The 56,574-nt window shown below is 59.4% G+C and carries 54 protein-coding genes and 1 tRNA gene (1 of these 55 only partly in view); 19 read left to right on the forward strand and 36 right to left on the reverse strand.

Features of this window, described 5'->3' with window-relative positions; translation table 11 throughout:
- Window positions 1-318: 318 nt before the first annotated feature.
- The 4 genes from DUPY_RS27955 (at window position 319) to DUPY_RS16225 (ending at window position 3,487) form a co-directional block, all read left to right on the forward strand.
- Complete coding sequence (locus DUPY_RS27955) at window positions 319-636, forward strand: hypothetical protein (RefSeq protein ID WP_141749567.1); 318 nt, start codon at window positions 319-321, stop codon at window positions 634-636.
- A 252-nt stretch (window positions 637-888) separates the two neighbouring features.
- Complete coding sequence (locus DUPY_RS16215; protein WP_070249439.1) at window positions 889-1,383, forward strand: hypothetical protein; 495 nt, start codon at window positions 889-891, stop codon at window positions 1,381-1,383.
- Between the two features lie 244 nt (window positions 1,384-1,627).
- The gene (locus DUPY_RS16220; RefSeq protein WP_141749568.1) at window positions 1,628-2,236 is read left to right on the forward strand and encodes a hypothetical protein; all 609 of its coding nucleotides are present in this window, start codon (window positions 1,628-1,630) and stop codon (window positions 2,234-2,236) included.
- Window positions 2,237-2,611: 375 nt separating this feature from the next.
- Window positions 2,612-3,487, forward strand: coding sequence for a helix-turn-helix domain-containing protein (locus DUPY_RS16225; RefSeq protein WP_070249441.1), 876 nt, complete (start codon window positions 2,612-2,614; stop codon window positions 3,485-3,487).
- Window positions 3,488-3,744: 257 nt separating this feature from the next.
- On the opposite strand, the gene DUPY_RS16230 is transcribed toward DUPY_RS16225, so the two are convergent.
- On the reverse strand, window positions 3,745-4,161 hold the full coding sequence (locus DUPY_RS16230) for a helix-turn-helix domain-containing protein (protein WP_084640746.1): 417 nt from the start codon (window positions 4,159-4,161) through the stop codon (window positions 3,745-3,747).
- Between the two features lie 178 nt (window positions 4,162-4,339).
- Here DUPY_RS16230 and DUPY_RS16235 point away from each other — a divergent pair, with 178 nt between their 5' ends.
- Window positions 4,340-5,149, forward strand: a complete 810-nt coding sequence (locus DUPY_RS16235) for a hypothetical protein (RefSeq protein ID WP_070249442.1) — start codon at window positions 4,340-4,342, stop codon at window positions 5,147-5,149.
- 72 nt (window positions 5,150-5,221) lie between these two features.
- Window positions 5,222-5,797 (forward strand): DUF4755 domain-containing protein, encoded by a 576-nt coding sequence (locus tag DUPY_RS16240; RefSeq protein ID WP_070249443.1) that lies wholly within the window; start codon window positions 5,222-5,224, stop codon window positions 5,795-5,797.
- Window positions 5,798-5,929: 132 nt separating this feature from the next.
- On the opposite strand, the gene DUPY_RS16245 is transcribed toward DUPY_RS16240, so the two are convergent.
- The 7 genes from DUPY_RS16245 to DUPY_RS16275 all read right to left on the reverse strand — a co-directional run bounded on the left by DUPY_RS16245 (window position 5,930) and on the right by DUPY_RS16275 (window position 15,333).
- Window positions 5,930-7,681, reverse strand: a complete 1,752-nt coding sequence (locus DUPY_RS16245; RefSeq protein ID WP_070249444.1) for an ATP-dependent nuclease — start codon at window positions 7,679-7,681, stop codon at window positions 5,930-5,932.
- 107 nt (window positions 7,682-7,788) lie between these two features.
- Window positions 7,789-9,123: a hypothetical protein gene (locus DUPY_RS27960; RefSeq protein ID WP_167359075.1), complete on the reverse strand. Its 1,335-nt coding sequence runs from the start codon at window positions 9,121-9,123 to the stop codon at window positions 7,789-7,791.
- A gap of 386 nt (window positions 9,124-9,509) precedes the next feature.
- The gene (locus DUPY_RS16255; protein WP_070249446.1) at window positions 9,510-10,217 is read right to left on the reverse strand and encodes a hypothetical protein; all 708 of its coding nucleotides are present in this window, start codon (window positions 10,215-10,217) and stop codon (window positions 9,510-9,512) included.
- Between the two features lie 236 nt (window positions 10,218-10,453).
- Window positions 10,454-10,798, reverse strand: coding sequence for a hypothetical protein (locus DUPY_RS16260; protein WP_141749570.1), 345 nt, complete (start codon window positions 10,796-10,798; stop codon window positions 10,454-10,456).
- A 36-nt stretch (window positions 10,799-10,834) separates the two neighbouring features.
- Entirely contained in the window at window positions 10,835-13,753 is a 2,919-nt protein-coding gene (gene mobF, locus DUPY_RS16265) for a MobF family relaxase (protein ID WP_070249448.1), read from the reverse strand.
- A gap of 7 nt (window positions 13,754-13,760) precedes the next feature.
- Complete coding sequence (locus DUPY_RS16270; RefSeq protein ID WP_141749571.1) at window positions 13,761-14,132, reverse strand: hypothetical protein; 372 nt, start codon at window positions 14,130-14,132, stop codon at window positions 13,761-13,763.
- 55 nt (window positions 14,133-14,187) lie between these two features.
- Window positions 14,188-15,333, reverse strand: coding sequence for a site-specific integrase (locus DUPY_RS16275; RefSeq protein WP_070249450.1), 1,146 nt, complete (start codon window positions 15,331-15,333; stop codon window positions 14,188-14,190).
- Between the two features lie 465 nt (window positions 15,334-15,798).
- On the opposite strand from DUPY_RS16275, the gene DUPY_RS16280 reads away from it, so the two are divergent.
- The gene (locus tag DUPY_RS16280; protein ID WP_141749572.1) at window positions 15,799-16,350 is read left to right on the forward strand and encodes a helix-turn-helix domain-containing protein; all 552 of its coding nucleotides are present in this window, start codon (window positions 15,799-15,801) and stop codon (window positions 16,348-16,350) included.
- A 52-nt stretch (window positions 16,351-16,402) separates the two neighbouring features.
- Here the strand turns inward: DUPY_RS16280 and DUPY_RS16285 are convergent, their stop codons facing one another.
- Genes DUPY_RS16285 through DUPY_RS27965 form a run of 3 tightly spaced genes read right to left on the reverse strand, consistent with a single transcriptional unit; the run spans window position 16,403 to window position 17,844 of the window.
- Window positions 16,403-16,996, reverse strand: coding sequence for a LexA family transcriptional regulator (locus DUPY_RS16285; protein ID WP_070249452.1), 594 nt, complete (start codon window positions 16,994-16,996; stop codon window positions 16,403-16,405).
- A 49-nt stretch (window positions 16,997-17,045) separates the two neighbouring features.
- Complete coding sequence (locus tag DUPY_RS16290; RefSeq protein WP_141749573.1) at window positions 17,046-17,492, reverse strand: hypothetical protein; 447 nt, start codon at window positions 17,490-17,492, stop codon at window positions 17,046-17,048.
- Complete coding sequence (locus tag DUPY_RS27965; protein WP_141749574.1) at window positions 17,476-17,844, reverse strand: hypothetical protein; 369 nt, start codon at window positions 17,842-17,844, stop codon at window positions 17,476-17,478. Before DUPY_RS27965 ends, DUPY_RS16290 begins: the two co-directional genes overlap by 17 nt.
- A gap of 55 nt (window positions 17,845-17,899) precedes the next feature.
- Here DUPY_RS27965 and DUPY_RS16295 point away from each other — a divergent pair, with 55 nt between their 5' ends.
- Window positions 17,900-20,341, forward strand: a complete 2,442-nt coding sequence (locus DUPY_RS16295; protein ID WP_229255396.1) for a type IV secretion system DNA-binding domain-containing protein — start codon at window positions 17,900-17,902, stop codon at window positions 20,339-20,341.
- Between the two features lie 33 nt (window positions 20,342-20,374).
- On the opposite strand, the gene DUPY_RS27970 is transcribed toward DUPY_RS16295, so the two are convergent.
- Complete coding sequence (locus DUPY_RS27970; protein WP_141749575.1) at window positions 20,375-20,791, reverse strand: hypothetical protein; 417 nt, start codon at window positions 20,789-20,791, stop codon at window positions 20,375-20,377.
- Window positions 20,792-21,226: 435 nt separating this feature from the next.
- Here DUPY_RS27970 and DUPY_RS16305 point away from each other — a divergent pair, with 435 nt between their 5' ends.
- A complete protein-coding gene (locus DUPY_RS16305) occupies window positions 21,227-22,258 on the forward strand; it encodes an ArdC family protein (protein WP_070249456.1) in 1,032 nt (343 codons plus the stop codon).
- A 1-nt stretch (window position 22,259) separates the two neighbouring features.
- Window positions 22,260-22,595 (forward strand): hypothetical protein, encoded by a 336-nt coding sequence (locus DUPY_RS16310; protein ID WP_070249457.1) that lies wholly within the window; start codon window positions 22,260-22,262, stop codon window positions 22,593-22,595.
- On the opposite strand, the gene DUPY_RS16315 is transcribed toward DUPY_RS16310, so the two are convergent.
- From DUPY_RS16315 to DUPY_RS16340, 6 genes are all read right to left on the reverse strand, one after another.
- Window positions 22,573-22,875: a hypothetical protein gene (locus DUPY_RS16315; protein ID WP_070249458.1), complete on the reverse strand. Its 303-nt coding sequence runs from the start codon at window positions 22,873-22,875 to the stop codon at window positions 22,573-22,575. The two genes, DUPY_RS16310 and DUPY_RS16315, sit on opposite strands and share 23 nt — an antisense overlap.
- Before the next feature lie 88 nt (window positions 22,876-22,963).
- Complete coding sequence (locus DUPY_RS16320; RefSeq protein WP_084640747.1) at window positions 22,964-25,624, reverse strand: AAA family ATPase; 2,661 nt, start codon at window positions 25,622-25,624, stop codon at window positions 22,964-22,966.
- Window positions 25,625-26,064: 440 nt separating this feature from the next.
- The gene (locus tag DUPY_RS16325) at window positions 26,065-26,970 is read right to left on the reverse strand and encodes a hypothetical protein (RefSeq protein WP_070249459.1); all 906 of its coding nucleotides are present in this window, start codon (window positions 26,968-26,970) and stop codon (window positions 26,065-26,067) included.
- 33 nt (window positions 26,971-27,003) lie between these two features.
- Entirely contained in the window at window positions 27,004-28,125 is a 1,122-nt protein-coding gene (locus DUPY_RS16330) for an HNH endonuclease (protein ID WP_141749576.1), read from the reverse strand.
- Between the two features lie 15 nt (window positions 28,126-28,140).
- The gene (locus tag DUPY_RS16335) at window positions 28,141-29,538 is read right to left on the reverse strand and encodes a UvrD-helicase domain-containing protein (RefSeq protein WP_070249461.1); all 1,398 of its coding nucleotides are present in this window, start codon (window positions 29,536-29,538) and stop codon (window positions 28,141-28,143) included.
- Entirely contained in the window at window positions 29,531-31,258 is a 1,728-nt protein-coding gene (locus DUPY_RS16340) for an ATP-dependent nuclease (protein ID WP_070249462.1), read from the reverse strand. Before DUPY_RS16340 ends, DUPY_RS16335 begins: the two co-directional genes overlap by 8 nt.
- A 107-nt stretch (window positions 31,259-31,365) precedes the next feature.
- Between DUPY_RS16340 and DUPY_RS16345 the strand changes: the two genes are divergently transcribed.
- Entirely contained in the window at window positions 31,366-32,052 is a 687-nt protein-coding gene (locus DUPY_RS16345; RefSeq protein ID WP_208600057.1) for a hypothetical protein, read from the forward strand.
- Between the two features lie 104 nt (window positions 32,053-32,156).
- Window positions 32,157-33,929: a P-loop NTPase fold protein gene (locus DUPY_RS16350; RefSeq protein ID WP_070249463.1), complete on the forward strand. Its 1,773-nt coding sequence runs from the start codon at window positions 32,157-32,159 to the stop codon at window positions 33,927-33,929.
- On the opposite strand, the gene DUPY_RS16355 is transcribed toward DUPY_RS16350, so the two are convergent.
- Both DUPY_RS16355 and DUPY_RS16360 read right to left on the reverse strand, forming a co-directional pair.
- A complete protein-coding gene (locus tag DUPY_RS16355) occupies window positions 33,926-35,476 on the reverse strand; it encodes a site-specific integrase (RefSeq protein WP_141749577.1) in 1,551 nt (516 codons plus the stop codon). The two genes, DUPY_RS16350 and DUPY_RS16355, sit on opposite strands and share 4 nt — an antisense overlap.
- Window positions 35,477-35,554: 78 nt before the next feature.
- Window positions 35,555-35,631: transfer RNA gene (locus tag DUPY_RS16360), tRNA-Met, on the reverse strand.
- A 173-nt stretch (window positions 35,632-35,804) separates the two neighbouring features.
- Between DUPY_RS16360 and DUPY_RS16365 the strand changes: the two genes are divergently transcribed.
- The 5 genes from DUPY_RS16365 (at window position 35,805) to DUPY_RS16385 (ending at window position 40,087) form a co-directional block, all read left to right on the forward strand.
- Window positions 35,805-36,392 carry an NUDIX hydrolase gene (locus DUPY_RS16365; protein ID WP_070249465.1) on the forward strand — a complete coding sequence of 196 codons (588 nt, stop codon included), beginning with the start codon at window positions 35,805-35,807 and terminating at the stop codon, window positions 36,390-36,392.
- Window positions 36,389-37,123 (forward strand): leucyl/phenylalanyl-tRNA--protein transferase, encoded by a 735-nt coding sequence (aat, locus tag DUPY_RS16370; protein ID WP_070249466.1) that lies wholly within the window; start codon window positions 36,389-36,391, stop codon window positions 37,121-37,123. Before DUPY_RS16365 ends, aat begins: the two co-directional genes overlap by 4 nt.
- Window positions 37,124-37,227: 104 nt before the next feature.
- Entirely contained in the window at window positions 37,228-37,956 is a 729-nt protein-coding gene (locus DUPY_RS16375; protein ID WP_070249467.1) for an arginyltransferase, read from the forward strand.
- Between the two features lie 34 nt (window positions 37,957-37,990).
- Window positions 37,991-39,031 (forward strand): quinone-dependent dihydroorotate dehydrogenase, encoded by a 1,041-nt coding sequence (locus DUPY_RS16380; RefSeq protein ID WP_070249468.1) that lies wholly within the window; start codon window positions 37,991-37,993, stop codon window positions 39,029-39,031.
- A gap of 9 nt (window positions 39,032-39,040) precedes the next feature.
- Window positions 39,041-40,087, forward strand: a complete 1,047-nt coding sequence (locus DUPY_RS16385) for an aldo/keto reductase (RefSeq protein WP_070249584.1) — start codon at window positions 39,041-39,043, stop codon at window positions 40,085-40,087.
- A 15-nt stretch (window positions 40,088-40,102) separates the two neighbouring features.
- On the opposite strand, the gene DUPY_RS16390 is transcribed toward DUPY_RS16385, so the two are convergent.
- From DUPY_RS16390 to DUPY_RS16425, 8 genes are all read right to left on the reverse strand, one after another.
- Window positions 40,103-41,032, reverse strand: coding sequence for a CysB family HTH-type transcriptional regulator (locus tag DUPY_RS16390; RefSeq protein ID WP_070249469.1), 930 nt, complete (start codon window positions 41,030-41,032; stop codon window positions 40,103-40,105).
- Window positions 41,029-42,108, reverse strand: coding sequence for a sulfate/molybdate ABC transporter ATP-binding protein (locus DUPY_RS16395; protein WP_070249470.1), 1,080 nt, complete (start codon window positions 42,106-42,108; stop codon window positions 41,029-41,031). Before DUPY_RS16395 ends, DUPY_RS16390 begins: the two co-directional genes overlap by 4 nt.
- 1 nt (window position 42,109) lies before the next feature.
- Entirely contained in the window at window positions 42,110-43,000 is an 891-nt protein-coding gene (cysW, locus tag DUPY_RS16400) for a sulfate ABC transporter permease subunit CysW (RefSeq protein ID WP_070249471.1), read from the reverse strand.
- A complete protein-coding gene (gene cysT, locus DUPY_RS16405) occupies window positions 43,000-43,872 on the reverse strand; it encodes a sulfate ABC transporter permease subunit CysT (protein WP_070249472.1) in 873 nt (290 codons plus the stop codon). The genes cysW and cysT overlap by 1 nt, the downstream gene beginning before the upstream one ends.
- Before the next feature lie 121 nt (window positions 43,873-43,993).
- Complete coding sequence (locus DUPY_RS16410) at window positions 43,994-44,770, reverse strand: sulfite exporter TauE/SafE family protein (RefSeq protein ID WP_070249473.1); 777 nt, start codon at window positions 44,768-44,770, stop codon at window positions 43,994-43,996.
- An 80-nt stretch (window positions 44,771-44,850) separates the two neighbouring features.
- Complete coding sequence (locus DUPY_RS16415; protein WP_070249474.1) at window positions 44,851-45,489, reverse strand: peroxiredoxin; 639 nt, start codon at window positions 45,487-45,489, stop codon at window positions 44,851-44,853.
- A 99-nt stretch (window positions 45,490-45,588) separates the two neighbouring features.
- Window positions 45,589-46,599, reverse strand: a complete 1,011-nt coding sequence (locus DUPY_RS16420; RefSeq protein WP_070249585.1) for a sulfate ABC transporter substrate-binding protein — start codon at window positions 46,597-46,599, stop codon at window positions 45,589-45,591.
- A gap of 101 nt (window positions 46,600-46,700) precedes the next feature.
- Window positions 46,701-47,084 carry a diacylglycerol kinase gene (locus DUPY_RS16425; RefSeq protein WP_056140878.1) on the reverse strand — a complete coding sequence of 128 codons (384 nt, stop codon included), beginning with the start codon at window positions 47,082-47,084 and terminating at the stop codon, window positions 46,701-46,703.
- A gap of 106 nt (window positions 47,085-47,190) precedes the next feature.
- On the opposite strand from DUPY_RS16425, the gene DUPY_RS16430 reads away from it, so the two are divergent.
- Entirely contained in the window at window positions 47,191-47,970 is a 780-nt protein-coding gene (locus DUPY_RS16430; RefSeq protein ID WP_026637474.1) for an IclR family transcriptional regulator, read from the forward strand.
- Here DUPY_RS16430 and pbpG read toward each other — a convergent pair.
- From pbpG to DUPY_RS16445, 3 genes are all read right to left on the reverse strand, one after another.
- Window positions 47,952-49,040, reverse strand: a complete 1,089-nt coding sequence (pbpG, locus tag DUPY_RS16435; RefSeq protein WP_070249475.1) for a D-alanyl-D-alanine endopeptidase — start codon at window positions 49,038-49,040, stop codon at window positions 47,952-47,954. The genes DUPY_RS16430 and pbpG overlap by 19 nt on opposite strands.
- 148 nt (window positions 49,041-49,188) lie before the next feature.
- Window positions 49,189-49,881, reverse strand: a complete 693-nt coding sequence (locus tag DUPY_RS16440) for a nitroreductase (RefSeq protein WP_070249476.1) — start codon at window positions 49,879-49,881, stop codon at window positions 49,189-49,191.
- An 8-nt stretch (window positions 49,882-49,889) separates the two neighbouring features.
- Window positions 49,890-50,798 (reverse strand): DMT family transporter, encoded by a 909-nt coding sequence (locus DUPY_RS16445; protein ID WP_070249477.1) that lies wholly within the window; start codon window positions 50,796-50,798, stop codon window positions 49,890-49,892.
- Window positions 50,799-51,178: 380 nt separating this feature from the next.
- Here DUPY_RS16445 and DUPY_RS16450 point away from each other — a divergent pair, with 380 nt between their 5' ends.
- Window positions 51,179-51,739, forward strand: a complete 561-nt coding sequence (locus DUPY_RS16450; protein WP_070249478.1) for a phasin family protein — start codon at window positions 51,179-51,181, stop codon at window positions 51,737-51,739.
- Between the two features lie 191 nt (window positions 51,740-51,930).
- Here DUPY_RS16450 and DUPY_RS16455 read toward each other — a convergent pair whose 3' ends face one another.
- From DUPY_RS16455 to ispH, 5 genes are all read right to left on the reverse strand, one after another.
- Window positions 51,931-52,665, reverse strand: a complete 735-nt coding sequence (locus tag DUPY_RS16455) for an ABC transporter ATP-binding protein (RefSeq protein ID WP_070249479.1) — start codon at window positions 52,663-52,665, stop codon at window positions 51,931-51,933.
- Window positions 52,665-53,438 (reverse strand): ABC transporter ATP-binding protein, encoded by a 774-nt coding sequence (locus DUPY_RS16460; RefSeq protein ID WP_070249480.1) that lies wholly within the window; start codon window positions 53,436-53,438, stop codon window positions 52,665-52,667. Before DUPY_RS16460 ends, DUPY_RS16455 begins: the two co-directional genes overlap by 1 nt.
- Window positions 53,439-53,449: 11 nt before the next feature.
- Window positions 53,450-54,679 carry an ABC transporter permease subunit gene (locus DUPY_RS16465; protein ID WP_070249481.1) on the reverse strand — a complete coding sequence of 410 codons (1,230 nt, stop codon included), beginning with the start codon at window positions 54,677-54,679 and terminating at the stop codon, window positions 53,450-53,452.
- Between the two features lie 10 nt (window positions 54,680-54,689).
- The gene (locus tag DUPY_RS16470) at window positions 54,690-55,619 is read right to left on the reverse strand and encodes a branched-chain amino acid ABC transporter permease (protein WP_070249482.1); all 930 of its coding nucleotides are present in this window, start codon (window positions 55,617-55,619) and stop codon (window positions 54,690-54,692) included.
- A gap of 239 nt (window positions 55,620-55,858) precedes the next feature.
- Window positions 55,859-56,574, reverse strand: the 3' portion of a protein-coding gene (gene ispH / locus DUPY_RS16475; RefSeq protein WP_070249483.1) for a 4-hydroxy-3-methylbut-2-enyl diphosphate reductase. Its footprint extends 247 nt past the window's final position; 716 of the gene's 963 nt are visible here — the last part of the coding sequence; its start codon lies beyond the right edge, outside the window; the stop codon is at window positions 55,859-55,861.

Here is a 56,574-nt window from a genome sequence, read left to right on the forward strand (position 1 = left end):
GGCGTGCTACGACACCGTTCCGGTATCGTGACCGGCCATTCCGGCATCGTGCCCACTGATTCCGGTATCGTGACCAGTGATTCCGGTCACCCCATCAAACTGGGCACGATGGACCGGAATGGGTGGGCGCGATGGACCGGAATCGCTGGGCACGATGAACCGGAATCAGTGGGCACGATGGACCGAAATACCCATTGCTCATTTTTGTTGTCGGATTTGCCGCTGGCTATGCTTACGCCACGTGAAATCCACACGCCACAACCAGCGCCCCCTAGAACTAAAAGCGCGATATGCCAAAGCTGAACTGTGATGGTTTGCATGAATCCTCCTTCGATGAGTGATCGATTTTTTTTATCTCTAACGTCTGAAGGTTTGTCAATGGGGCATATTTGGCGCGTAAGGCCCCATACTGATGTCAAAGATCAAATGACCATAGTCGTCGTCACACTGATCTCACAGCGTATCGTCGAAGCAGAAGCTAATGTCGGCGTATTGGATGGGCGGCAACTTTCCGGCGCTTTGGAATCCGCTATCCTCGAAGTGGATGCTTTAACTGATGATGAGCGGCGCGGGTGCGTGGCCGAAATCGTCGGTCACCGCTTCATGACTTGGCGGCAACGAGGTCCACTTCCCTGACGCTAGACAGATCGACGCCGAGGTCATCGAATAGTGGAGGCTCCGCTCCGAGCAGACGCCGCGCGCGCTACGCCGATCTGGCGTGGGAAATCGGAAGGATTTGGAACAGGGGCCACTCTAGCGAGACTCAGATCGAGTTGCCCCACAAGCTTGGGCAACGCGCCGTCGGCGCCTACTTGGATTCGGTCAAGCTGCGCGATCCGGCCGAGCCCTTGAAGCTGATGCAAGCGTGGCAGTTTTTTGGAACCGGTGTTGGGCCTTGCGATCTCCATCAAGGACCAAGCGCTGATCGAACTCGCCAAGGCGACCGCATTCGACTTCAACCGCGCAGACCGCGCCGCCGGTCACTTGTTCCAGTGGTGGCTGATTGACGACCTCGCTTATGAACGCAAGGGTTTGCCACTGACCGACGCCGAGCGCGCCGAGCTTCTTTGCTGGCTTGAAGAACCCCTCGGCGCCTATCAGACATTACAGACCCGCAGCGCTTCGATCCGCACCATGCAATTGCATACCGCAGACAGGATCGCCCGTTGGGAAGCGAAGCTCCGTGAGCCTGAGCTGGACATCGCGACTCGGAAGGAAGCGCGAGCCGCGTTTGAGGGGTTTGCAAAGCAAGCCGATGAGATGACGACCATCGCGTTGCTCGAAGACTTCAGCGCGCGCTACCGCGACAACAATTTCGCCGGGGATGCCTCCCGCGTAGACGCGGCCGCTCACGTTCAGAGTGCTAGCCAAAGTCGGCGTTAAGCACTCCAACATTCATAAAGGTCACCTAGAAATGGCAGTTAGGTTCAGATTTTCTTCCGCAGCCGTCCAAGCAGTTTGGTCGAGGTTCATAGGAAATATTAGGGGCTACTTTGGAGGGCCAGCCAGCGGCTATCCCTTTGTATTAAAGGTCAGCACTTCGTTCACGTCAGCCCTATTGTTTTTCGCAATGGCTTTCGACTATTTCAAGATTCTTCCGGCTACGACTTTAGTATTCTGCGTATTCGTGACTATCGCCGTAAGTCTGTTCACCTGTGCTATTTTTGTCGAATCGTTTTGCCTGCCCGAAGTTAATCGATTTAAATCAGCGCAAGTCTTTGGCTTGGGTGCCATCGGATTAGTGAGCTACCTCGCTCACGGTCAAGCCGGGGAAGAGGTCAACGCAATTTTTCGGCAAGATGCCTCTGCATTTCCCTACACCACGACGGCGGCCACTGCTATGACGATCGCGAGTTGGGCATTTTGGCCAGTGATCATCGTTTATTTATTAGTCCTCGCTCATTTGATATGGAGGGTGACTAAATTTGATGAAAAGCACGCATTTGCCATGACTATGGTCATCGTCAATATGGCTTCGTTTGTGTCATTCATCGAGCATCAAACGCGGGACGATGGGAATCGAAAAGGTAATCTTTATAAAATCGCGTTGGCTATGGATTTTAACAATTATTTTAGGTGCGCCAACGCCACGGAGAGGACCAACCATGTAGCCTTTATCGGATCTGATCAAAAGAGAGCTATTGTTGCCCCAAAATTGGTAATGAGGAACAACAATCCAGCAGGGTTCAGCACTGTCGAAATTCCAGCTCACTTTCCGTTGACAACCTGCGATTAGATGATTGCGATTGCGGACCCACTATGAGTCTCTCGGAAGAGCTCTGATAAGGCCAAGCTATTGGCGCTAAGGAAATCTCGGATTGTGGCTTCCGAAATCCCAAGTGGACCGGTGAATGTATCCGCTTCGCCTGACGCTGGCTTGAATCCATGCGACAACGCAGGGAAAATCCGGCCGCGAACAACACATAGCGGCGGCCGTCAACCTTCGCCTAGTTGCCTGTTGTAATATAAAAAAAGGAAACGGCACTCCGACATGCTGGCGGCTTACACGCGCCTCGTCGAAGCAGCCCGCCGCGATCTCGCGGCGGAGTCGTTTTTGCCGGCCACGAGCCACGCTCAAGAACCCCAATGAAGAAAGCGCCCGAAGCTTGGCATGAACTCGCTCGCATATCATGTCGTCGTCCACGCGCTCGAAGGGCGCGCAGGCTGGACGCCCATCTCGCGCTTCGTCTCGACGGTTGTCCATATCATCGACGGCCACCTCCCATATCACCGCTACAACGCGGCCGGCCGCGCGCGCGCGTCCGAGGGCATGACCGAAGGCCAGATCGAGAGCTCCATCCGTGAGTTTCTTTTCACCGACCTGGCTCCCGGCGTTGGAACGATCAGCCGGCTGACAACGCCCGCCGCAGTGATCGCCGGATTCAACGCCTACAATGCTTCGGCGGGGATCGCCGTGCGGACGAACGTCTCGATGCCAAGCGAAGGCGAGAGCGCGCCTGTGGTGGCCCAGCGGAAAATGCTGGTCCGCGCCCCCGATCCAGGCCCTTGTCGCGCCGGCACCCTCGCGATGTTCGACGGACTGCTGTCCTTCGTAGGCCGCAACGCAAAGCTGGCGGCGCCGCCTCGGGCCGACCTAGGAACCGTCGCCGAGCTGCTTGGCGTGCGCGGCTCGGCCGCTGCGGAGGCCGCTTGGATTTTTGAGCGCGAGGGCTCGATGCCGGTCCCTGAGCTGGCCCGCAAGCTTGGCTGCCATCAGCGTTCATTGGAACGCAAGCTTAGAGCCGAAGGACTGACCGCCGAAGCGCTGCGCCAAGCCGCGCGCATGCTCAGGGCCGCCGACCGGCTGGGTTCGGATGACAGCCTCACAACCATCGCTGTCGAGACGGGCTTCTCGGACCTGTCGCACATGACAAGATCGTTCAAGATCTCGGCGGGCATGCAGCCGAGCGCCCTGCGCAAGTTGCTATGGGACGACGCAGGAGCCCGCGCGGCGGCCATGCCAAACGCTGGCCGGCCGCAGACTTAGCATCAAGGGCTGGCGGATAGTATCGTTCAACTGGCCCGCGTCCCCAAAATCCTATCCGTCCACTTCACGCCCGACACCGCAGGCAGGCCTAGCCACTTCAAGCACGACAGCTCCGCGTCGCCTTAATGTGCTCCCATTTTTTAAATACTGATCCGTTGTCGCATGGATTCAAGCCACGCGCGACGCGCGCATGTAATTTGCGTGTGTGGATTGCTCGCTGATATCGGCGTGCCAAGGCGGGTCCTAACTGGTTGATATCAGCGCTTGGATTTGGCGGGCTTCTTCGGCTCCAAGCGGCTTGCGAGCGTCTTGACGAAATCGACGACCAAATCACGGTCGGCTGCTTCGAGCTTGGCGAGCTGCTCGGCGATGAGCAACGCTTGATCCGGCAGCGAGTCGCTGGCGCCAAGAAGAAGATCGGCGCTGCTGCACCCGAACATTTCGCCCAGGACGACGAGGCGCTCGGCGGTGACAGAGCCCACGCCACGCTCCATTCGCGACACGGCTTCCGGTCCAATGCCGAGCAGTTCGGCGACGGATTCCTGAGTCAAACCCGCCCGTTGCCTAGCCGCGCCAATCTCATGGCCGATCGCCTTGCGCAGGAAGGCCCCGCGATCCTCGGCGTCGGTCGATGTCGCCGGCGGCTTTCCGTCGTATGTGTAGTAGTAAAACATGGGTCTCCTCAAATCAACCTGAATGGTGGATACCCGGCTAATAACTTTTAAGGACTTTAAAGGTTGAGTGTCAACCAAATTGGTTTAGTATTCGTTTTACACTGGCGCTGAACATGTGACGAAGACCTCAGAAAACTTCGGCGCCGTCCTCGAAAAATCTCATTTATAGAAAGCAAACATGAACTCACTCAGCATACGGAGCTTCATTTTCAGCTGCGCCATCCTCGCCCTGGGCGGATGCGCCGCCCAGTCCGACGGCTCGCTTGCACAGCCGAATTTTAAGGAGGCATTCAACGCCTTCGGCGCGGCGCTCAACAAGCCCGCTGGCGGCCAAGCCATGGCGCAACCCGGCCTCACGGACCAGCAGGGCTCGCAGCTTGGCAAAATGGCGGCGATCAACGCTCAGAACGTCATGGTCGAGGCACCGCGTCCGGCCGACCCGCGTTGGACGGGCAAGCGGATTGCGGACACAGCGTTGGCCGGACTGTTCACCAACCGCCCCATATCACGGCCGGGCGATTATTGGCCTCGCGTGAGCATCCGAATGCTCGACTACTCCGAGACGCTGGCGGCGTCGCAAAACATTCAATACCTGCGCCAACAACCGGGATCGGTGTCGCCGAACATGGTTCGTCCGCCAGAGTGCATCAAGTTCGACGCGGTCATCTGGTTCTCCGACAAGAAGTCGCAGAAAGTCGATGGCGTGGTCTTGTGCAATGGCGACCTCAAATTCGATGGCGAACGCCTGACAATCGGGGCGATGCGCAATTACCGGAACCTCATGGCGCCCGTATCGATCAGCTCTGAGCAACTCCGGACGGCGGGCCCCCGCGTGCCAGCAAAGCTGATCCCGCTGGAAACCCCGGAGGCCATTTCGCTTTATCAAAATGGCGGCTATCTCTTCGGCGAACTGTTCTTGCAGATGGGGTATCGCGGCCCCTTGGATGGTGACCAACGGCTCTGGTTTGTGAACCTCGCGAACAAGTGAAAAGCCGATAGGCAGATTCCACACAGCGCGCTGCTCGATGGCGCGCTTTTTGATATTTCAAAAGGAGCTAACATGGGAATGTTTCTGAGGTTCATCTTTTCGATCATCTTCGCGATGATCACGTCGTTTGCAGCCTTGCAAGCCGAAAGCTCGATCACAACATTGATCGCGCTGGCGATCGCGTTCACGCCGCTGGCGCTCACCTTCCGCACCCTAAGCGCGCGACGCGCGAAGAAGGTAGCGCTCTTCGCGGCGGCTTACGAAGCGATTGGCGTTCCTGCCGGTTCGGCGCGTTTCGCGCACCAAGAAGGCGACACCCTTATCGTGCTCAATCCGAACACTCGCAAGATATCGCTGTCGGTTAGCGGGGAGTCGAAGGTCTATGGATACGATGAGGTGCGCGAATGGGATGCGCGAAAAGTGAGCCGGACCGGGGGCGCGGTGGGTTTTGGAGGCGTGGGAACCATCGCCGCAGGCTCGCAGAACATTGCCGCGTCGATGAAAGCGGACCGTGAAACTGGCTTATTCCTCACCATGCGAGACATCGAACATCCGCAGTGGCGCGTGTCGATGTTTGACGCCAGCGACCGCGCTCGATGGGCTGAGATACTGAGGCAAGAGTTAAGCGAGGGCGGCGTCGCTGCATGACTTGCCTGCAACGCCTTACATTACAAGTTCAATAACTGAAAACACTCCCCGACTGGAAAACAAGTCAAGGCTTCCGTCGTTAGTCCAAAGAGAACTTAACAAGGAACCAGCTTAGGGAGTGCCTACGTTGAATTATTTCTCGAGACGTTTACTTTGCAGATCAAGCGCCGTTTCGATAGCACCGCAAACAACATTCAGTCTGGATTGCCATGCTTCGTCAGCGGCAGCCTCCGCAAATTTTTTGAGCTCAGCCAACACCTGCTGTTTGTTTTTATCGACGATGTCAAATGGCTGAAGGGCGTTAGCCGCATCGACCGAGAAATCATTGAACCATTTATCGTGTCGATTATGAATGTCGATGATCCATTCGTCCGGGAAAAGCCCTTCAATCGCATAGCGATCCCTGACCACTACAAAATCGCGATTGGGTTGGAATGGCACATCGATGTTCCCGAAGTATCCCTGAAGAGCTTTGCGCTCCAGGTCCCCCGCGAGGTCCCCATCGAAGAGCGTTACGCAAGCGCGTTCTTTTTGTATGAATGGATAAGCGGCGCGTAGAAATCCGCCGAGATGCTTGACTCCTGACCAATCTAAAAAGTGAGCGGACCTAAGTTTTGGCCAAGCATGCTTTTGCGTGGAGGGCAACCCAAGATACCATTGAAGCGTTTCACGATCAGTCTGGCCCTCGACGAATACATTGTGCACTCCCAGGTTGTAGAAGTCGCTGAATCGCACTCCGAGAAACTGGCGCAACCTGCTTGTTGCGTCAGTGTAGGTCTTGAAGGTTGACACCTCAGTCTGATAGCGCGCTTCCTTCACGTCTTTTGGCGCAGCTTTCTTCTTCCCGCCGTCCGCCGCCTCCTTGGGCGCTTGCCCCTCTGCTTTCTGCGGAAGAAACTGCACGCCTCGCACCTCTTGAGGATCTTGGGGGACAAAGTTCAACGCGTGTGTCGATTTCACAAGCAATGCGTTTTTTTTGAGGTCGCCCAACAATCGCAGACATGCTGAGGACAGCTCCGGGTGGAGATACGACTCTGGCTCCTCCAGCAGCCATATGACATTTTTACCCTGCTTCGCATGTTCCTTGGTGACCCACATGAACGACGCCAGCAGCGCAGTGGCTTGGATGCCCATGCCCTTGTCATACAACGGGGTCTTGGAAGGGTCTTCGAGCAAGAAATCGAAGTTCGTTAGCAGCCGTTCTAACGAATTGCCAGGGATTGTGAACGAAGTTTTTAGATTGTCCAAGCCTGCTAGTCCTAGTTGCTCGTTCAGGCTATCGGCTACATCTTTTAGGGTTTCTTGGACGGCCGCGACATGCGGCTCCAAAGCCTTGGCGGCCAACCTACGAAGGAAGGGCGCAAGCAAATCTTCATATAGCTGCCGGATGTTTTTTGCAGAGGGAACGTAGTAGACGCAAAAAGACGTGAGGACGTCCGAAACTAGCTGTTTATGGATTCGTGAATATTGGGTTTTTTTTGAGCCCTCAGTCGGCCGTTTGGTATTGGGGAAAAAGCTGTAGACTGGCGTATTTTGTTCATTAAAATAAAGCGACAAAGAAAGGTCGTTATTCTGACGTTCTGTGTCTTGAAGTTTATGCAGCTCATCAATCGCCCCGTATAAGGCTTTATCTATTCCGTCAGGGTCCCCCGAGAAAGACGCAGTGATGCTGGTCCTGTTTTGGCTCTCACCGAAAGTCAAATCCTGATCGCGGCTATAACCCAAGTTATTGTCCTGCCCAGTAAAAAGCATCTGGATGGCACGCAAAATATTTGTCTTCCCACTACTATTAGGGCCGACCAGGGTCATGCCCTTGTCAAGCGGGATGACTTGCTCTTGGCGAATTGTGCGGAAATTCCTAATCCTGATTTCTGTCAATTGCATACATGCGCCCCAGTGCTTAAAGTTTCCTGAATATAATTTATTTGTAATTTTCGGTCAATACAATGTTTCCAGTTTCCGCGAACGGCGTCGATTCAAATATTCCATAATTAGTCGGTCTGCGTTGGCAATGCCTTGAACGGCTGCTCGTGCTCCCCTGTCATGGGAGAGGTATATGAGCCTTCAAATTCCAGCGCGGCCAACACGAATCGAACGACCAACTCCCGTGTTAGACGCACGTGGTCCATTAAATTTTCCGAAGGATCTTTTGGTTCATATTGGCCTCGGTGGACGATGTGGTCGCGCGCCTGCTTTGCCTTGCCTAATGCTTCGTCAGAGATGCCATGCATAGGCACGCCCCATCGATTGGCCAAGAGATGAATCTTATCTTTTAGCGTCCTGCGGTTCAGATCATTCAGCTTGGGACGCAACACGGCCACCTCGGCATTGATGGCTTCTTCTTCCATGTTCAGGTCCTCAAGCTGGCGGCGTGCAACCGTCAAGATCTCATCGCGCAGCTTTTCAAACTGCCTCTTTGGCCGGAGCGTGAGGTCACCTGGCTGCAAATTTGTGGTGAGCAAATTTTCAAGGACGGTCATGGCCGAGGTTAGCTTTGCTTCGCGATATCCGGCAGGCATCGTGAACCATTCGATCGCGACGCCAATTTTTTTCGCGCGCCTCGGTTCAAAAAAATAGGAGGCCACGGCCTGACGAAAGATGGGCGCATAATCGAATGGCGTGAACGCTCCGGAGCCGCGCCCGTCTTGGTTGCTCACCATCCTCACCGTCAACTCCTTTCGGCCGTTCCAAATTGTCTCAACGATCGGCGCGGCTAACTGCTCACCCCGCGCGAAGGACATGACGGACCGGACGTGTTTAAACAAGGCATCCACCTTTTCCCGCCATGGTGCAAAGTCTAAGCTGTGCTCTAATCCTTCGATGACCAGCGCGCCTGTCAGCAACTGTTTTTCCGATGCCTTCAATTTCGCTGGGCCACGCAGTTCTAAGGAGCCCAAACTACAAACAGCCGAGACGATTTGAATGCTATCAAATCCACGCAAGAGCGTCTTCACACAGGGCTTAGCTACCGGTGTTCCAGGCAAGTTAATTTTGCACTCCGAACACCATAAAACGGGTTTGATGCTGGAAGGAGCAGTGTCAGAGGAGATACTTCGCAGCGAGTTGATATTGACCTTGGCGCTGTGAAATGTCGAACCGTCTCTTGCTGTGCCCGTCAGGATGAAGTTGAAAAATCGCAGGACCGTTTTTTGATCGTAAAAAGCATTTGGGATGAACTTCGTAGACACGTCCCACGGCATTCGATCCAAGACTAATTTCGCTACACCCGTCTTTGAAACTTCAACTGAAAATTTTACAGCCACGCGTTTATCTTCGAACGCTATCTCTCCGACAAACCGCTTCGGCTTCATATACCATCGATCCATTCCTACTCTCCTCAGTCAACTCAGCCATTGTAAGCGTCCTGCAAAGATGGCCAGGAATATCTTGAACACGCATTCATGTCCACCTTCATCGGTAGTTCATCATCGAGAGAATGGTTGTATTGTTCGAGGCCATGCAAAATTCTCGTGATGCCAGTATGTGTGGACTTTGTAGTCATCAGGCTGCAGCTCAAGCGTATTGAAGACGTGGCCGGCGGGCGACGGCAAGCCTGCACGAGCCGGCAATCTGCAAGCCGCTGAAGAGTTATATACCCGACGCATCGCTTCGCGGTGCAAGCGCGGTGCCCGCCAATTCGGCGGTGCGCCAGCGGTCTCACACCGCAGGCGCACCGCTTGGTTGACGTGTCAACACGTCAAGCCTTGGCTGCTTACTCGAAAGCTAAGCTCTCCATGTAGTCCGCCTCGTCGTCGCGATCGTCCGCTCGCCAACTGTCGTCCACGCCTCCATAAGCTTCGCTATTGTCTAGAATCAACCCGGCTCGGCCTGCTTTGTTGAAGGTCAGCTTTGCAAAGCAATTCAACATATTTCCGGCAAACATTCGATCGCTTTCCACATCGTGGCTGCCTTGCATTTCCCCACGCGCCTCGATGCTCCATGAGTCGCGCTCGGTCCATAGGTCCGTGGTGGCGGGTGTTTCTTCGGGAAGCTCCGGGTCGCTGTCAAAGTAGGCGTTCGTTTCAGACATCGCGGCCGACACGTCGTCCGACGACGAGATCGTGTCGATCAACGCCTCTCGACCGTATGAATCATAGAAATGGCCCAGATCTTTATATACAGGGGTGGTTGTTGAGCCTTGCATCGCGGAGATGCATGTCTGGAGGAGCAAGGGAACGGCAGTGATACCAAGCGAGTTGGCGCGCTGCTCCGCCGCAGCTTGGTTCAAGACCAGCATTTCGGCGTCGCCCAAATGGTAGTCCAATTGGTCATCGCTCTCTTCCACGACAAGGGCAGCATAAGTTTCGTAGCCAAGCATGGCAGACAAGACTTCGCTGATGTGGGAACGTTTGATGGTGTGGCCGGATGAGGCCATGAATTTCGAGACGGCATAAGCCGTCGAACTAACGAGCGTAGTCATAGGTTTCTCCAAGAGTCAAAAAATTTCCAAAGGTGTTTCGTTTCGAACGCACTGGTCGTTTTGTTGCGATCGAGCTGCCGGAAAAATTAGACGCGTGGAAGCGATGCAAGGGTGATGCAAAAACTGCCGTTTCAAGCTGACCAGAACTTAGGCGGGCGCCTTCCGAATATGGTAACTCGAAAGAGCGTCCGCCGCAATATTCATGTCAAGCCGCTTGGACTTGATGGCCTGGCGAATCAGAATTCGTCCGGCTCTTGGCTTGCGAGCTCTGATATCAGTGAGTGAAGCTCGCCAAGGCTATGTCCGATAGCGCGGATCGCGGATTCCAATCGATGGGTGTCACGCCGCCGGTCCTGAGACATGACAGCTAGTTCGTCCTCAATGGCGTCGAGCCGCGCGTCGAGCCCCGAGGCGTCGAGGTGGGCTGCGGCAGTGTCAATCGCATGCACGACGGCGTCCGTCGGCGTGGCATGTCCGCCCATTTTGTTGGCTAGCGCCCGCAAGCGCGCGAGCCTAGCGCTTGGCAGCCGCAACGTGAGCTGCGAGCGATCCCATCCTTGCTCTTCTGATTTTTCGTTCATGCCGTCTCCCTCATGGTGGTCAAACATTGACTGATGTCAGCGCGAGAGTCCTTGGCTTTTCGCCAATGCCTTGGAACGCAGGCCGACGAAGAATTTTTTAGTCGCCGCCCATGCCTGGCCTGCCGGCGATGGCGGTCCTGCTTTGTTGGGCGCGATCGGACTGGCATCAGGCGCGCCGGCATAGTCCAACGACGTGCCTTTGGGGCGGCTGCGTCGCATGCGTGAGGCTAAGGCGTCGATGATGGCATCGTGCGATTTGGGCTCGGCGTCGCTTGGAGCGTGGCTCTCATGATCGACCATGTCGAGCAGCGCGGTGTTGACGTAGAGCGTGGTCGCGAACCGCGATCGGCTCGCCGCCACATAGCTCCATTCGCGGTCCCCCATCGATGGGTTGACCAAGGCGTGCGCTGACGACAATGTGCGCCCCTGCGCCCGGTGGGTGGTCAAGGCGAAGCCCAAATCGAAGCGGCCGAAGGAGGCGGGAATATGAACGATCAAATCGCCGCGCTCGTTCGGCGCGTCCAACTCGACAGCGATCAAAGGGCCGCCAATCCGGGACATGTCGATGTCGCGGATGGCGCCCGTGAGTCCGTTGGCGACGCCGAGCGGCCTGTCGTTCTTGGTGAACACTATCCGATCCCCCGGCGCGAAGCGCCTGATGTCAGTCGTCTCATCCCGGTGAACGATCTCGACCTCGATCTCCCGCGAGGCGTCGATGTGGTTGGCGGCTATCAGTTCTTGGCGCGCGCGTTGGTTGAGCTCCGCAACCTCGGCCCGCGTGCCGGCGACGATCGCCTTATCGCGCAAGGGCGTCCGATCGGCTGACCATGCGGATATCAGCTCCGCATAGGCTTCCTCCTGGCCTGACATCAGCTTCAAGCGGCCACGGGCGTCGAGCAGCGCCAAAGCGGATTTGGCCTCGCCCGTGGCGAAGAGTTCGACCGCCTCGCGCATCCACTGGAAGTCATAACGGTCCCGCCATCGGCTGAATGCGTGGGAGAGTTTGGCGTCTGTGGAGCAGATAGCTTCGATCGCGGCGAGCCGCGCGTCCTCGGGGGTTGCCCGCAGCGCTTGGGCTTGGCCGACGGATAGCCCACCATCGCTGCGCGTGGCCCTGGCGTCGAGCCACGCCAACAGCGGCTCGAAGTCCGTGCGTTGGCGTTGGATGTTGGAGATCTCGGCCTTGCCATGTTCACGCATGAGGGCGGCGAAGATGCCCCCCGCGTCGATCGGCTGCAACTGCTTGGGGTCGCCGACGGCAACGAGCTTGGCTCCGGCGTCGAGGACCGCGTGTTGGAGGGCCGCGAACTCGCGCGAGCCCACCATGCCCGCCTCGTCAAGGAAGAGGATCGAGTTGGCGCTCAGCTTCATGCGGCCTTTCTGGAGCGATAGCAGGAGGCTCGCGATTGTGCGGGACTGGATGCCCGTCTCCCTGCCGAGGTTCTGAGCCGCCGCCGCAGACTGGCAGCAGCCCAAGACCTCAAACCCGGATTGCTTGTAGGCCGAGCCCAGCGCTTGGAGCATGGTCGTCTTGCCCGTGCCGGCCCATCCCTCCACGAAGGCATGGACGCCGGTCTCGCAAGCGACGTGCAGCGCCGCCGCGCGCTGCTGGGCAAGCGACACATCGACGCCAAGCTTCGCGCGAAGCTGCGTTTCAAGGTCGTCGAATCTCTCGCCGATGGCTTGGGCCGAGAGGCGGTGACACATGCTCGCTTTGCCAGCGCCCACCTTGGCGCTGATGTCAGCCTCCATGTCCCTGGTGGCCCTCGACGTGAACACCGGCGTCAGAAGCCCGGTGTGCCCGAGTTGGATGACATGCTCGTGCAGCATGAACCGATCAAGCTCGGCCAAGCACTCAGCTGCGCTCCAATGGCCCATCGCCTTTTCACAAATCTTGGCGAGGGCTTCCTGCGGCGTGGAACAGGACTGCGACTCCGTGAGCTCGACAAGCAACTCGGCGTGGTCGATGGCGAACGGCTCAGCCTGCTCGGGCCTGGGCGCGCGCATGGCTGCGACGGACGCGGGCGTGATCCCTATGCTTGCCGCTTTCTCCTCGAAGCGGCCAATCAGCTCCGGCAGGCTTGGCTCCGATTTTGCCGAGCGCGTGTTGAGCGCGGCGATCTCGCGTTCGGCTGGGCTCGCGCCAGCTCCGCCCCCCGCATCGCGGAGGTAATCGGCGATCTGCTTGCTTCGGGTGGATAGCGACTCGCGTTGCGCCTCGTCGATCCCCTCCAGCGTGAAATATGGCCCATCAGGAAGGATGCCGAAACCCATGCGGCGAAGGCGGTGCGCGAGTTCGGCGCGGAACAGGATGCCCGTCGCCATTTTGCGCTCGAACTGTGGCCGAAGCTCCAAGGCGCTCCATTCCTTCGAGCCGCTCCGCTTGCCGACGTTGAACATGAAGGCGTGGACGTGGAGCTGCGGGTCCAAGGCTCTGCTGGCAAAGTGCGTGTAGCAAGCGGCGATCGCGGCCTCGGCGATGCGCCTGATGCCGCCATCGCGCCCGTGGCGCGTGACCACGGCAGTCTCGGCGTATCCCAACGCCACGCGAGCGGACTGATGCAGACAATCCACCAGCGCGTCGCGCGTGGCCGAGTCGGCGCCAGCGAAGATGGCGGAGAAGTCCTTGGGCGCGGAGAAGGTCATGTCCAAGCCCATGACATGCCCGGACCCCGCGCCTTTGACGAGGGGTTCACCCGTCAAGGGATGGAATCCCTGCGCGAGGCGCTCGACCTGTTTTGCTTCTGCCGCGCCAGCGAGTCCGAGCAGACTGGCTCCGCCGCACGCCCAAAACGGCGCCGGCCCATCCGATCCGCCACCGCGCGCGTAGTCGTCGAAATCTCCGCGCTGCCGCGTGCTTGCGTTGGGGCCGCCGAGATAGTGCAGATAGCCTTGCGAGGCCTGTCCTTTCTTCGACTGGTTGGCGGTCGAGTTGATCTTCGTGATTGAGAGCATGGGGGCGCTAACGCACGCCGAATAGATCTTGGAACTCTTGGGCCAGCAAGTCAGCCGAATGGTCTTCCACGGGCGGCGGCGGAGCAAGCGCTTGGTCGAGCGCTCGAGAAAGGAAGGTGGGCAAGCTTTGGCCGGAAACTCTCCTGGCCGCCTCGATCGCCGGCGCGTGTTCGGCAAGAACTCCGACGAGGGGCATGAGGTAAATGCGAGCGAAGGCGGCGCGGCTCAGTCCGGCCGCTTTGCCGGCCCTGTCCAATGCCTCCCGTCCCCCTGGATCGAGCCGGAACAGAACGATGTCGCGCTCCTCTTTGGACCTCAAATATTCGCGCCGGTTTCGCTCGCTCTTGGACGCTTTCTTCTTTTGCTCGTCAATTGGCATGAAGGCCCTCCCTCCCATGAATGCGGGGATGGAGGGCCTTCACCAGACTGTTGGCTCAGGAACGCACGCGTCTCATGAAGTCATTCATCTCGCTATCCCGGACGGTGAGGTATCGGCGGAAAGTCTTGTATTCGGCATGGCCGACAATGTCCATCAAGTAGTTCGGGGAATAGCAATAGGGATGGAGGACCATGCGCGCAATAGCTTCATGCCTGAGGTCATGCAGGCGAAAGTCATCGATCCCGGCCCTCGCAACAATTCTGTGGAATGTGGCGGAGATGCTGCTGGGTTTGCCCAGCCGGTGGAAGACGCGTGGATCGTTTGGATCCGCGAGTTTTTTGAGAACACGCACGATCAGTATCGCCGTCGGCGAAAGCGGAACCCTGCGCGCTTTTTTGGCTTTGGTGTGCAAAGCCCAAATACGCCAGCGATCAAGGTGTCGCGCGTAGACGCGATACTGCGGCTCACTGCGATAGAGGTGTTTCCATTCGGCTTTGACGAGCTCTTGAAGTCGGGCGCCCGTCTCGATCGCGAGCCTCACGAGGAGGCGGACTTGATACCTCCTTACCCGGTCGTTTTCGCCGCCACGCTTGGCGTAGGCGCGCAACTCATTCATGAGCGCCTGCTCCTCGCCGAACTCGAGGCGACGGGCGCGCTCCACATCCCAACCCACCGGCAGGACCTTGCTGTCGAGCGCGAATTCCGGCGCCGGAACTCCAAGCTGCTTCGCGCGCCAGTTGATCGCGATTTTCACCAGCTTCAAATGCCCGACGATCGTCGATGCGACATAGGTCTTCTCGCGTCGCTGCACTCGCGTTTTCAGCATCTTCGCCATGTGTGAGCGTATCCAATGGGCGCCAAGGTTGCCGATCGTCACCATGCCGACGTGTTTGAGGACGGTGGGAATGATGAAAGCATGGCGCGGCAAGAATGAGTCGCTCTTTTTGAACAGCGCGAGGGTCGTCTGCAAGAGCTCGTCTTTGAAATTTCCACTTGGCGGCAGCGAGATGAATGGATCAAACACGCGAGCCTTTTCTTCGCGATGCCGATTCTCGCACTCCTCGATAAACCTCTCAGCTTCTGCTAACGTTGAGAACGTCTGACGAATTCTATCCAAGCCCTTCTTTCGAAAATCTGCTTGGTATGCGACGCCGTTCGGGCCGATTCGCTGGGTGATGTATTTGGGTTTCTTCTCGATCATGCTGTCTCCGTCATGTTGGTCCCGACGATGTATGCGGGCCAGTGAGGGCGGGCTCAGGGGTTGTCGCGCGGCGAGAATGATTTTTCGAAATGCCGCGCGCTGGGCCTCGGAAAAACGTTCTCGAAAATCCCCTTTGGTTTCAACGGCCTACGCGCCAGCGTTTTGCCAGATCAGAGCGCGCTGATGATCGCGGCGGGCATCAGCCTTACGCAAAAGATCGCGTTATGTAACCCACATAAATATATTTATGTAGGGTTTTGTGGGCTAAAGCGGCTGAATATGGAAAGTCCAGCCAAATTCGCTTGCCTCGCGTTGCCTCATGCCGTTCGTCGGCTTCTCTACAAGCGTTGTTTTCTCAACGTGCAATTCCCACAGCTCGCGCCGAGGTCCTTGGCGCTCCCGCGCTAAGGACCGGCTTGGCATCCGCATTCAAAGAGGGAATGTCCCCATTTGACGGAGGCGCGCATGCACGATGTCCATGATCCAGAACCATCAACCACGTCATCGCCTCCGTTGTCGGAGCCGCTTGAGTTTTCCGCTTGCATGGAGGCGGCTCGCGCAGCCCTGGTGGCCCAATACCGAATAACATCCCTCTTCTTGAAAGTGGGCCAGGTCGCCGGAATGCTCGGACTTTCGACCACGGCGATCCATGCGCAAATACGCGAGGGCCGCTTTCCCATCGCCCACCGGCGCGTGGGCAACGTCATCATGGTGAAGCTGACCGACTTCGTCGGATGGTATTGCGCGGATGCGAGCGAAACCGTTGCCTCACCGTCCCAAGTGGCCCAGTCCCAGGCGGAGGAAGAGGCACAGCAGAATCTGATTTCGCAATGCGCTGAGACGCCCAAGGAGCAGGCTGCCCGCATCAAACGCCAAGTGCTTGAATCGATGCGTCTCGACCGCGAGCGGCGAGCCGCCGCCATTCCAACGCGAGAGACTCCGTCGGAGAAAGGCGCGCGGATTCACCGCGAGGCGCTGTTGTCAGTCAGGGAAGCTCGAACGAACGGCGCCAGCTAAAAAGCAAAAAGGCCAAGCATTCAAGCTTGGCCTTTTTGACTTTGCATCAAAATCACGTCGGAGCCGCTCTGCCGACGACGATGCCATGAATGACTACTTGCGATGGATGTCCGGTCTCTGCCGGAGAGAACCTGTCGGCCAGCGGTTCAAGCGAGACGAGGTCCATGCCGACTTGCCGGAAGCGCCGGAGCGCTTGGCCTTGGCCCTCAATGAACGCGAGGACGACGTCTCCATCGCGCGGGGTGGTCTTGGCGTCCAAGAAAACGGACATTTCCAATCGCCCGTCGTTCAACAACTCCGCGTCGTCCGCATCAAGCGTCGCGCGGACCACAACCACAGCCGTCCAATCAGGTTCGGTCCCGGGCGCGGAGAAATGGGCTGAGCGTGAGAGGTCCAGGCGGTAGTCTCCCTTCGACACCTTCGAGCTTTCGCCTCGCTGATCGAAGAACTTCGCCGCTGCCTTGCGCTCCATGGCTCCAAAGCGTTTCAACACGCTCATCACTGATTTTCCGCGAGATGCGATGTCGGCCTCCACATCCTCGGGAGTCATCCCCAGCAGGTCATGGATAGCGGTCGATGCGCCGCAGGCTGCGGCTTTGGCGTATTGAGCGCCGGTTGCGTCGGTGCTGGCTTTTTTTCTGTCCATGTCATGTCCTGAATGTGTGGGGTGATTCTCGCGAAGTTTTGGCCGCGAATCAATGCGGATGAAGCGCCGCGAACGATTTAAGGCGAAACATCACGCGCTGGCGCGCCGCCGCGAACCCTTTATCGCTGAGCGCGAACGCCTGTTTCATTTCCTTCGGGGTCATGTCGGCGTAGATGCCGTTGAGCACGCGGATGGCGTCCACATCGGTTTGCAGAATTGAGCGCGCGAACTCGACGGCGGCTTGGGCGATCCGTTGCCGCTCGCGCTCCATCGCCAGCTCTTCTGTGGATGAGACAGGCTGATGGCCCATCGGCTCGGCGCCGTCCTCTTGATGTTCAATGGATTCCAAGGGAACGTTCTTGTGCTCCGCGAGTTGGCGGGATGAACTCGCCAAACTCTTCACGGAGTTGGCGAGAAACGCGGCGAGATCAACGTCGCGGGGCCAATGGCGGCGGCCATCGAGGACGCGGAAGAACACTTCATGGATCAGGTCCATGGAATCTGAATAATGCGTGCCCACAGCGCATCGGCTTGCGTATGTTTCCAACGCCAACTTTACCTTGCTGGGCAGCGCCTCGAATTCTCTGAAAAATTCTTGGGTCGTCGCGTATGTCGTCATGTGTTTCCTTGATGTGGTCGGGTGGAATGGGATTGCCCTGGTTGAGTGGAGTCGGCGCTCCCCTACGATCTTTAATGCAGTCCTGATAGCGGGTCATCAGGTTTTTTTCGCCATGCTCCCGACCAGCGGCGGCGAGAAGCAGAATCTCGTCGCCAACCTGCCGCGCGAAGCGATTCATCACGCGCCACCAAGCGGCCAGCGCCCCCATGGCGCCGAGCGTCGCCTCCATGCTCCGACCCGCGCCGACGGCCGGCCTTCTCAAGCAGGACAACCTTGGAGGCTGCATGAAGAAAACAAATCTCGATTGGGGGCAGTCGCCTCCACCCGCCCCATCCCTGTTGCGTGTGCGACCTGGCGACTGGATCGCCACGAGCTGCATTGCGGGAGCGGTCATCGGAGCATTCGCGTTGGTAGCGGTATGGAGGCCTCTGCCCGGAATGTCGCTTCCTCGCGGAGCGCTGTCCGAGCACATTGGATATTGGCTGCGCTCTGGCGCGCATGCCTTGCTTCCGAGCTTCTTCGCGGAGTCGGCGCGCTTTTATGCGGCGCATCTGGCGGGCCTTCCGAGCGCGGAAAAGGTGGGCATGGCGGCGAGATGCCTGTTCGCTTCCTGCGCCGCCGCCATGCCGGCAATCCTCCTCGCCGCGCCGATGCTTCGTCCTCGCGATGGAGTCATCCATATCCGGGGATCCTCGCGGCATGCTGGCCCCGAGGCAGTGGCGCGACTGGCAGCGAAGCTGAGAGCGCAAGCGCGCCGGCGTCCAGATCACCAGATTGCTCCGGGAGTCGATTTCCCGGCGGACCTTTGGACGCGGCACCTCCTCGTGGTCGGCGGAGTCGGCTCCGGAAAAAGCACAGCAATCAAGCCGCTGATCGACAAGATCGCGCAGGCGCGCGAGCAAATGCTGATCTTCGATCCGAAGGGGGAATTCACCTCCGGCTTCGGCGGCCCCTCACTGATTGCGCCATGGGACGCTCGCAGCCTGGCATGGGACATCGCCACGGACATGCGGAACATCCTGGACATGCGCCGATTCGCCTCGTGCATGGTCCGAGACAGCTCCGACCCCATGTGGTCCAACGCGGCCAAGCAGCTCTTGGTTGGACTTCTCGTCTATTTGAAGGGGGAGCGAGGCCATGCTTGGGGGTGGCGCGAGTTGTCCAGCCTCGTGGCGCTGCCTCAGTCCGAGTTGCTGCCCATCATGCGGCGCTGGCATCCCGAAGCCGTGAGGGCCGTCGAGAAGGCTTCGGTGACGACCGCCGGCATTCTCATCAATCTCGCCGCGTTCTGCTCGCCAATTTTTGACTTGGCCGAGGCTTGGGGCTCCGTCCCGGCCGAGCGCAGGATCAGCTTTGTTGAGTGGACGCTTGGCCGCTCGGCTTTCTCCCAAGTCGTTCTGCAAGGCCATGGATCGTATTCGGAACTGACGAAGAGCTACGTCGAGGGCATCGTCGGCATCGTGTCCGCCATCGTCAACAGCGTCGAGATGCCGGACGATCCCAAGCGCAAGATTTGGTTCATCGCCGACGAGTTCGCGCAGATGGGAAAGATCCCGGTGCGCGCATTGTTCGAGGTCGGCCGCTCGCGCGGCGTTCGCTGTGTCGTGGCGTGTCAGGATTTCGCGCAGCTCGAAGAGCTTTACGGCGCCGCCATGGTCAAAGCGCTCATCGGCATGTGCGGGTCCATCCTTGTCGGCCAGATGATGCCCGGAGAGACTGCGGAGCAGCTCTGCAAAGCCTTTGGCGCGAGGGAAGTCGAGAGGGTGAACGTATCGACATCTCACGGCGCCGGCTCGGGCCGCTCAACTTCCATTTCTTTCAGCCGCGATGAGGTGCCGCTCTACAAGCCCTCAGAGCTCGCGTCCCGGCTCGGATTGACCCCGGACGGCAAAGGCGTCGCGATGATTCTCTTCACCGGCGGCGAAGCCTATGAACTGGTTTGGCCCCACTATCGCATACGCAGCGAACGCCTCGCGCATATGCCGGCGCCTTGGCTAGAAAATACCATCGTTCCAGTGTCGGCGACTGGCGAAGGGAAAAGCGTGGAGCAACCTGTCGAGGTGGCGGACAGAGGCGCGCAGGATGAGCAGCGAGCATTGGCTTCCGATCCGTTGGTTCCGAGCGCAGTGGACATCGACTCAAATGCATCCTCAATGATAACGGCGGACGTGGCGCCAGATCAAGCAAGCTCTCCATCCCACGCGGCACCTAACGGGAAGAAACCCGGCACAAGCTCAGGCTCGTCGCAGCAAGGCATTGGCGCGACAGCGGCTACGAAAGTTCGCCCCAAAGCGAGGCCAAGTTCAGCTTTGCCATCGTTGTCGCCAAAGGGCTCACAGCCACCGCCGTCACAGCGCGCCGCCTCCACCTCGACGGTTCACAGCGCGAGCGACGCCGCCGCCATCGAGTTGGCCGAATTGGAGGCCATGTTTGATGGCGTTGACGCGTCGCGATTTGATGAGCTGAACAATGAGGACGGTGAGCGCGGCGAGGCCAATGATGATCCACTTGCAGACGCGGTTCTTGAATCATCGCTGCATGCGGCAGGCATCGATGGCTTGGCCGGCGCTTCACTGGTGGGGCAAGTCGCCGATGCCTTGTTTGATGGCGGAGCGCCAGCCAGCGCCACGCGCGCGCGCCGAACACTGAAAGCGCGCTTGGCCGGAGCGCGTCGGACATCGACGAGAAATGTTGATCCCGAGCGCGGAGACGACGTGGGTCAATAGCCCGGCGCGTGAGGTGGCTATCCAAGCGGCCCCTCACAGGGCCGCTTTTTCCATCACAAGGCTCAACATTTGAGCGCTTTCTAACTTGTCCATTGGCGGCCCGCATTCAAGTTTGAGGCCGAATTCTTCCGGCACAACATCAAAGGGGAGCGCATGCAAAAAAACCGAGCCGCGAACGACGAGATGAGCAAATTGACGGCGCCAAAAGAGAGGGCAAGCGAGCCCGGAGAGGCGCAGGTCGAATTCGAAATCGCGATTGATCCTGGCCCAGACTTCGATTCCGAGGGGTGGGTGGAGCAACGCGATTACTGGTCTGAGCAAGCGCGATCCAAGAAGCCGACGGCCATCCAACGTTGGGTTGCTGCGCTGCGCGCCATCTTGGCCAGACTCAGCCCTACGTCGTCTGCGCGTCGTCGAGCGCGCCTCGCGCAGGAGACGGAATTTAGCCATGAGGACTGGGCGCGGCTTTCGGAGTCTGCGCTGGGGCCTCTTCATCCTGTCCGCTCTGAAATCCAACGCAGCCTCGTGCCGAGCTCCACGCTCGACCATGCCGCCTTGCCAGCCGCATGGCTAGCGGCGACGCGTCGGAGCGACACCACGCGGCAGACGACCAACGATGCACAGCAAAGACCCGGCATCCCACCTCAAACGATGGAATACGCAAAGCAAAGTCCTGCGACCGGGGCCGGGAGTGGCGATGAGCAACCCGAACAATCCTTGCAAACCATGCTCCCACTGGAACTCGTTGCCGCTCTCGACGCGCTGCCTGCTCGGAACAAGCGCCGGCCTCGCCCATGACTTTTGATCCACGTGGATGCGAGCATGTTCGTCACGGCCTGGCAACGGATCCAGGCCGTTATTTTATGACGCGAGAACGGAGGAACGATGAAAAAAAATGAGGATGCCCAAACAAGGGTGGATTTGAAGTCCGAGGTGGCGCTTACGCTCATTGCGGCGATGGAAAATGGTCAGACGCCTTGGCAGAAGCCTTGGGCGGCGCAGTCGCTGCGGCCAGTGAACGCAACGACAGGCAACGCTTACCGGGGCGTCAACCGTCTCCTGCTGGCCCTGTCCGGCAAGCTTGATCCCGAGGGACGGGCAGATCCGCGCTTCGCCACCTACCAGCAAGCCCAGGCCAATGGCTGGCAGGTGCGCCGGGGAGAGAAAGGCATTCCGATCGTGAAGGTGGTTGAGGTCGCTCGGGGCGGCGATGGCTCCCAAGCTGGCGGCGCAAGCAGCGGTCGAGGCGCTTCAGCTGGCAGCGCGGCAAGCGGTGGATCGGGCGGCTCGGAACCGGCGCAGGAGCGCAAGACGTTCGCCCTGCGCCGGTATGTGGTCTTCAATGCTCAGCAAATGGACGGCGTCCCCGAGCTAACGGCGCCGGCTGAGAAGCCTTTCGATCCCGTGTCGCGCGCGGAGGCCGTGATCCAGGCACTCAAAGAGAAGACTGGGCTTCTGGTGGTCCACGGTGGAAACCAAGCAAGCTACTCGCCCTCGCTCGACGAGGTCAGGCTGCCGACGAAGAAGTCGTTCGCCAGCGTCTATGACTACTATGCGACCGCCATGCATGAAGGCGCGCACAGCACGCTTCACAAGAAGCGCATGGACAGGCAAGAGGCCATCGCGAAGCGGTGGGGCGATCAGGCCTACGCGGTCGAAGAGCTGCGCGCGGAGATTTGCTCGGCCATCTTGGCGGCGGAGACCGGCGTGCCGATGGGGCAGGCGCACATTGACAACCACGCGGCCTACCTCCAGCACTGGATCAAGGTGGTAGCGGCCGACCCCATGGCGATCTTCTCAGCGGCCAAGGACGCCGAGCTCATGGCGGATTACATGTTGGGGCTGGAGAAGCAAATGAGCGCCTTGGACACCCACAAGGAATGGATTCAAGACTACGACCACGCGCTGGAGAAATGACATGGAAAAAGATTCGGTGGGCAGCATTGAGGGGGCGGGGGCGAGCGAGCGCGATGCGAAGGGCGCGGCGTTGCGCCAAGCATGCCTGGACGCTGCGGATGGCGAGCAGCTCGTCTTCGTCAATGGGCACGACGACGCGATCCTCGGATTGGTCGAGGTGGACGGAGACGCGCGCGTGCTCTACGATCAATCTTCGATATTTCGCAAGCTCGCCCGGCGAGACGGGATGGATCGCGAGGGCGCCGAGGAGTTCTTCATCTACAACGTGGCGGGCGCCTTCATTGGCGCGCCGGGGCCGCTTTTCTTGAGCCGCATCAGGGTGCGGGTTGGGCGCTAGGCCTTCCGAACATGTCGGCAAGGACTCCGTGGCGTTGGCGGCTCAGTGGATTCATCGAGTCGGGCCGAGCCGGCAATGGAATCCACTTTTCGGCATGCTCCGCCATCCGCAGGAGATAGAATTCGGTGATCCACCGATTGCTCTCGTCGAGCTTGGCGGCGATGGCGAAGTGGGTTCCGGCCGTCAAGCTCGACCGAAGGCGCCAGCGTTTGCTGGCGCCTTCGCTTTGGCACCGCACTTCCGCGCTTCTCAGCGTGATGGCGTCGTTCACCTGAAGCATGTCGCGGCCTTCGATCGAGGCTAGAAGTGAACATGCGCCGTAGCCGCCTTGTGAGCGTTGTTGATCGCATTGGCAACCTGCAACGCGGCTATTTCTTCTTATTGAGCCGGTCGGAGGCGGCCTTGCGCCAATCGTCCAAGACGTTGATGTCTTGTTCGATCTCTGGCGGGAGTGGAATGGCGAGGTTTGCTTGGATCGCGCCGTCGTGCCCGGTGTAGTTGGAGCACTTGCCCATGTTCTTCGTGATGGTTTCCACGTCGCCTGGCTCTATCGTCACCTTGTTAAGCCTGTTCGTCTCCACGCCCTTGCGGAATCGCAGCACGACGCCATTGAACAACAGCTCTTCAACGGCGCGCTCCCAAGACATGCGAAGGTGAGCGTATATGTCGCGCGCCTCACGCTTGTATCCCTTATCATCGCCCGCCTTGCGCAGCTTCGTCGCTTCGACCAACATCACGCGCAAGATGCCCACTCTGTCCTTGGTTGACGCGCCCTCGAATGGCATGGACTCGTCTGCGACGCCATAGCCGGCGGGAGCTCTGCGTAGGCTCCTGCATGCAGGTTCCATTCCCAGAGCGCGGGCCTCATGCACCAATACGTTCAGGAAGAACAAATCATGAGTGAAGACGATGACTTGGCGCGAGAGCGATTCCTTCGCGATGCGCCGGGCGACGTATTCGCGTCGGGAATGGTCGAGCGAGGAGACTGGGTCGTCGAATACCATGCCACCCAGTCCTTTGCCCAAGCCGACTTCCGCCAAGAAGGAGGCGATCGCGATGGCTCGTTGCTCGCCTTCGCTGAGAATTTCGGTGGCATCGCGCTTGCCCAGCATTTCCAGGGCTAGCTTGTATTGAGTCTTGCCCTTGGCCGATGTGGGCTTCATCACCACTTTCAGTTCGTGGACGTTCAGGCTTTCTAATTCCGCATTGAGCGCGGCCACCACTTCCTTAGTCGCCATCGTGTCGGAAAGCTGCGTGGCCTTCTTGGAGATTGGCATGGTGCCACCGGCCGCTGTCACGCACGAATTAAGCTTGCCGGTAATGATATGCTTTTCAATTGCGAGCAGGACGCCAGCCTTCAACTCGGACAGGCGGCGGCAAGCGTCAAGCTCGTCGCGCTCCGCGATCATCTTCGCGCGTCCGGCCTCGTCCAGCGTCTCCTCCATGGCGACAGCCTCGGCGATGAGTTGGTCCTTCAAAAGAACGAGTGCGGGAGCAGGACTCCCGATCAACTGAACCAAGTTTGCCCAGTCGCCGGCAGGCTGGCAGGCGGTCAACATTGAAGAGCGCCGGTCAGTCAGCCATTTTTGTATGCCAACGCAGCTTTCGGCCAGCGCTTGATTCCGGGCGGCGATCTCATTTTTCAAGGTCTCGTCAATCAGCAGCTCCAAGTTGGCGAGCTTGATCGCCGAGATGAGGGCATCGGCGGCATCCTTCGCCGTTTTGGCCTCCTGCTCAGTTTTACGCTCGACGAACTCGTCGAACATGACGAGCCGCGCGGCCCCTTCCGCCCCGAGAGTGTTTTGACACAATGGGCACGAGGACTCGGGTCCAAGATGTGGAAACTCTTTCCCTGGATGCGACTCGGCGGCAAAAGACCGCGCCGCCTTGAACAGCTTTTTCCAAGCCTCTTCGCCCGTGCCTAGCAATTGGCCCGGCGTCTCCCTAAACGCCTTGCTTGCGAGCTCAGCCGCCTCCTTCGCCACGCTCGCGGTGTGGACCACCGCGACCAGCGCGGCGAGGTGCGCGTCGTCAAGCAGAGTAATGGCCTTGTCAATTCTGGTGGACAAGCCTTCAAATCGAGTGGCCTGGTTTCTGAGCGTCTGAGCTTTAAGTTTGGGGTCGGCTTCGCTAAGCGCGGCTACAATATTTGCGTGTTCAGCTTTCTTCTCCTCCGACCATGTCGCGAGGGCCTCTACATCAGCGGGCTTTGTCTTGGCGGAGAGGGCCGACAGCAAAGTTCCAACTTTGGTCTTGGTTTGGCTCAGTTCGGCGAACAGGGCCGAGTCGGGCGTATTCTGCCCCTGCTCCTTGGTAGCCATCGCCTTCAACGTCCCCAGGGCGTCCACCAATTTTTTGAGGATATCCAATCCATACGGCACGTAGGCAAAATCCCCGTGGTTGTCCAAGTAGGCGCGAGCGCAATGTGAATCGAAGATGGCGATGGACGACAACTCCGCTGGGGACACTTGCCCCGACTGCCATTGGACTTCGTGCTCTACGCCGTCCACGTGCAGTTCGAAGGTCGCTTGCGGAGGACCGGCCTTCCCAGGCTCCTCGTTGGCATTTGGTAGGATGTGCTCGCGCCGGTCGCGAGCGCGGCAAGCATGCTTGAAGACGCGGGAATATCCCGACTTGCCCGAGCCGTTCTCACCATAGATGACTGTGAGCCCCTTTGCTGAGATAGAGAGGCGCTGGTCGCTCGCCAATGCGTTCACGTTGTTCAGGTTTTTGATCGCCCCGATTTGGATGAGTTGCCCGACTGCAGGCTGGACTGCGACTTCGCCGGCCGCGAGCTTGCTAGCCACGCGGTTCTCCGGGTCGGCAATCTTATGGGCCACTTTGAGCAACGCATACATGTCGTCGTGATCTTGCTGCGTTAGCTCTCCTTGCGCGTATATCTTTGCGATGGCGTGCTGCTGCCAAGCAGGCAGCTCCTCGGACCACTTCTGAATCTCCTGCAGTATCGTTGTCATGTGCGCCTTGAACAGTGGAAATATGAGTTTGTCTTTTGGATAATGGTATTCCATTTCGACAACGTCGGGACACAAAGATGCAGGAGGCTGAAAACCGTGACGAAAATAGCTGCGCCTTCCAACCCTCTCCTATGAGCGCCATTGGGAAAGGGGTGGGGTTGGCGTGGTGGTAAAACTTTCACCAAGCAAGCCGTCACCAAATTGAAGGCCTCCGCCATGGTGAGGCAAGGAGGAGTCGCCATTGATGTTTTTTGGGACGAGTTGATGTTGTGACGCGAAAGCTGGCCGCCTCGCACGGGACGTTTCGCCGCCGCGCTGCTGGCCGACATGGATATTCCATCGCCACTCGCTTTGACTACGCTCCGGCTCTCCAACACTCCGCCCACGGCGCGCTCCATTGGTTGAAGATTCAGGATGCGCAAGACTGATTCGAAAAAATCAGCCAGGGCTTTGATATACAGAGCGCATTACTAGCTCATTATTCTCCCGCCATCTCAAGCTTCGAGCTTCGCGCGGCAAAGGCGCAAAAAGTTGTCATAGATTGGAACGAACTCGGAAGCCATCTTGTTGAGCTCCGCAGCATCCTCAACCACCGAGAGAGGGCGTGGTCCCGCGCTGCGTTGATGGTCGGCGTAGACAGAGATGAGGTCGCCGCCCCCCACCGGGACCGTTAGGCGCGATATTGCCGTTCCCATGGCAAATGCGGCGTCGTAGAAAGCTTTCAAGTGGGTCTGCAATTCCACATCGAGAAATTCGTGCTCAGGCTGATCCCATGTCGCAATGAAATTCATGAGTGGCCTTATCGCAACTTTAGGGAAGGAGCCCCCAAAGTCATGGTGTCGCAACAGGCGAATGGCGGGGTCGAAAGCCAGTTCTTCTTTGAATTTATTAAAGATCCTCTGATCGTGCGTCGGTCCCAGTTTCACGGCTTGCGTCAACGCTTGCGGGCGAAGTTGAGGGTAGTGTTGAAACAGCCGGGCCTCATCCAGGCAAAGGTCGCTCCAAATGTCGTTCCAAAAGAAGACATGGACAGGGAATAGCCCTTGGGCTCTTCGAGCGGCGGAGATGGCTCTGACCAATGCTTGAATATTCTTGTCGGTGTCCGCCGTCGTGGCGATATAGAGCTTGGAGAGCGACGGGCCGAACTCCTCCGCCTTTGCTATCTCTGACCGAATCGTGGCGTCGGACACGCCGCCCTCAGTGTTTTTGCATTGGATGCCCACCAATTTCCCATCTTGGTCTTCGCCAAACACGTCCACCCCGGACTGCGCTTGGCCTTGCCGTCCATGAAGAGTGAAATCCACACTGCGCCAACGGTTTTTTGCCGCCGCGCACACAATCTCTTCGAATTCTTCCCAGCTCTTGGGTTTAATGATGTTGGCGTTTGAATAGGTGGGCATTGATGATCCGTTTAAGTTGCCGCGCTGAAGCAATCACGCGCGGGATTTCGAGCCTCGGGAATGAGTGGCGCCCGGCCGTTTGAAATTTTCCAGAAGATGCTTTTTCAGTTCGAGGGCGGTCTTCAATGGCTTCATTCGGTGAAGCATGCTGTGGCAGTTGGAGCACACCAAATCGAAGTGCTCGACCCGAGCGTCTGTTGGGGCGGTGAAAGACGCCAACGGAATTCGATGATGGGCTTCGATGAAGCCGACGCCATCTTCTCCATAAACTTTCGCGAAGTCGAAGTTGCACGCATCGCATTCAAGCTTTCCAGTTTGCTCGAGGCGCCTAGCCTTCGCTAGGCGCACGACCGCGCGGTTGCGCTCGGTCCACATGTGCTCCTTGAGCTTCTTGGCGCCCTCAGGATAGCCGGTGCCGTCTCCGGTTTCTTCGGTCCCGCCCGCCGTGTCACCCAGCGTTTTGAGAGCCTCGGCATCATCCCATACCGACATCACCACGTCTCCTTGTGGGGGAACGTGGCCTCCGAGAAAACCCTTGATGCCCGCGTCTATGGTAGCGAGCTGATGAAAATGTTCGACCCGAAAGAGCGCTCTTCCGACCTTTGAATTTCTGTCGGGAGGCGCGGCCAGAACGCCGCAAAACAGCTCGCGGGGATAGCCGTCGTTTGAGCCAGCGCTTGGCAAAAGCAAAAAAATCGCATCGCCTTTCTCCACGCGCCCGTTCTTTAAGATCCAATGGCCGGACTGGCTCTCCGCCAGAAATTGCCGGTTGCGCTGGTCGTTTTCTGGACGGCCCGTCACCAGAAAAGCGCGGGGACAATCAACAAATCGCTCGTCGTTCCGATACATTTGAATGTTATTCGACGGTGCTGCCGCTTTGGCGTTTTTTTGATGGATCGGAAAGCCAAGGTTCACAAGAGCGGTGAGCCATTTGCCATGCTTTACGCCCGCGAAATCTTGCGGCGTCAAGATGCCTCCGCCGGCAAGCTCATTGGCCAAGGATGCGATGGCTTTTGGCGGATACAGCTCCCCATCAATCTCCACGACGTTGAGAATGCTCGCTCGAAAACCGCCTCGGCGTGGATTCTCGCGCCACGCCTTAGCGGCGTTGCGAACATGGGTCTTGTTGAAATTCGGTGTTTTGGTCGTTGCCACGGTGCTCCTTGTCGTTCAAATCGTGGGTTTGGGGAAAACGATGATTCTGTCGGCCGCGCTTATGGTCAGAGTGCTTGTAGCTCTGGATATCGCCACGTAAAACAATTTCGCGCTGGCGAGTCGCTCTCGCTGGAAATGCCCAGCGTTCGGAATCACTACGTGATCGAATTCGAGGCCTTTTAGCAAAAGAGGCGTGGACACGGTGCGAAGCGGCATGCGTCGGCCCGAATTGGCGACGCGCTGGCGGATGCTCCCGGCGGCCTCGGACATGCTCGCGGCCCGGCCTGCTTCGAGCTCCGCGATGGCCTTCTCGCCGTCGCGCCAAATCTCCCGTCGAAACAGCCGCCAACTTGGACGCTCCTTCGCCATCGCGAAAAGCCGGCGCGCGGCAGTGACTCCAAGATCGCCCCCGAGCTCCGCTGATATGGCTGTCATTTCCTGGCCCATCGCGATGTCGTCGGGATCATCGGGTTCGTCGTCGGCGAGCTGCTTGATGTGAAAGCAATCACCCATGATGTTGTTGACTGCTGCGAATCGTCCATGCATATCCGAAGACGCGTCCCAAGCGGTTGCGAATTCTTGGAGGCGGCCGGCCGCCATTTCCTCGATGGCTTGGAACCCGCCACGCGTCGCTTGGGCGAGGCGGTAGCAGATCGCCTTGTTGCAGTGGATGGCGGCTTGCGTTCCTTCTCGGTCATCTATGCCGTCGAAAAACGTTCCCATGTCGAAGGCGTCGTCGGATTGTCGATACGCAATCGGGCCATCCGCCAAATCGATGGGCTCGCCGGCCATGAGCTTTTGTCGAGTCTGGGCGATCCAAACGCCCAGCTCGGGATTCTTGCCAGCCCATCGATGCGGTGTTTCCAAAGTCCCTGCAAGCGGGAAATGGTTGTGTATTCCTCCCTCCCAGCTCAACGTGGCGCCAGCGAATTCAAAGATGCCTTGCATAGGGTCTCCAAACACGACGGTCGGCACAATCGCAGATATCGCGATTGCCAATTGGTGCTGGCCGCCGTTGCAATCTTGATATTCGTCGATGAGGACGCGATCGTAGGACGATGCTATGACATCCCTCACAGCGGAGATGCCCAGCGCGAGGATGGCCCCGCGATAGAGCTGCTCCCATTCGGAGTTGGATCTTGGCATGCCCTCGCAAGGCTTGGCGATACCGGGGAAGGCGTGCGTGTAGCGCATGCACCAGCCGGCGATGGTGTCCACGGCGACCGCATGCTGCGGGATGCCGAGACGCTTGATGCGGGAGCGGATGGCGTGGACGCCAGCATGCGTGTGGGTGAGAACAAGCGCGCGCCGGCCCAGCGCGGCGACATTGGCGATCACCTCGGTTTTTCCGTGGCCGGCCGGCGCCACCACGGCTGCGTTGCCTAGTCGGAAGATATCCAGCGCGTCAGGCATAAGCCCATTCCTCTAGACCCAGCAGGGCGATAGCCAGCGGCGTCTGAGGATCTTCCTCAATGATGTTCCAAACGATATCGCCGATCTGCCTTCCGTAGCGCTGCTCCTTGAACCATTTTTTATTTTTCGCGACATTGCCGACAATCGTTTTAGCCTCGGCTGCCGTTAGCTCGCAGTGATGCCCCCAATTCTGGAAATCTTCTTTGACGGTTGCCTGACTGAGGCCGGAGATATGCGGGAACAGGGCGTCGTTCACTTGCTCGTATCCATGATTGTCTCGCGCGACGTCAAGAAGCTCTTGGACCCTTGGATTGCGAGCCGCTGAGAATATCGCTTGCTCGGTGTTGAGCATGCTGCCGTATTCAAAGACGGCTACGCGAGCCGCTGAGAGCGATGCGGTGGTGGGCGGCGGCAACGGCACATCCGAATCCATGAACAGTGCGGTTGGGTAGCCCAGTGCGGCCAAGGCCAGCGCCAGCGCAGGGGCCTGCGCGCCGTTCCCGTCTGCCAAGGCCACGCCCATTTGCTCGATGGGCTTTCCGTGGTGCCTACTAGGCCATTGCTCCCTAACTCCAAGCAGCAAACCCACTTCGGTCATGCCCTCGCACACCAAGATCCGCTTTGCGAAGAACGCGCGTGGAGTGAAGCGCATCAGAGCTGCGACGGGGATTGGCGCCTCGGTCTTTCTCGCACTGGTAACGCGGTCCGGCCGGGATGTTTTGATCACGTGTAGCGATTGAGCGCCGCATTCCGCCAGGGCGATGTCGGAGTGCGTGGTCAACAGCACTTGCCCCACCGGAGTGTTCGCGGCGGAGGCCGCATTTTGGTTTGCCTTGAGTTGGGAGATGGCGCCGATGATTCGGTGGGGCTCCAAGCCATGCTCGATCTCATCGACGAGAATGATTGCGCCCTCCGATATCGCTGACCTCTGAATGGCCAGAGTCGCGAGGCGGCGTGTGCCCAAACCTGCAAGCCTCAGCGGCACTCCATCGTCGTGAAGCGCGATGGACCCCGAGGACAGGCCGGAGCGGCCGAGCTCAAGTCCCGGCTCATAATGCCCCTCGACATATGCGCCCAGTCCCATGGCGAAGCCTTCCGCCGCCGTGGCGGTCCTCGCGAGGGATTCAATCTGGCCGAGCTTGGCGCTGTCGCGCGCGGCTCGATATGCCTCCGCCAACCGCGTGGCGGCCTCCTTGTTGTCTCCTGTCAGGCGAGAGAGAACTGAGCCTTGGCCCCAAGCGAGATGGCGAGCATCGTCGCCAGCGAGCCGCACTAGCCCGAACAGCGCGCGGTCTCGATTGGAGATCGTCCGTGGCGTCTCGACCCTGTCGCAAACCATTTCCCACACGGGCTCCAAGGTGGCGTCTACGGTCAGGCGGACAGTCAGCACTGGCTCGTCATCGCCCTCGGGCTCGTCCCGCAGCTCGCCGGCCGCAGTCCAACCCCGGATATAAAGTCCGAATCGCTCATCAGATTTTAAAGCCCTTGACAACTCGCCCACGGTGGCTTCGATTTCGATAGTGTTGCCTGTATCACACGCTAGGAAGTCAGACTCCGAAAACGAGAACCACCGGGAGTTCAGCACAGCTTCTGCCGCGTCCAAGATCGTTGACTTGCCGGAGTCGCCCGCGCCTATCAGACAGCAAAAGGCATCCTGAAGTGACCAAGTCATGGAAGAAATGCCGCGAAAGTTTTGTATTTTCAGCTGTCTGATCTGCATGGAAATTTTTTATGGATGGTTTCGACATTTATTTGTAAATAATAGTAGTTTATATTGGTGACGATGGGCAAGAATCGTTTTCTCGCCTCCACTTTTGAAAGTTAACCATGCGTCACGTGCCCAATTACGGCGACACTCGCACTCTTGCTTATTGCGCATTCTGTGGAGGCCGGACCGGCACCAAGGACCACTGCCCATCTAAGGTGTTTCTTGATGAACCGCTGCCGACCAATTTGTTCGTGGTCTCGGCGTGTTTTGAATGCAATAATGGATTTTCGGCGGATGAGGAATATCTGGCCTGCCTAATTGCGTGCGTTATGGCTGGCTCAACGGATCCAGCAATCTTGGATCGCGAAAAGATCCAACGAATCTTATCCGGCAAACCCGCGCTGAAAGCTCGCATAGAACAATGCAAATCCATGCATGATGGACGTGCGACCTTCATGCCTGAATGGGATCGCGCTCGAAATGTCCTAATCAAACTCGCAAAGGGGCATGCGCTGTATGAACTTCACGAGTTGTGCGCTGAGGAGCCGGACCACGTCGGCGTGCTGCCGTTGACTTTGATGTCCGATACGCAGCGCGATGAGTTCGAGAACCCTGACGCCTCGTGCGCGTGGCCTGAAGTGGGCAGCCGCGCGATGCAGCGTTTGGTCGAAGGAACGGACATGTCGCCTAGCGGCTGGATCGTCGTCCAAGAAGGCCGTTATCGCTACAATGCCTCGCTCGTCGAGGGACGCGACATCCGCATTGTCATCAATGAATATTTAGCGGCCCACATATGCTGGGACTGACCATGCTACACACTGGCGCATCCTCACGCTAAGCCACAGTGGCACCCAACCGCGTTATCCAACACATCACATTTTTTATCAATTCAGTCTAAATAGGATCACGCATGTCCCTCGCCATCACCAAGGCCAATTTTGAAGAACTGATCGACGACCACGACAACGGCGTCATTGCACTGTCAGGAAAATGGGGAACAGGGAAAAGTCACATGTGGAGGCAGGTGCAAAAAGACTCGACCAACGACGCCGTCAGGAAAGCTCTCTACGTGTCGTTGTTTGGGATTAAAGACATCATGCAATTGAAGCTGCGGATCGTGCAAAGCGCCATCCCCGACTCGAAGACAGGGCGCGCAGCGCGCGAGGTGGTGACCACAGCCGTGCGCCAAGTGATCAGTTTCGCAAAGGGGTTTAATCCTGCTTTCAGCGCGCTCGACGAGCTCGCAGTGCTAGCCGTGCCAGCGATTCTTCGCAATCGAGTGATCGTCATTGATGACATCGAGCGCAAACACAATGATCTCAACATCGAAGAGGTGATGGGCTTCATCGACGAATTCACTCAAGTTTATGGTGCTCGCATTCTGCTGATCCTGAACTCCGATAAGCTCAAAGACAAGGAAGTGTGGGATAAGCTGCGCGAAAAGGTGATCGATCAAGAAATAACGTTGAGCACGACCCCGAAAGAAGCTTTTGAAATCGCCCTTGCAGGAAAGCGATTCCTATATGCGGCCCAAGTCATGGAGGCTGTGGAGATATGTAAGATTTCAAACATCCGAATTATGCAGAAGATTATTCGAACAGTGAATAAGCTGCTGGATGGACGAGACAATTTGAGTGAAGACGTGCTTTCCCGGATTATCCCCTCAACAGTCCTGCTCTCCGCCATGCACCATCGCGGTTTGGACGAGGGACCGACATTGGATTTTGTGATTGGATTTAATTCTTCCAGGTTTCACATGGAAGCGGAAATGAGGAGGCCGGGGAGCATCTTCGCCGATGTTCCTGAGCCTCCAAAAGAGGAGAAAAATTGGGGAGCTCTGTTGGATGAATTGAAGATCAATAATTGCGATGACTACGAGCGCGTGTTGATCGACTACTTGGGATCAGGACTGTTGGATTCGGGTAGGGTGGATGCTGTATTGGATCGCTACGTGGCGGAAAAGAACATGATGGAGATCCGTGAGCGCTGTGTCCGATTCTTCGAGTTGGTTCATTGGCATCCGCTGGTAACTGATGCGGAACTCTTGGAGCTTGGGGCCGAGCTTGCCGAGGGTGCCGATCTTTTAGATGCATACGCGGCCACCGCGCTCAACGAAAGGTTGGCGGAGGTTCCTGGCGGCGCGGCTGTTGGGGAGAAAGTCATCACACGCTGGCTTGAAGGTTTCAAGAACAAAGAGCCAGCGCCAGAACGACCTGACAATCATGACAACAAGCGATTGAATCCAAAAATAGACCTGGCGTTCACGGAGGCCGAAAGGCGTCTGAAACCTATACCATCACTTTTGGATGCGTGTCTCCGCATCGGAGGCAACAGCAATTGGGACAGCACAAGCAGCCAAGCCATGCGCAACGCCACCGTCGCCTCATTTGAGGAAACAATTAAGACATCGTCCGGGGCAAGCTTGCGCGATTTCTTGCGGGCAAACGTTGCGCTCTATCCCCAACGCGAACGACACATGACAGATTTCGCTGATGCCTTGGAGCATTTCGCCACAGCTTGCAGATCCCTCTGTCGCGCAAATTCCATTCCACGCTTGAGCTTGGCCATTCGCAAAGTGTTCCGAGATTCCGGGCTTGAGTCTGTCCTTGAGGAGCCATGCGCGGAAAACCTTGATACATCAGCGGCGCCACCGGCAGCATCAGGCTCTGTTGGTGCGCGCTAATCGACAAACGTGCTCTTTTTGTTGTTCGTGTTTCTGGCGGTGGCTTTGTCATCAGTCTTTTTAGCTTCCCAATTATTCCGATCCGCCAAAAAGCTGGCGAACCGGCCGTTGTATCGCAAGGCCTGCACGTCTATAGGCCATCTCAGCTTGTCCACGATGTGTTTGAGGTCGGGAAGGTCACGGACATATCCCCAATGGACTGAGTGGCCGCCGCCATCGTCGTGCCCTACGATCTTCATGACCTTGGCGGTGTTCGAGTCGTTGTTGTGCATCTGGGTGATGACGTTGACGCGGAACGAATGGAAGCTTGTTTGCGGCGCCTTAATTCGCTGAGCGCGCTGATAGGCCAGCATCCGCGCCGAAAGCTCCTTGGAGTAGCTGTGGTTGATGAGCGCGCGGTGCGGGAACAGCCGATCGGCGCCGGCTGCACGGCACTCCTCGATGTAGTCCAAGAAGCCCAGCTCGATCAGCGCATCCGAGATCGGGACGTTGCGGATGCCTCCTGGCGTTTTGCTTTTGTAGACATGGATGTAGTGCAAACCGCTGCCAGGAGCTTTATGGACATCGACGCAACGGATTTGCGTGGCTTCGCCGATCCGCATGCCGGTGTGGATGCCCAGCAGCGGCCCCCAAAACAAGTCTGGCGCGTCCATCGCGGCGAGATATGCCTCGGGCTCGAACAGGATCGAGAGCGCCTCCGCCGTGAATGGCTGATACGGGTTCGTAGTCTTCTTGCGCGACTTCTTGGTCTGAATGAACATTCCTTCGACCGGATTCGTTTCGAGTGCTGTGTGGAGGCCGTGGCCGATCATGTATTTGAAAAAGTCATGCAGGCTGTTGAGCTTGTTGTCGATGGTCTTCGGCGTCTGCGGGATTGCAAGCAGCGCGTTCTTGTATTCCACCAGCGTTTGCTTGCCGATGGCATTGACCTCGATGTCCGTGCTGACGTGGCGGCCGGCGGCTTTGTTTTCTTCCAATTCGCGCAGCGCCCGCTTCCTGTTGAACTCAACCTTCTCATGCTCGGCGAGCCAGCGCTCGACCGACTCGATCCGGGGGAACGAGAGGGCCAAGAAATCCTTGATGTGGTAGGCCTTGGCGTCCACGGTCCTCTCACCGTTCTTGCCCGAGCAGTTCGCGAGCCACTTGTCCACTGCCGAGGCGATCGGCTCGGATTTGGCGCGCAGCGCGGCCACCGAACGCGTCGGGCGGTCTTCGGGATCGATCATGCCGATCCGGTCGATGTGGGCCATCATCTCCATCGCCCGCGCATGGTCGTCGGCCGAGCCGTCGGTGCGGATGGTGGTCCCGTTTTTCAACTCGATCTCGTAGCGGCGCATGGCGGCCAAATCGAAGTTGAAGTCCGAAAGATTGGGCGCGCCCATGTCCCGCCTCCGCTCAAAGTCAAGGTTGAGTTGCAAAGCGAGAATGTTAGCAGTTCTAGAACACTTGGTGCGGAGGCTGATCCGCTTTTCTTTTCCGGCGGATTTGACGCGGAAGTAATAGACGCCGCATCGGTTGCGGTAGAGGCGTGGGGCTTTGATTTGCACAGGTGGCTCACTAAGTGGCGCACCCGGAAAAGCGAAAGCCGCTGATTCCTTTTGAAGAATCAACGGCTTGCTGTGTTCTGGTTGCGGGGACAGGATTTGAACCTGTGACCTTCGGGTTATGAGCCCGACGAGCTGCCAGACTGCTCCACCCCGCGTCTGTATGGATGTATTATAGGGCAGTTCGCGGGATTAGGCAATCTTAATCCTGAAATGATTGCCGATAGGCCGAATAAATCCGCAGCCTGCCTGTGAACGACCATGCCTGTGCGCCGCAATCGGTGTAAAGTAGGTAAATGAGCAAACAATTCCGACCAGGCAGTTACCCCCTATGAAATATTGTTCCGAATGCGCCGCTGCCGTCACTTTGACGGTCCCGGCCGGCGACAACCGTCCGCGCTACGTCTGCACCAACTGCGGCACGATCCACTATCAGAATCCGAAAATGGTGCTGGGCTCGATTCCCGTGTGGGAACGCGACGGCGAACTCAAGGTACTGCTGTGCAAGCGCGCAATCGAACCGCGCCATGGCTACTGGACCCTGCCCGCCGGCTTCATGGAAAACGGCGAAACCACGGCCGAGGCGGCACTCCGCGAAACCGAGGAAGAAGCCGGCGCCAACATCACCCTCGGCAAACTGTTTTCGCTGTTGAACGTGGTGCGCGTGCAGCAGGTGCACATGTTTTACCTGGCCACCCTGCTCGACCTCGATTTTGCGCCCGGCATCGAAAGCCTCGACGTGCAGTTGTTCAGCGAGGCGGAGATTCCGTGGGACGACCTGGCCTTTCCCACCATCCGCGCCACGCTCGAACTATTCTTTGCCGACCGCGCGCGCATGCGCGAAGCCGGCGGCAACGCGGAGTATGGCTTCCACGAACACGATATCCACCGGGCCATGCGCTCGGACGATGCCACGTGATCCCCTGGCTGGAACGCGATACGCCCTTTCCCGATGTCTCGACCGCGCTCACGCGCGAAGCGCCGGGGCTGCTGGCAGCTGGCGCCGACCTGTCGCCGCAGCGCCTGCTGATGGCTTACCGGCATGGCATCTTCCCGTGGTTTTCAGAAGGCCAGCCCATCCTGTGGTGGAGCACCGATCCGCGCATGGTCTTGATGACGGACCAGTTTCGCATCAGTGACAGCTTGCGCAAGACCTTGCGCAAAGTGGAGCGTGAACGCACCAAGCCGGACGGCGGGCGCTGGCAGGTGCGCTTCGACAGTGCATTCGAGGATGTGATGCGCGCCTGTGCGGCGCCGCGCCGCGACGGCCCCGGTACCTGGATTTCGGATGACATCATCGCCGGCTACACGGGCCTGCACAGCATGGGCTATGCCCATTCTGCAGAGGTGTGGCTCGATGGCGCGCTGGTGGGTGGCGCATATGGCGTGTCGATCGGCCGGATGTTCTACGGCGAATCGATGTTTGCGCGCGTCACCGACGGCTCGAAGATTGCCCTGGCCTACCTGGTGCGATTTTTGCGTGAACAAGGGGTCCAGATGATAGATTGCCAACAGGAAACCAGCCACCTGGCCTCGCTGGGCGCCATACCGGTTACGCGCGCGCGATTTTTAAGTCATCTCCGCAACACTATTGAATTGCCTCAAATCATGAAGTGGGAACCAATTGCTCCCTGGTCGCAAGAACGTTAAGCTGGAGGCACAACCGGCGACACGGTTTCTCGATAAACGCTATTATTGGTCAAAAGAACAACCGCCCCGCCGTACGACAGTACAGGCCCCGAACTAGGACCGGCATGACGCACCTGAACGAACTGCCTTTTGCGACGCTGCAGTTTTACACCACCGCGCCCTACCCGTGCTCGTATCTCGACGGACGACAGGCGCGCTCGCAAGTTGCCACGCCGTCGCACCTGATCAATGCCGACGTGTATTCGGAACTGGTCAAGAACGGCTTCCGGCGCAGCGGCATCTTTACTTACCGTCCCTACTGCGACGGCTGCCAGGCCTGCATCCCGGTGCGGGTGGTGGTCGATCAATTCCTGCCCAGCCGCGGCCAGCGCCGCGCCTGGGCGCGCCATGGCGATCTGATCCCGGGCGTGGCCACGCTGTCGTTTTCGGACGAACACTACGATTTGTACCTGCGCTACCAGAGCAAGCGCCACGCCGGCGGTGGCATGGACCAGGACAGCCGCGACCAGTACGCCCAGTTCCTGCTGCAAAGCCGGGTCAACACGCGCCTGGTGGAGTTCCGTGAGCCGGGTGGCATGCTGCGCATGGTCAGCATCATCGACGTACTGTCCGACGGCCTGTCGTCGGTGTACACGTTTTTTGATCCCGACGTGGAAGGCGCTTCGTACGGCACCTTCAATATCCTGTGGCAAATCTCGCAGGCGCGCGAATTGAAGCTGCCACACGTGTATCTCGGCTACTGGATCGCGGAAAGCCAGAAGATGTCCTATAAAACCAACTTCAAACCGCTGGAAGCGCGCATCAAAGGCGTGTGGAGTGTACTGGGCGACTGATAAAATACGGGCGAACAACATCCAGAGCGCCCTCATGTCCCAAAACTTCCTGTACTCCCTGGCCCGTCCGCTGCTGTTCTCGATGGACGCCGAGCAAGCCCACCACACCACCCTGCCCGCCCTCAAGCGCGCCGCCGCCCTCGGTCTGACCAGGCTGGTGAAACAACCGGCAGCCGACCCGCGCACGGTGATGGGCATCACGTTCAAGAACCCGGTGGGCCTGGCGGCCGGCCTCGACAAGGATGGCGCTTACATCGACGCACTGGCCGACCTCGGTTTCGGCTCGATCGAAGTGGGCACCGTCACCCCGCGCGCGCAAGCCGGCAATCCCAAGCCGCGCATGTTCCGCCTGCCCGAAGCGCACGGCATCATCAACCGCATGGGTTTTAATAACGGCGGCGTCGACGCCTTCGTGGACAATGTGCAGTCCTCGCGCTTTTACCAGGACAAGGCCGGCGTACTGGGCCTGAACATCGGCAAGAACGCCGACACCCCGATCGAACGCGCCACCGACGACTACCTGCACTGCCTGGAAAAAGTCTATCCGTACGCCAGCTATGTCACCGTCAACATCTCGTCGCCCAATACCAAGAACCTGCGCCAGTTGCAAGGCGGCTCCGAGCTCGACGGCCTGTTGGGCACCTTGAAACAGGCCCAGCTGCGCCTGGCCGACCAGCACAAGCGCTACGTGCCGCTGGCCCTGAAAATCGCCCCGGACATGGATGGCGACCAGGTCAGGAACATTGCCGATGCGCTCGTACGCCACAAGATCGACGGCGTCATCGCCACCAACACCACGCTGAGCCGCGACGCGGTGACCGGCATGCGCCATGGCGCCGAAGCGGGTGGCCTGTCGGGCGCGCCGGTGTTCGCGCTGTCGAACACCGTCATCAAGCTGCTCAAGGCGGAACTGGGCGACGCGCTGCCGATCATCGGCGTGGGCGGTATCATGCGCGGGGCGGACGCGAAAGTAAAAATGGACTGCGGCGCGCAACTGGTGCAGCTCTACAGCGGCTTGATTTACGCGGGCCCGGCCCTGGTGCGCGACTGCGCCGACGCCGTGCGCGGCAAATAAGGAATGACCATGGAAAAAACCGTACTGGGCACGAGCGGCCTGAACGTCTCGAAAATCTGCCTCGGCACCATGACCTTCGGCGAGCAGAACAGCGAAGCCGAAGCCCACAGCCAGCTCGACTACGCCTTCGAGCGCGGCATCAATTTCATCGACACGGCCGAGATGTACCCGGTGATGCCGCGCGCCGAGACGCAAGGCTCTACCGAGCGCTACATCGGCACCTGGCTCAAGAAAAGCGGCCTGCGCGATAAAGTGGTGCTGGCCACCAAGGCGGCGGGTCCCAATCCCAATTTGACCTGGGTGCGCGACGGCAAGCAGAACCTGGATGCGGCCAGCTTGCGCGCAGCGGTCGATACCAGCTTGCAGCGCCTGCAAACCGACCATATCGATTTATACCAATTGCACTGGCCCAGCCGCAACACGCCGATCTTCGGCAACACCGTGTTCAACCCCGAGAACGAGCGCGACTGCGTGGCGATCGAAGACACGCTGGCCGCCTTGGGCGACCTGGTCAAGGAAGGCAAGATCGGTGCGATCGGCGTCTCGAACGAGTCGAGCTGGGGCGTGAGCGAATTCATCAAGCAGGCTGAACTGAAAGGCCTGCCGCGCATCGCCAGCATCCAGAACCTGTACAACCTCACCGCGCGCCATTACGAAACCAGCCTGCTGGACGAGACCTGCTTCCGTGAAAACGTGGGCCTGCTGGCCTACAGCCCGCTGGCGTTCGGCCAGCTGACCGGCAAGTACCACGACGATCCGAAAGCGCACGGCCGCCTGACCATCTTCCCGCCCAACTGGAGCCCGCGCTACCTGCGCCCGTCCGTGCTCGAAGCGGTAGCGCAGTACACCAGGCTGGCGCGCGAGAATGGGCTTACCCCAACAGAATTGGCGCTGGCGTGGTGCTACTCGCGCTGGTTCGTGGCCTCTACCATCATAGGCGCCACGACCCTGGCGCAACTGAAGGACAACATCGATGCGTACGACGTAAAACTGTCGCAAGACGTGATCGACCAGGTGAACGCGATTCACGCGCGCATCACCAACCCTGGCCAATAAGCTTGAGGGTGGTGGCTAGTCGCCACCACCATTCAACGCTGCCTCGATATCGGACCGCTTCAAATCCGGCGCAAATTGCAGGATGAAGTCGTACGCATACGAGCGCAGGTAGGCGCCCTTGCGCACCGCCAGCCGCGTCGTGTTCGAGGCGAACAGGTGCGACGCTTCCACCGCGCGCATGCCCTTGTCGCGGCCGTGGTCGAACGCCATCGACGCCACGATGCCCACGCCCAGGCCCAGCGCCACGTACTGCTTGATCACGTCCGAATCCATCGCCGTCAGCACGATGTCCGGCTTCACGCCGGCCTGGTTGAAGGCGGCGTCGATGTGGCCGCGGCCGGTAAAACCGACGTCATAGGTAATCAGCGGGAATTCCGCCAGGTCTTCGAGCCGGATCGGGCTGCGCGACAGCAGCGGGTGGCCATCCGGCACGACGATGATGTGGCTCCAGCGGTAGCACGGGAACGACACCAGGTCGGGGAACGCCGACAGGCCCTCGGTGGCGATGCCGATATCGGTCTTGCCCGATAAAATCCATTCGGCAATGTGCTCGGGCGCGCTCTGCTGCAAGGCGATGCGCACGTCCGGGTAGGCGGCGCGGAAGCCCTGCACCACTTTCGGCAGCGCATAGCGGGCCTGGGTGTGGGTGGCCGCCACGCTCAGGGTGCCGCTTTGCTGGCCCGTGTATTCGAGGCTGGCCTGCTGCAGGTTTTCGGCCTCGATCAGCAGGCGGTCGATGATTTTCAGGATGCCCTTGCCCGGCTCGGTCATGCCGGTCAGGCGCTTGCCGTTGCGCTCGAAAATCACCACGCCCAGTTCATCTTCAAGTTCGCGGATCTGGCGGCTCACGCCCGGTTGCGACGTAAACAGCGCGTTGGCCACCTCGGTCAGGTTGTAGCCGCGCCGGGCCGCTTCGCGGATCGAGCGCAATTGCTGGAAGTTCATAATGGCGCTCCTGCATCCACGAACACGTGCAGCCGCTTGGGACGCACGACCAGGGTCTCGCCTTCCTTAAGCTGCAAGTTGGTGAATCGTTCGTTCGACATTACTGCCTCGATCAGCTCGGACGTGTCGCCGCGTTCGAGGTCGAGCTGGGCCAGAGGACCGATCGCGTGCGCGCGGCGCAGCTTGACCACGATGCCTTCCGCACCGGGCGTATAGCGGTCGATTTCCAGGTCGTGCGGGCGCACGTACGCCGTGCCCTTGCCGTTGGCGCCTTCGCCGTTCTGCTGGCCCGGCACCTGGAAGCTGGCGTCGCCGCTGGCCAGCACGCCGTCCTGCACACGGCCATGGAACATGTTCACATTGCCGAGGAAGCCATACACGAACGGCGACGCCGGATGGTTGTACACCTGGTCCGGCGCGCCGATCTGCTCGACGTTACCCTTGTTCATCAGCACCACCTGGTCGGCCACTTCCAGCGCTTCCTCCTGGTCGTGGGTGACGAAAATACTGGTCACGTGCAGATCGTCGTGCAGGCGGCGCAGCCAGCGGCGCAATTCCTTGCGTACCTTGGCGTCGAGCGCACCGAACGGCTCGTCGAGCAGCAGCACGCGCGGCTCCACCGCCAGCGCGCGCGCCAGGGCGATCCGCTGGCGTTGGCCACCGGACAGTTGCGGCGGATAGCGGTCGGCCAGCCAGTCGAGCTGCACCAGCTCCAGCAGGTCTTTGACCTTGCGGCGGATCTGGTCTTCCGATGGCCGCTCGGCGCGCGGTTTGACGCGCAGACCAAAAGCGACGTTCTCGAACACCGTCATGTGCTTGAACAGCGCATAGTGCTGGAACACGAAGCCCACCTGGCGCTCGCGCACGTGGCGGTGCGACGCGTCGTTATTGTCGAGCAGTACCTGGCCCGAGTCGGGGTGCTCGAGGCCGGCGATGATGCGCAACAAGGTGGTCTTGCCGCAGCCGGACGGCCCCAGCAGCGCCGTCAGTTCGCCTTGCGGAAAGTCGAGCGAGACGTTGTTGAGGGCGACGAAATCGCCGAAACGTTTATGGATGTTTTTAACTTCGATCGTCATGTTACTGCTCCTTGATACGGGCATCTTCCACGCGCGATTCGTTCAGGCGCCAGGAGATAAAGGATTTCAGGGCCAGCGTCACCAGGGCCAGCAAGGCCAGCAGGGACGCCACGGCAAAGGCTGCGGCAAAGTTGTATTCGTTGTAGAGAATTTCCACTTGCAGCGGCATGGTGTTGGTCTCGCCACGGATGTGGCCGGACACCACCGACACCGCGCCGAACTCGCCCATGGCCCGGGCATTACACAAAATCACGCCGTACAGCAGGCCCCACTTGATGTTGGGCAGCGTTACGCGGCGGAAGGTATTCCAGCCCGAGGCGCCCAGCACGATGGCCGCTTCCTCTTCCTCGTTGCCCTGCGCCTGCATCAGCGGAATCAGCTCACGCGCCACGAACGGGAACGTCACGAAAATGGTGGCCAGCACGATGCCCGGCACCGCGAACAAAATCTTGATGTCATGCTTGTACAGCCACTCGCCGAACCAGCCCTGGGCGCCGAACAGCAGCACGTAGATCAGGCCCGAAATCACCGGCGAGACCGAGAACGGCAAGTCGATCAGGGTGAGCAAAAAGCTCTTGCCGCGGAACTCGAACTTGGCGATACACCACGAGGCGGCGATACCGAACACCAGGTTCAGCGGCACGGCAATCGCGGCCGTGATCAGGGTCAGCTTGATGGCCGAGATCGCGTCTTCCTCGACGATGGCCGACACGTACGCTTGCCAGCCCTTGCGGAACGCTTCGGCAAACACGGCCACGAGCGGCACGAACAGGAACACAGTGAGGAACAGCAGCGCGATGGCAATCAGCACGTTGCGCACCCAGCGCGGCTCGAGAGTTTGCGGCGCCGATGGCAGTTCGCCACGACGCACAGGAGTAGGAACACCGCTCATTATTTACCCGACTTTCCGCGAGCCCAGGCTTGCAAGAGATTGATACCCAACAGCATCAGGAACGACACCACCAGCATCACCACCGCGATCGCGGTAGCGCCGGCATAGTCGTACTGTTCGAGCTTGGTGATGATGAACAGCGGCGTAATTTCCGACACCATCGGCATATTGCCGGCGATGAAAATCACCGAGCCGAACTCGCCGGTGGCGCGCGCGAACGCCAGCGCAAAGCCGGTCATCAAGGAAGGGAGAATGGTCGGGAACACCACGCGGGTAAAGGTCTGGAAGGCATTCGCGCCCAGGCTGGCCGCTGCCTCTTCCAGCTCGCGTTCGGCGTCTTCCAGCACCGGTTGCACGGTGCGCACCACGAACGGCAAGCCGATAAAGGTCAGCGCCACCACCACGCCCAGCGGCGTGAACGCCACCTTGATGCCGAGCACGCCTTCGATGAACTGGCCGAACCAGCCATTGGCCGAATACAGCGCGGTCAGGGTGATACCGGCCACAGCGGTGGGCAAAGCGAACGGCAAGTCCACCAGCGCGTCGACGAAGCGCTTGCCTGGAAATTCGTAGCGCACCAGCACCCAGGCCACGATGCCACCAAAAATGACGTTGATGAAAGCGCCGATCAGCGACGCGCCAAACGTCAGCCGGTACGAGGCCATCACCCGGTCGGAGGTGACGGCCGCGATAAAGCCTTCCCAGGTCATGGTGAAAGTCTTGAGGAAAATCGCCGACAGCGGGATCAGGACGATCAGCGCCAGGTAAAAGATGGTGAACCCGAGCGAGAGCCGGAAGCCGGGCATCACGCGGAAAGGCGCACCCCGTGCGGCAACTGGCGCCGCGCCGGGGGCTGTGAGGACTGCTGACATTGACGCTCCCTTATTACAAAAACTTCTATAAGGGCTGCATAATCTCACTTGTCCTTCATTCTACAAACGAAGCAATTTTTATTTAGTTAGATCAATCAGCTATAACGATCAGCTTTCAGGATCAGCTTTTTATGAGTTTGAAGGCCACGGTGACAAGGGTCAGGGCCAGCAAGCCGCGCAGCAGCTTCTCCGGCACGGCGCGCGCCACGTAAGCGCCGAGGGTAATGCCGGGCAGGGAACCGACCAGCAGCGCCAGCAGCAGGTTCCAGTCGATGGAGCCGAGCCACCAGTGCCCGACCGCCGCAATCGCAGTCAGCGGCACGGCGTAAGCGATGTCGGTACCGGCCACCTCCGCCGGGGTCAGGCGCGGATACAGCATCACCAGCAAGGTGGCGCCAATGGCGCCGGCGCCGATCGAGGAAATGGTGACCAGCACGCCCAGCACCGCACCGGAGACGATGGTGGCGGTAGCGAGCGACTTGCCCTGCAACTGGCGTTCGGGATGGGCGGTGATCCAGGCCAGCATCTTGCGCTTGAACAGCAAGGCGACCACGGTGAGCAGCACCGAGCCGGCGATCATGTAGCGGATGATCTGGCCGATGTCCTGGCTGAGGGTGCCAAAATGCTTGAGCCAGAAACTGGCCAGCACGGCGGCCGGCAAGGCGCCGATGCACAGGCGGCGCACGATATCCCAGTGCACCGTGCCGCGCAGGCGGTGGGTAACAGTGCCCACGCCCTTGGTGATCGAGGCGAAAGCGAGGTCGGTGCCCACGGCCACGGCAGGCGATACGCCAAACAGCAGGGTCAGCAACGGCGTCATCAAGGAGCCGCCGCCAACGCCGGTCATGCCGACCAGCAGGCCAACCGCGAACCCCGATACAACAAAAGATGCATCCATGCAAAAATCCCCAAAGTAAGCCGCAGAGTACCTACTTTAGGGAAATTATCATACAACAGCGTCGTTATTTGCTTATGCGCTTATTTATTCGGCTGTGGCGTCACGCGCAGGTAGGGGCGCGCGGCCGTAAAGCCTTTCGGATACTTTTGCTTCAACACTTCCGGGTCTTGCACGGTCAGCGGAATGATAACGTCGTCGCCGTCCTTCCAGTTGCCGGGCGTGGCCACGGTGTAGCCGTCGGTCAGCTGCAGGGCGTCGATCACGCGCAGTACTTCGTCGAAGTTGCGGCCAGTGCTCATCGGGTAGGTCAGCGACAGCCGCACTTTCTTGGCCGGGTCGATCACGAACAGCGTGCGCACGGTGGCGGTGGTGGAAGCGTTCGGGTGGATCATGTCGTACAGCGACGAGACCGAGCGGTCTTCGTCGGCAATGATCGGGAAGCCGACCACGGTGTCCTGGGTCTGCTCGATGTCGCTGATCCATGCCGCGTGTTTTTCAGCCGGATCGACCGACAGCGCAATCGCTTTGACGTTGCGCTTGTCGAATTCAGGTTTCAGCTTGGCGGTCAGCCCCAACTCGGTGGTGCAGACCGGCGTAAAGTCGGCCGGGTGGGAGAACAGCACCACCCAGGAGTCGCCTGCCCATTCGTGGAACTTGAGCTTGCCAATCGAAGAATCTTGCTCGAAATCGGGGGCGGTGTCGCCCAGTCGTAAAGTCATCGTCGTCTCCTGAAGGAGGACCCATGCAGTGGGTCCGGGACTGCGTATTGTGCGCTTGTTCTGCCCAAAGATACAACACCGGGGCAGTTGGCGCCCGGCTTACTTCGGCTGGTAGATCTGGTCGAACACGCCGCCATCGGCGAAGTGGACCTTCTGCGCTTTGCTCCAGTCGCCGGCCACGTCGGCAATCGTGAACAGCTTGACGGCCGGGAACTGGCTGGCGTATTTCTTCGCTTCCTTCGCCACTGCCGGACGGTAGTAATTCTTGGCGATGATTTCCTGCGCGGCATCGGTGTACAGGAAGTTCAGGTAAGCCTCGGCCACCTTGCGGGTGCCGCGCTTGTCCACCACCTTGTCGACCACGGCCACCGGCGGCTCGGCCAGGATCGAGACCGATGGTGCGATGATGTCGAACTTGGTCGGGCCCAGTTCCTTGATCGCCAGCAGCGCTTCGTTTTCCCAGGCAATCAGCACGTCGCCGATCCCGCGTTCGACGAAGGTGGTGGTGGCGCCCCGTGCGCCCGAGTCCAGCACCGGCACGTTTTTATACAGCTTGCCGAGGAAATCGCGGGCCGACGCTTCGGTCCCGCCCGGCTGGCGCAGCGCGTAGCCGTAGGCGGCCAGGTGGTTCCAGCGGGCGCCGCCCGAGGTTTTCGGATTCGGGGTGATGACGGCGATGCCTGGCTTGACCAGGTCGTTCCAGTCCTTGATGCCTTTGGGATTGCCCTTGCGGACCAGGAACACGATGGTGGAGGTGTACGGGGTGCTGTTGTGCGGCAGCTTTTTCTGCCAGTCCGGCGACAGCAACTTTTTCTCGGCGATGGCGTCGATGTCGTACGCCAGCGCCAGCGAGACCACGTCCGCTTCCAGCCCGTCGATCACGGCGCGGCCCTGCTTGCCCGATCCGCCGTGCGACTGCTTGATCTTGACGTTGTCGCCGGTCTTGGCTTTCCAGTCCTTGGCAAAGGCGGCGTTCACGTCCGCATACAGCTCGCGCGTAGGATCGTACGACACGTTGAGCAAGGAAATGTCTGCAGCGAACGATGGCGCGGCGGTGACAACGGTGGTCGCGGCCAGGATGGCAGCGGCAATAATTTTTTTGGACAGCATCGACATCCCCTGGTTGTGAAGGCTCCCAGATTACTGCTGTCCTTTATAAATGAGAACTAAGCTTTTAGCAGTTCAATATACCGCAATCTTATATAGGGATCTTAGTAGAAACGATTGAACAACACCACGCCCCAGGTCGCTGCCGCCAGCAGGCACGCCAGCAACACGGCCGCGCTGCCGAAATCCTTGGCATTTTTCGACAAAGGGTGGCGCTCGAGCGAAATCCGGTCCACCACCGCCTCGATTGCCGAGTTGATCAGTTCGACGATCAGGATCAGCACCATCACCGCGATCAGCACCAGTTTTTCGAACGCCGAGATGCGCAGCGCCAGCGCGATGGCGGTAGCGACAATGAACAGCACCAGTTCCTGGCGGAATGCGTGTTCATGGCGCCAGGCGGACTTGAGGCCATCCATCGAATAGAAAAATGCCGAAAAGATCCGTTTCAGGCCGCTTTTGCTCTTGAACTCGCTCACTGGTTCCATGTTTTGGGGACTGTGTAAAAAGATAAGATTATGCATCAAGTGCCCTTTGTTTTCACATTATGGTATAAAGTAAATATCGAATTTACTGCACCGCACCAACCGCATGATGAAAGCAGAGACACCTACCGAACAAAAGACCACCATCCAGGTCATCGACCGCATGATGGCCTTGCTCGACGCACTGGCGCGTTACCCGGATCCGGTCAGCCTCAAGGAATTGTCCAAGGTCTCGGGATTGCATCCGTCCACCGCCCACCGCATCCTCAACGACATGGTGGTCACGCGGTTTGTCGACCGCATCGAGCCGGGCACTTACCGGCTCGGCATGCGCTTGCTGGAACTGGGCAACGTGGTCAAGAGCCGGCTGTCGGTGCGCGAAGCGGCGCTCGACTTCATGCGCGCGCTGCACAAGAAAACCCAGCAGACCATCAACCTGTCGGTGCGCCAGGGCGACGAGATCGTCTATATCGACCGGGCGTTCTCCGAGCGTTCGGGCATGCAGGTGGTGCGCGCCATCGGCGGGCGCGGGCCGCTGCATCTCACCTCCACCGGCAAGCTGTTCCTGTCGGTCGATGAGCCCAAGGCCATCCGCGCGTATGCCACGCGTACCGGGCTGGCCGGCCATAACAAGAATTCGATCACGGATTTGTCCAAGCTCGAGCGCGAACTGAGCCTGGTGAAGTCACGCGGCTACGCGCGCGACAATGAAGAACTGGAACTGGGCGTGCGGTGCATGGCTGCCGGCATCCGCGACGACAGTGGAAAACTGATTGCCGGGCTGTCGATCTCGGCGCCGGCCGACCGCTTGCAGGAAGACTGGCTGGAAGACCTGGTGGTCACCGCCAACCAGATCTCCGCCACCCTCGGTTACATGCCGGTGGAATAAACCGGGGCGCTGCCGCCGCCGATGTTGAGCGTGGCTGGTTTGAGTGCTTCGATCCATTTGCGGATACGGCCGGCATCGGCCACCCGCGACTGGGTGCCCTTGGAATCCAAAAACACCATGATCACGGAACGGCCTTCGATCACCGCTTGCATCAGCAGGCAGCGGCCGGCTTCGTTGATGAAACCGGTTTTTTGCAGGCCGATCGACCAGTCCGGGTTGGCGACCAGGCGATTGGTGGTGCCGAACTGCATCGGACGGCCATTGGCTTCGACGATGGCGTTGGCGTCGGTGGAGAACTGGCGCAGCATCGGGTGCTCGTAAGCAGCCATGGCCAGCTTGGCCAGGTCGCGCGCGCTGGCCACGTTCATTTTCGACAGGCCGCTGGAATCGACGTAATGGGTGTCGCTCATGCCCAGTTCGCGCGCCTTGGCGTTCATCGCTTCGACAAACGCAGGCTTGCCACCCGGATAGTTGCGGCCGAGTGCCGAAGCGGCGCGGTTTTCCGAACTCATCAGGGCGATATGCAGCATATTGGCGCGGGTGAGCTGGGCGCCGACGCGCAGGCGCGAGCTGCTGAACTTGGCGCGGTCGACGTCCTCGTCGGTAACAGTCAGCACTTCGTCCATGTCCTGCTCGGCTTCCACCACGACCAGGCCGGTCATCATCTTGGTAATCGAGGCGATCGGCAAGGCGATGTTGGAATTCTTTTCGAACAGCACTTCCGAATTGGCCTGGTCGAGCACCAGCGCCACGTTCGATTTCAGGTCGAGTGGATCGCGGGTAGCGGACAGGCCGGCCAGGTCGCCCATGGTGGCAAACGCCGGGGCGGCCGTGATCAGGCGCTGGTAGCTGACTTTCTTGCGGCCGTTGACGCGGGTAATGCGCTTGACCACGCGGCCTTCCACCCGGGGGGCGGACAGGCGCACGGTCTGGCGGGCCTTGACCTTTTTGACCTGGGCTTTCTTGGACGCGGCAGATTGCGCCGTGGCAGCTTGCGCAACACTGGCCGTGGTCAGGCCGGCAGAGACAAACATCAGCGAAATGACGGCACTGAGCGCTAGTTTATACATTCATTTCCCCAAGAAGAACCAACAAAATTCACAAATCGATCGTTGCAGTGTAGCAAAACCCTGTGCCAGCGCAAGCAAAATTGTCCCTGCTGACCACAATGGTTGCGGATCCGCCATATGCGTTTCACAACTTGTGTTCAAACAGACATCAGGAGATAAATTTAACAAATTGTTCGAGCGCCATGCGCTCGGTTACCAGAGTGTTCTCGATCTTGCCCAGATCGGCATAGCCGAGCGCCATGCCGCAGACCACCATTTCATTGTCGGGCAGCGCCAGCTGGGCTGCGATCACCCGATGATACTGGGTAAACGCGGCCTGTGGACAAGTATCGAGGCCACGGCCACGGGCGGCCACCATCACGCTTTGCAGGAACATGCCGTAGTCGAGCCAGGAACCCTGCGCCATCACGCGGTCGATGGTGAAGATCAGCCCCACTGGCGCGCCGAAGAAATCGTAATTCTTGCCGTGCTGGGCAGCCATGCCGGCCTTGTTCTCGCGCGTGAGGCCCAGCAGCGCGTAAAGGTCCCAGCCCACCTTGCGGCGGCGGTCGATGAACGGCGACTTCCACTCGGTTGGGTAATAAGCGTATTCCTCGGTATGCTGGCGCGCCTGCTCCGGGTCGTTGTGCAGGGCCAGGATGGCAGCGGACAGCGCCTGCTTCGCTTGGTCTTGCAGCACATACACCTTCCACGGCTGGGTATTGGTGCCCGAAGGCGCCCTGCCCGCCACCTGCAGAATCTGCTCGATGTCTGCGTGGGCGACCGGCTGCGGCAAATACGCGCGGATCGAGCGGCGCGAGGTGATGGCGGCGTCCACCGCCTGTTGTTCCGGAGTCGTCATGGTGCTCCTTATTTTGATTTACTGACTACAAAAAATACCCCGGCCACAGCCAGCGCCATGCCAGCGATGCCGAGGGCGTTGAATGCTTCGCCGAACATCAGCCAAGCCATCAGGGCGGTGGTCGGTGGCGTCAGGTACAGCAGGCTGGTGACCTGGGTGGCGTCGCTGCGCCGGATCAGCGCGAACAGCAGGAAAATGGCGCCGATCGACACCGCCAGCACGGCCCAGGCCAGGGCGCCGATGAAGTGCGCCGTCCACTGCACCGCAGCAAAGTCCGGCCCCAATCCTTCAAAAACTATAGCCAGCGGCAAGATCACGACAGTGGACGCGGCAAACTGGATCACGGTACCGGTGCGCAAATCGAATTGCGGGCAATAACGTTTCTGGTACAAGGTGCCGACCGTGATCGACACCAGCGCCAGCACGCACAGGGCAATGGCGGTGGAAGACAAGCCCACCAACTCGATCTTGGCAGCCACCACCAGCGCCACCCCGGCTATGCCGAACAGCAATCCCAGCCACTGGCGCGGACGCACGGTTTCGCCGACCAGCGGCGCGGCGAAGGCGGTCAGGATCGGTTGCATGCCGACAATCAGGGCCGACAGTCCGGCCGGCATGCCGAGCTTGATCGCGCACCACACGCCGCCCAGGTAGCCGGCGTGCAGCAACACCCCCGCCAGCGCGATGTGCATTACCTTGCCATGTGGCCAGGGAGCACGCAACAGCAGGACCAGCGGCGCCAGGATCGCCAGCACGCACAAAAACCGCAGCACGATGAAGGTCAGCGGCGGCGCATAGGGCAGGCCGAACTTGGCGACGATGAAGCCAGTGCTCCACAAAAAGACGAAAAACAACGGTACCGGGGACAGAAACGAGGCCGGGCCGGAGACCGGTGCTGCAGAGGAAGCGTCAGGCATATCAAGTTACTATCAGTTTAGTAGAGGTTCGGCAATGCCGAACAGGTGCTCGTCGAGTCTAGCACGGGACTAGCGGCCTCATGGGGAGAAGCCGCCGCAGGCCGCTGGTGGTGCGGTTCTGCACGGATATACACTTGCAAGGACACCAATAACCGACAGTCGTTTCCCTTACCAGAAAATAACACTCATGCCTTGATGCAACGCACAAAAAATCGCTTGACTTAATTTTTGAAGACCGTAAAATCGGTCTTGTTGCGTTGCACAATTTGTGATTCGGTCTGAAACGTGGATGACTGCATTCTGGTCTGTTCTGGTCGTTTCGCACCGACAGTAAAAACAGTAAGAAACCTCATTCAAAGCCCTATTTTCTGGAGAGTTATATGTTTTCGATCCCTGAGCAATTTTCCAATGCGACCAAAGCGAACTTCGAAGCCCAGTTCGCTATCTTCTCGGCACTGACCAACAAAGCATTCGAAGGCGTAGAAAAACTGGTTGACCTGAACCTGACCGCCGCCAAGGCATCGCTGGAAGAGTCGTCGAACACCGCCAAGCAACTGCTGTCGGCCAAAGATCCCCAAGAATTCTTCGCGCTGGCTTCCGCTCAAGCCCAGCCAACCGCTGAAAAGACCATGGCTTACAGCCGTCACCTGGCCACCATCGCCACCAGCACGGGCGCCGAGTTCAGCAAAGCTGCCGAAACCCAAATCGCCGAAACCAACCGCAAAGTCATTTCGCTGGTGGAAGAAGTGAGCAAGAACGCCCCGGCTGGCAGCGAAAACGCGATCGCCATGTTCAAATCGGCCATCGGCAACGCCAACGCCGGCTACGAGCAAATGACCCGTACCGCCAAGCAGGCCGCCGAGTCGATCGAAACCAACCTGAACCAGGCCGTCAGCCAGTTCACCGCTGCCGCCGCCAAAGCCGCCCCAGCGCGCAACTGATCAAGCAGCAACCTCCTGTCGTTCTTCACGGACGACCTTGAAAGCCTCGGATTCCGAGGCTTTTTTTTCGCCCCCCCACTTCGGGGTCAGTGCCGACATTTAGACACGAACCCATCACTACAACGACCAATACCGTGCGGTTAAGTTCAATAATGTCCGAATGTCGGCACTGACCCCGAAGCTTACGAAGCTTACTCGCCCAGGTAGGCGGCTTTGACGCGCGGGTCGTCGAGCATGGCACTGGCCTGGCCGGTCATGGTGATGGTGCCGGAGTCCATCACGTAACCGCGGTGGGCCGCTTGCAGCGCCAGCTTGGCGTTCTGCTCCACCAGCAGCACGGTGATGCCCTCGGCCGAGACGTTGCGGATCACTTCGAAGATCTTGTCCACCATGATCGGTGACAGGCCCATCGATGGCTCGTCGAGCAACAGCAGTTTTGGATGCGACATCAGCGCGCGCGCCATCGCCAGCATTTGCTGCTCGCCGCCGGACAGGGTGCCGGCCAGCTGCTGCGCCCGTTCCTTCAGGCGCGGGAAGACGTCGAACCACTTGGCCACATCCGCCTCGATGCCAGCCTTGTCGTTGCGGGTGAAGGCGCCCATCATCAGGTTTTCCTCGATGGTCATGCGGGTGAACACGCCCCGCCCTTCCGGCACCATGGCCAGCTTCCTTTCCACCAGGTGGAAGGACTTGGCGCCCTTCATGGACTCGCCCTGGTAGGTGATGACCCCTTCGACCTTGCACTCCGGCAGGGTGCCTGTGATGGCTTTCAGGGTGGTGGTCTTGCCGGCGCCGTTGGCGCCGATCAGGGCCACCAGCTCGCCCTGGTTCACTTCCAGGTCGATGCCCTTGACCGCCTTGATGCCGCCGTAGGCAACCTTGAGCCCGGAGATCTTTAAAACATTCGTATTTGCTAAACCACTCATTAGTGCGACCCTCCGAGGTAGGCGTCGATCACCGCCTTGTTGCTCTGTATTTCCGCCGGCAGGCCTTCGGCAATCGGCTTGCCGTATTCCAGCACCATCAGCCGGTCGCACAGCGCCATCATCATCTTGACGTCGTGCTCGATCAACAGCACGGTCTTGCCCTGCTGCTTGATCTTGATGAGCAGCTCGCGCAGCGCCAGTTTTTCGGTGGCGTTCATGCCGGCGGCCGGTTCGTCCAGCGCCAGCAATTGCGGATCGGTGGCCAGCGCACGGGCAATTTCCAGGCGGCGCTGATCGCCGTACGACAGGAACCGCGACGTGCGGTTGGCAAACTTGCCGATACCAACGAAATCGAGCAGTTCCTGGGCGCGGGCGCGGATCGACGCCTCTTCCTCGCGCGCGGCCTTGTGGCGGAAAATGGCGCCGAACACGCCCTGCTTCGAGCGCACGTGGCGCCCCACCATCACATTTTCCAGCGCCGTCATCTCGCCAAATAAACGGATGTTCTGGAAGGTGCGGGCGATGCCGGCCTTGGCCACCTCGTGCGGGGCGGACGGCGAGTACGGCTTGCCGGCCAGCTCGAAGGTGCCCGTATCTGGCTGGTACAGGCCGGTAATCACATTGAAGAACGTGGTCTTGCCGGCGCCGTTGGGGCCGATCAGGCCGTAGATCTGGCCCTGCTTGATGGTGATGCCCACGTCGGTCAGCGCCTGCAGGCCGCCGAAGCGTTTATTCACGCCGGCGATATTCAAAATGGTTGGCTGCTCATTCATGGCTGCACTCCTCAAGCGGCGACGGTGTCGGACGATTTATCTTTGGTATCCGAATCGTGGTCGGGACGGTCTTCGTGCTTGGGCGACGGCCACAGGCCGGCCGGACGGTACAACATCATCAGCACCAGCGCCAGGCCGTACAGCAGCTGGCGCAGCACTTCGGCCTCGACCACCACGTGGCCGAACAGTTTCTGTTGCAGCGGCTCCACCACGTGGCGCAGCACCTCCGGCAGCGAAGCGAGCAGCGCGCCACCGAGGATCACGCCAGGAATATGGCCGATGCCGCCCAACACCACCATGGCCAGCACCGCGATCGACTCGGTCAGCGGGAACGATTCGGGCGACACGAAGCCCTGGAACGCGGCAAACATGGCGCCGGCCACGCCGCCGAACGATGCGCCCATCGAGAACGCCAGCAGCTTGACGTTGCGGGTGTTGATGCCCATGGCCTTGGCGGCAATCTCGTCTTCGCGGATCGCCACCCAGGCACGGCCCAGGCGCGAGTGCTGCAACCGTGCGGTCACAAACACGATCACCACGCACAGCAGCAGGAACAAATAGTAGTAGGCATTGACCGACGGCATCGCAAAATCGCCGAGCATGACGGTGGCGCGCGAGCCGGCCTCGCCAGCGAGGTTGACGCCGAACACGCGTATCGGGTCGATCATATTGATGCCCTGCGGGCCGTTGGTGAAATTGATCGGCTCGTTCAAGTTCGTCATGAAGATGCGGATGATCTCGCCAAAGCCCAGGGTCACGATGGCCAGGTAATCGCCGCGCAGCTTGAGCGTGGGCGCGCCCAGCAAGGCGCCGAAAAAGCCGGCCAGCAGCGCGGCGATCGGCACGATCGCCCACACCGACAGGTGGATGCCGTTTTGCTGGATCTCGGGCCCGAGCACGGCGACCAGGGCATTGGCCAGGGCCGGGTACTCGACAATCATCGACTCGAGCAAGGTGGCGAAATGCGGCGAGGCCAGCAGTCCGGTGACGTAGGCGCCCACCGCAAAGAACGCGATATAGCCAAGGTCGAGCAGGCCGGCAAAGCCGACCACGATGTTCAGGCCCAGCGCCAGCATGATGTACAGCAGCGCCATGTCGATGATGCGCACCCACGAATTGCCGAACTGGGCGGCAAAAAACGGGAAGACCAGCAGACCGATCAGCAGCACCGCCATGCTGGCGTAGGCCTTGCGCGGGTTGCGCTTGGTGTCGAAACTAATGTCGAAACTCGGGATAGCCATCGAATTCTCCTTAGGCGCGGTCGGCCACGCGCTCGCCCATGATGCCGGACGGCCGCACGGTGAGCACCAGGATCAGCACCACGAAGGCGAAGATGTCCTGGTAGTGGCTGCCGAGGAAACCGCCGGTCAGGTCGCCGATATAGCCGGCGCCCAGGCTTTCTACCAGCCCCAGCACGATGCCGCCGATCATGGCGCCGTAGATATTGCCGATGCCGCCGAGCACGGCCGCGCAGAACGCTTTCAGGCCGGGCAAAAGGCCCATGGCAAACTGGATCGACGCATAGTTGGCGCCCCACATCACGCCCGCGACAGCAGCGAGCGCAGCACCGAGCGCAAACGTCAGCATGATGACCTTGTTGGAATCGACGCCCATCAGGCCGGCCACGCGCGGGTTTTCGGCCGTGGCGCGCATGGCGCGGCCCATCTTGGTTTTTTCCACCAGCAGCACCAGGCCGACCATGGAGGTGGCAGCGAGCACCAGCAGCAGGATCTGGGTCTGCGAGATCAGCGCGCCGGCTATCATCACCGGTTCCGGCGAGAGCAGTTGCGGGAACGGCAGCGGGTTGCGGGTCCAGATCATCATGGCGATCGTCTGCAGCAGGATCGACACGCCAATCGCGGTAATCAGGGGCGCCAGGCGCGGCGCGTTGCGCAGTCGCCGATAAGCGACCCGCTCAATCAGCACGTTGACGATCATGCACACGGGAATCGCGCCGCCGATGGCAATCGCCAGCTTGATGTAGCCGGGCATCTCGGGCGCGTACTGGTTGAGCAGGTTGAGAATGGTGAGACCGGTCATGGCGCCGATCATCAGGACGTCGCCGTGGGCGAAATTGATGAGGTTGAGCACGCCGTACACCATGGTGTAACCGAGCGCGACCAGTGCGTACATGCTGCCGAGCACCAGCCCATTGATAATTTGTTGGATAAGGGTATCCATGGAGAACCTTTACTATGTTATGCCTGCACCACGTAACAAAAACGGCACCCGGAAAGCAAGTTCCCGTAGTGCCGCAGTTGGCTACGTATTCGTCATGCAAGTTTCGTACCAAAAATGTTGATTAAAGACGAAACGACAAGCTTTTAAAAGCGAGGCAATGATAGCGAGATTCTGGAAAAACTAACAGCGGAATAACTGGGCAGTCACTGAATTAAATTCCGCTGCTGCTGAGACCGTCTTTAAAGAACGCCCTCGACTGGTGCACGCTTGGGACCATCGAGGCCCTTGGGCAGCGGGAAGGTCACCGATTCTTCCACGCCATCGAGCGGACGCACGCTGCGCACGCCGCACTCTTTCAGGCGCGAGATCACCGCTTCTACCAGCACTTCGGGAGCCGAGGCGCCAGCGGTGACGCCCACGCGCACCTTGCCGTCGAGCCAGGCCGGGTCGATCTGCGAGGCGTTATCGACCATGTAGGCGGGCGTGCCCATCTTTTCGGCCACTTCGCGCAGGCGGTTGGAGTTGGAGCTGTTGGGGCTGCCCACCACGATCACCAGTTCCACCTGCGGCGCCATGAACTTGACGGCTTCCTGGCGGTTGGTGGTGGCGTAGCAGATGTCGCCCTTCTTCGGCTCGATGATCGCCGGGAACTTGCGCTTGAGCGCGGCAATGATTTCGATGGTGTCATCGACCGACAGCGTGGTCTGCGACACGTAGGCCAACTGGTCGGGCTTGGTCACCACCAGGTGTTCGACGTCGTCCACGGTTTCCACCAAGTACATGCCCTGGTCGGTCTGGCCCATGGTGCCCTCCACTTCCGGATGGCCCTGGTGGCCGATCATGATGATCTCGCAGCCCTGCTTGCGCATCTTGGCCACTTCCACGTGGACCTTGGTCACCAGCGGGCAGGTGGCGTCGAAAATCGACAGGCCGCGCGACTCGGCCTCGGCCCGCA

The organism is Duganella phyllosphaerae, assembly GCF_001758785.1.
Classification (GTDB): domain Bacteria; phylum Pseudomonadota; class Gammaproteobacteria; order Burkholderiales; family Burkholderiaceae_D; genus Rugamonas; species Rugamonas phyllosphaerae.

Coding starts and splice junctions, on each gene's coding strand:
- DUPY_RS16245 (WP_070249444.1), bottom strand. CDS start 7,681: ATGCAATTGACAGAAATCAGGATTAGGAATTTCCGCACAATTCGCCAA.
- DUPY_RS16380 (WP_070249468.1), top strand. CDS start 37,991: ATGTCCCAAAACTTCCTGTACTCCCTGGCCCGTCCGCTGCTGTTCTCG.
- DUPY_RS16335 (WP_070249461.1), bottom strand. CDS start 29,538: ATGCCTGACGCGCTGGATATCTTCCGACTAGGCAACGCAGCCGTGGTG.
- DUPY_RS16345 (WP_208600057.1), top strand. CDS start 31,366: ATGCGTCACGTGCCCAATTACGGCGACACTCGCACTCTTGCTTATTGC.
- DUPY_RS16425 (WP_056140878.1), bottom strand. CDS start 47,084: ATGGAACCAGTGAGCGAGTTCAAGAGCAAAAGCGGCCTGAAACGGATC.
- cysT (WP_070249472.1), bottom strand. CDS start 43,872: ATGTCAGCAGTCCTCACAGCCCCCGGCGCGGCGCCAGTTGCCGCACGG.
- DUPY_RS16470 (WP_070249482.1), bottom strand. CDS start 55,619: ATGGATACCCTTATCCAACAAATTATCAATGGGCTGGTGCTCGGCAGC.
- DUPY_RS16255 (WP_070249446.1), bottom strand. CDS start 10,217: ATGACTACGCTCGTTAGTTCGACGGCTTATGCCGTCTCGAAATTCATG.
- pbpG (WP_070249475.1), bottom strand. CDS start 49,040: ATGTATAAACTAGCGCTCAGTGCCGTCATTTCGCTGATGTTTGTCTCT.
- DUPY_RS16415 (WP_070249474.1), bottom strand. CDS start 45,489: ATGACTTTACGACTGGGCGACACCGCCCCCGATTTCGAGCAAGATTCT.
- DUPY_RS16365 (WP_070249465.1), top strand. CDS start 35,805: ATGAAATATTGTTCCGAATGCGCCGCTGCCGTCACTTTGACGGTCCCG.
- DUPY_RS16230 (WP_084640746.1), bottom strand. CDS start 4,161: ATGTTTTACTACTACACATACGACGGAAAGCCGCCGGCGACATCGACC.
- DUPY_RS16240 (WP_070249443.1), top strand. CDS start 5,222: ATGGGAATGTTTCTGAGGTTCATCTTTTCGATCATCTTCGCGATGATC.
- DUPY_RS27965 (WP_141749574.1), bottom strand. CDS start 17,844: ATGGAGGCGACGCTCGGCGCCATGGGGGCGCTGGCCGCTTGGTGGCGC.
- DUPY_RS16305 (WP_070249456.1), top strand. CDS start 21,227: ATGAAAAAAAATGAGGATGCCCAAACAAGGGTGGATTTGAAGTCCGAG.
- DUPY_RS16320 (WP_084640747.1), bottom strand. CDS start 25,624: ATGGAATACCATTATCCAAAAGACAAACTCATATTTCCACTGTTCAAG.
- DUPY_RS16260 (WP_141749570.1), bottom strand. CDS start 10,798: ATGAACGAAAAATCAGAAGAGCAAGGATGGGATCGCTCGCAGCTCACG.
- DUPY_RS16275 (WP_070249450.1), bottom strand. CDS start 15,333: ATGATCGAGAAGAAACCCAAATACATCACCCAGCGAATCGGCCCGAAC.
- DUPY_RS16375 (WP_070249467.1), top strand. CDS start 37,228: ATGACGCACCTGAACGAACTGCCTTTTGCGACGCTGCAGTTTTACACC.
- DUPY_RS16395 (WP_070249470.1), bottom strand. CDS start 42,108: ATGACGATCGAAGTTAAAAACATCCATAAACGTTTCGGCGATTTCGTC.
- cysW (WP_070249471.1), bottom strand. CDS start 43,000: ATGAGCGGTGTTCCTACTCCTGTGCGTCGTGGCGAACTGCCATCGGCG.
- DUPY_RS16310 (WP_070249457.1), top strand. CDS start 22,260: ATGGAAAAAGATTCGGTGGGCAGCATTGAGGGGGCGGGGGCGAGCGAG.
- mobF (WP_070249448.1), bottom strand. CDS start 13,753: ATGCTCTCAATCACGAAGATCAACTCGACCGCCAACCAGTCGAAGAAA.
- DUPY_RS16390 (WP_070249469.1), bottom strand. CDS start 41,032: ATGAACTTCCAGCAATTGCGCTCGATCCGCGAAGCGGCCCGGCGCGGC.
- DUPY_RS16270 (WP_141749571.1), bottom strand. CDS start 14,132: ATGCCAATTGACGAGCAAAAGAAGAAAGCGTCCAAGAGCGAGCGAAAC.
- DUPY_RS16225 (WP_070249441.1), top strand. CDS start 2,612: ATGAACTCGCTCGCATATCATGTCGTCGTCCACGCGCTCGAAGGGCGC.
- DUPY_RS27955 (WP_141749567.1), top strand. CDS start 319: ATGAATCCTCCTTCGATGAGTGATCGATTTTTTTTATCTCTAACGTCT.
- DUPY_RS16420 (WP_070249585.1), bottom strand. CDS start 46,599: ATGCTGTCCAAAAAAATTATTGCCGCTGCCATCCTGGCCGCGACCACC.
- DUPY_RS16445 (WP_070249477.1), bottom strand. CDS start 50,798: ATGCCTGACGCTTCCTCTGCAGCACCGGTCTCCGGCCCGGCCTCGTTT.
- DUPY_RS16325 (WP_070249459.1), bottom strand. CDS start 26,970: ATGCCCACCTATTCAAACGCCAACATCATTAAACCCAAGAGCTGGGAA.
- DUPY_RS16440 (WP_070249476.1), bottom strand. CDS start 49,881: ATGACGACTCCGGAACAACAGGCGGTGGACGCCGCCATCACCTCGCGC.
- DUPY_RS27960 (WP_167359075.1), bottom strand. CDS start 9,123: ATGGATCGATGGTATATGAAGCCGAAGCGGTTTGTCGGAGAGATAGCG.
- DUPY_RS16235 (WP_070249442.1), top strand. CDS start 4,340: ATGAACTCACTCAGCATACGGAGCTTCATTTTCAGCTGCGCCATCCTC.
- DUPY_RS16455 (WP_070249479.1), bottom strand. CDS start 52,665: ATGAGTGGTTTAGCAAATACGAATGTTTTAAAGATCTCCGGGCTCAAG.
- DUPY_RS16280 (WP_141749572.1), top strand. CDS start 15,799: ATGCACGATGTCCATGATCCAGAACCATCAACCACGTCATCGCCTCCG.
- DUPY_RS16285 (WP_070249452.1), bottom strand. CDS start 16,996: ATGGACAGAAAAAAAGCCAGCACCGACGCAACCGGCGCTCAATACGCC.
- DUPY_RS16465 (WP_070249481.1), bottom strand. CDS start 54,679: ATGGCTATCCCGAGTTTCGACATTAGTTTCGACACCAAGCGCAACCCG.
- DUPY_RS16350 (WP_070249463.1), top strand. CDS start 32,157: ATGTCCCTCGCCATCACCAAGGCCAATTTTGAAGAACTGATCGACGAC.
- DUPY_RS16290 (WP_141749573.1), bottom strand. CDS start 17,492: ATGGACCTGATCCATGAAGTGTTCTTCCGCGTCCTCGATGGCCGCCGC.
- DUPY_RS16340 (WP_070249462.1), bottom strand. CDS start 31,258: ATGCAGATCAGACAGCTGAAAATACAAAACTTTCGCGGCATTTCTTCC.
- DUPY_RS27970 (WP_141749575.1), bottom strand. CDS start 20,791: ATGGCTAAATTCCGTCTCCTGCGCGAGGCGCGCTCGACGACGCGCAGA.
- DUPY_RS16385 (WP_070249584.1), top strand. CDS start 39,041: ATGGAAAAAACCGTACTGGGCACGAGCGGCCTGAACGTCTCGAAAATC.
- DUPY_RS16315 (WP_070249458.1), bottom strand. CDS start 22,875: ATGCTTCAGGTGAACGACGCCATCACGCTGAGAAGCGCGGAAGTGCGG.
- DUPY_RS16295 (WP_229255396.1), top strand. CDS start 17,900: ATGAAGAAAACAAATCTCGATTGGGGGCAGTCGCCTCCACCCGCCCCA.
- DUPY_RS16460 (WP_070249480.1), bottom strand. CDS start 53,438: ATGAATGAGCAGCCAACCATTTTGAATATCGCCGGCGTGAATAAACGC.
- DUPY_RS16430 (WP_026637474.1), top strand. CDS start 47,191: ATGAAAGCAGAGACACCTACCGAACAAAAGACCACCATCCAGGTCATC.
- DUPY_RS16410 (WP_070249473.1), bottom strand. CDS start 44,770: ATGGATGCATCTTTTGTTGTATCGGGGTTCGCGGTTGGCCTGCTGGTC.
- DUPY_RS16450 (WP_070249478.1), top strand. CDS start 51,179: ATGTTTTCGATCCCTGAGCAATTTTCCAATGCGACCAAAGCGAACTTC.